We start from the raw sequence: 56555 nt of genomic DNA, 5'->3' as shown, positions 1-56555 counted from the left end.
CGGGGCCACGAACCGGGCCATCGCCGCCGAGCTCTACCTCTCGGAGCGGACCGTGGACCGGCACGTCAGCAACATCCTCAGCAAGCTCGGCGTCGCCAGCCGCTCGGCGGCGACCGCCCGGGCCGGCGAGTGGCACCTGGTCTGAGCGGCTCGGTACCCACGCCGGGGGCAGGGCGAAATGGGTGATCTCACCGACGCGGGCCACCCCCGCCGCTCCGTAGCGTCACCTTCGTCGGAACAAGACGAAGGAGCCGATCATGAACCGCACGATCGTCGTCGGGGCCGGCCAGGCAGGGCTTGCCGCCGGCTACCACCTGGGCCGCCACGGGCTGCCGTTCACAATCCTCGAGGCGGACGAGCGGGTCGGCGGATCCTGGAACCACCGCTGGGACAGCATGCGGCTGTTCACGCCGGCCACCGGCGACGGTCTGCCCGGCATGCCGTTCCCGCAGGACGAACGCTTCCCCAGCGGCGCGCGGATGGCCGCCTACCTCACCGCGTACGCGGAGCGCTTCGACATGGACGTCCGCACGGGCGTCCATGTGGACGGGCTCTTCCGCGAGGGTGATGCGTACACGGTCACCGCCGGGCCCGCGGTGTTCGAGGCTGAGTACGTCATCCTCGCCACCGGCGCCGAGCGCGTGCCGAACGTGCCGTCCTTCGCCGGCGACCTCTCCCCCACGATCGTCCAGCTGCACTCCGGCGACTACCGCAACCCGGCGCAGCTGCAGCCTGGCCCGGTCGCCGTCGTCGGCGCCGGAAACTCGGGGGCGGACATCGCTCTCGACCTCGCGCCGACCCACGCGGTCGTGCTCGCCGGCCGCCACCCCGGGCATCTGCCGATGCGCATCGAGTCGCCGGCCATGCACGTGGTCTTCCCGCTGCTGACGTTCGCGTGGACGCACGTCCTCACGCAGAACACCCCGCCCGGGCGGAGGGCGCGAGCGAAGATGCTCTCCGGGCACAGCGGCCCGCTCATCCGCGTCAAGCCGCAGGATCTCGACGCCGCCGGCGTCCGCCGCGCACCGCGGGTCACCGGAGTGGTCGGCGGGCTGCCGCAGACCGCCGACGGCGAGAGGCTGGACGTCGCCAACGTCGTGTGGGCGACCGGGTTCCGCCCCGGCCACGACTGGATCGACCTGCCCGGCCTGGACGCGGGCGGGTTCCTCGAGAACGACCGGGGCGCCGTCGTCGGGCAGCCGGGGCTGTACGTGCTGGGCCAGCTGTTCCAGTACCGCTTCGGCTCGCACAACGTGGTCGGCGTCCCGCACGACGCGGAGCTGGTGGTCGCGGACATCCTGCGCCGGCGCACCCGCACCGGTGCCGCCGCGGCGGCCGAGGCTCTCCGGGGCCGGTAGCAGAGGGGACCGCGCAAACGGAACCTGTAAGTGTTCCTGCGCAGAGTTGGTCCGCCTCGGCTGACTGATTCGCCGCTGCTCGACTTACAGAGCGACGTCCACCCGCATCCAGAGTCGGTGGCACGCGGCCGTTCGGCCTCGTCCACCGCCGGCGAGCGGGACGACGGCGGCGCCCGACCGCCGTGGTCAGCTCTCCAGCTTCCTGACGATCCGCTGGACCGTCAGCCACGTCCGGGTGGTGATGTTCTTGCCGTAGGTCTTGTCGAGCCAGCTCATGAAGTCCGGTGTCCTCCCCGGGTCGCTGTTGTCGATGACGGCGAGGAACACGCGTGCCGCCGCGTCGTACCCGACGACCCGGGTGAGCGGGTCCGGCTGCTCCGGCAGCTCCACCGCCGCCACGGCGCCGTCCTTGAGGAAGGTCGCGGTCAGGTACGTGCCGCGGCCGTGTGTCAGGCCCGGGAACGGGTCGCTGTCCAGGAGGGTGCGCAGCTCGGCGAGCTCACGCAGGATCGTCCCCCCGGGGATGCCGAGCTCGTCCGCGAGCGCCCGCTGGATCCGCACCTCGAGGGCGGGCACGTCGGACTCCGCGCTGCGGAACACGATGTTGCCGCTCGCCAGCACCGAGCCCACGCCGTCGAGGCCGAGCCCCTCGAACACCCCGCGCAGCTTGTCGTTGGTCATGTTCGGCAGGCTCGGCGCGATCCCGCGCAGCAGTGCCGCGTACCGGTACATGGGGTCCACCGTGGCACCGGGCCGACCGCTCCGACCAGGGTTAGGGTGCCGACATGTCTGCCCGCACCTGGACGCCCTGGCGGGTGGTGATCATGTTCGGCGGGGTGAGCCTCGCCGCGGACATGGTCTACGAGGGTGCCCGCTCGATGTACGGCCCGCTGCTCGCCGCCCTGGGGGCGAGCGCGCTCGTGGTCGGCCTGGTCACCGGTGCGGGCGAGGCGATGGCGCTGGTGCTGCGGTTCGTGTTCGGGCCGCTCGCTGACCGAACCGGCCGGTACTGGGCGCTGACGATCCTCGGCTACGCCATGACGGCGGTGTGCGTGCCCCTGCTCGCCGTGACGCCCTTCCTCGGCGGGGCCGGCCTCGCCGTCGGGATCGTGCTGATCCTGCTCGAGCGCTCCGGCAAGGCGGTCCGCAGCCCGTCGAAGTCGGCCCTCCTCGCGCACGTCGCCACCGGGGTGGGGCGGGGTCGCGGGTTCGGGGTGCACAAGGCGATGGACCAGGTGGGGGCGTTCGCGGGGCCGCTGGTGGTGGCCGGGGTCATCGCCGTCTCCGGCGCGCTCTGGCCCGCGTTCCTGGTCCTGGCGGTGCCGGGGGCGGCGGCGATGGTCCTGCTCGCGGTGCTGCGCGCGCGGGTGCCGGACCCGTCCGTGTACGACGGCTCGGCACGCCCCGGATCGGCCGGGGCGCCCGGCCAGGAGCCGCCGTCGTCCGCAGCCGGACCGGCCCACCCGCCGGGCTACGACGCACCGGACGGCGCGACGACGGATCCGCCGGACCCGGCACCGCGCGGGCTCCGCGCCTGGCTGGCGGAGTCGGTGGGGGCCGGGCTGCCGCCCGAGTTCTTCCGCTACGCCGCCGCGGCGAGCCTGACCACCGGCGGCCTGGTGACCTTCGGCGTCATCTCCTTCCACCTGACCACGGACGGGCTGGTCCCGGTGGCGACCGTCCCCTTGATCTACGCCGGCGCCATGGCCGTCGAGGCGCTCGCCGCGCTGGCCGTCGGCTCCGCGTACGACCGGCTCGGCTCCCGCGTGCTCTACGTCGTCCCCGTGCTGGTGGCGCTCGTGCCCGCGCTGGCCCTCTCCTCCGCGCTGGCCGCGGTGCTCGTCGGCGTGGTGGTCTGGGGCTTCGCGTTCGGGGTGCAGGACTCCACCGTCAAGGCGCTCGTCGCGGAGCTGGTGGACGCCCCGCGGCGCGCCACCGCCTACGGGGTCTTCGCGGGGATCCAGGGGGCGCTCGCCGTGGTGGGCGGCGGCGTCGTCGGCTGGCTGTACGAGGTGTCGCTGCCGGCGCTGGTGGTGGTCGTCGCGATCAGCCAGGCGGTGGCGCTGGTGCTGCTGGTGACCACGCTGCGCCGGGCTCCCGCCCCGGCGGGGGCGCGTCCGTCGCGGTGAGGCACCGCGGCTCCGGACGGCGCGGCGAGGGGGCGCGGGCGCCGTCGTAACGTGGGCTCATGGACGACGGCGCACGCGAGCGCCTCGCCGCGGCCCGGGTCGCCCGGCTCGCCACGGTGCGGCCCGACGGCAGCCCCCATCTGGTGCCGGTGACCTTCGCGCTCGTCGGGGACGTGGTGTGGACCGCCGTCGACGACAAGCCGAAGTCGACCCGGGCGCTGCAACGCCTCGCGAACATCGCCGCACACCCCGCCGTCAGCCTGCTCGTGGACCACTACGACGAGGACTGGTCAACCCTGTGGTGGGTCCGCGCGGACGGCGTCGCCGGCGTCGTGGAGGTCGACGGCTCGCCGGACGTCCGCACCGCCCTGGCCGCGCTCACGGCGAAGTACGCGCAGTACGCGACGCCGCCGGCCGGGCCGCTCGTCCGGATCGAGCTGACGCGTCTGCGGAGCTGGGCCGCGTAGGGTGCCTCTCCTGACCAGCCGTGACCAGACCGCCAGACCGGGACGATGCCCAGTGCCGAAGACTCGATGACGCCCCACGCCGTGCCCGACGTCGGCTTCCGCTCCGAGCGGGGCCCCGTCCTGATCGCCCTCATGCTGACCACGGCACTCATCGCCATCGACGCGACGATCGTCGCGACGGCGGTGCCCTCGATCGTGGCGGACATCGGCGGGTTCACGTCCTTCCCTTGGCTGTTCTCCAGCTACCTGCTCGCGCAGGCCGTCACCGTGCCCGTCTACGCCAAGGTCTCCGACATGGTCGGGCGCAAGCCGGTCGTCCTCGTCGGGATCGGGCTGTTCCTCCTCGGGTCCGTCCTGTGCGGGTTCGCGTGGAGCATGCCGGTGCTCATCGTCGCCCGCCTCGTGCAGGGCCTCGGGGCCGGGGCGGTGCAGCCGATGGCGATCACGATCGCCGGGGACATCTACACGGTGGCCGAGCGGGCGAGGGTCCAGGGCTACCTCGCGAGCGTCTGGGCGGTCTCCTCCGTCCTCGGCCCCACGCTCGGCGGGGTCTTCGCGTCGTTGGGCCTGTGGCGTGCCATCTTCTTCGTCAACGTCCCGGTGTGCCTGCTCGCGGCCTGGATGCTCGCCCGGTCCTTCCACGAGTCGGTCCACCGGCAGCGGCACAAGGTCGACGTCCTCGGCTCGTTCCTTCTCACCGTGGCGCTGAGCCTGCTCATGCTCGCGCTGCTCGAGGGCGGGCACACGTGGGCGTGGGACTCGCCGGTCGGCGTCGGCATGGTCGCTGCCGGCGCCGTGCTGCTCGTCCTCTTCGTCCTCGTCGAGCGACGGGCCGCAGAGCCGGTCCTGCCCGGATTCGTCCTCACCCGGCGCCTCCTGCTGACGACGACGCTCATCGCGTTCGGCGTCGGCGCCATCCTCCTCGGGCTCACCTCCTACGTCCCGACGTACCTGGAGAGCGTGCTGGGCGCCGAGCCGGTCGTCGCCGGCCTCGCCCTCGCCGCTCTCACCATCGGCTGGCCGATCGCCGCCTCGCAGGCCGGGCGCATCTACCTGCGGCTGGGCTTCCGGGCGACCAACCTCATCGGTGTCGCGCTCGTCGTCGCCGGCACGGTCCTCCTCGCCCTGGTCGTCACCCTGTTCCCCGCCCTGCTCGGCGTGGCGGCGGCGTGCTTCGTCGTCGGCCTCGGTCTCGGGCTGACCTCGACCCCGAGCATCGTCGCGGCGCAGTCGAGCGTGGAGTGGGCCGAGCGCGGGGTCGTGACCGGGACGAACATGTTCTCCCGCTCGGTCGGCAGCGCGTTCGGCGTCGCCGTGTTCGGCGCCCTCTCCAACGCGGTCTACACCCGGCTCGGCAACCACGGGCCGGAGGCCATCGCCGAGGCGACGGGCGTGGTGTTCATCGCCGCCGTCGTGGCCGCCGTCCTCACCGCCGCGGCCGTGCTCGCCATGCCGAGGGTGAGCGCGACCCCGGCGGCGTGACGCCCGTCGGCGAGAGTTCCGCCGTGCGACGACGACGGCGGCCGGCGGGTCGCCGTCTCACCTGCGCACGTCGGCCGGCCCCTGACTCATCGGCAGGCCGGCGGCCCGCCACGCCTCGACCCCGCCGATCATGTCGGTGGCCCGGTGCAGGCCGACCGCGCGCAGGGACGCGGCCGCCAGGCTCGAGCTGTACCCGTGCCGGCAGACCACCACCACGTGCAGGTCATAGCTGGTGGCCTCGGGGATGCGCCACGGGCACGCCGGGTCCAGGCGCCACTCGAGCACGGTCCGGTCGATCACCAGGGCACCGGGCAGCTCGCCCTGCTCGCGCCGCTGGGCCTCGGTGCGGGCGTCGACCAGCAGCGCCCCGGCCTCGACCGCCGCCACCACCTCCGCCGGCTCCAGCCGCCGGATGCCCGCTCGCGCCGCGGCGAGCACGTCCTCGATACCCACCCGCCCAGCATCCCGCCTCGCCCGGCGCAGAGCGAGACGGCGGCCCCGTTGTCCCGTCGGCCTACCGGGTGCGCAGGTGCTCCTCGCCGGTGCGCCTGAGCCGGTCGTGGACGTCGTCGTACACGGACGCGCCGTGCAGCACGGTCTTGGGCAGCTTCGCGACCATCGTGTAGTTGGTGTCCACGACGTTCCCGGCCGGCGACAGCCCCGCCTGGCTGACCAGCTGGTAGGCGTCGAGGGCGTCCATGCCGGTCAGGCTCTGCGTCCACCGCACCAGCTCGGTCTGGCTGAGGCGGAACGCGTCCTCCAGCGGCTTCACGGACCCGGTGGTCATGATGAACCGGTCGTCCTCGATGCGTGGCGTCGCGATCGGGTCGGAGCCCTTGATGACGTCGACGACGATCGTCGTCGCCATGGCCGCCTCGACCGCGGTCCCGCAGACCTCCCCCTCCCCCTGGCGTCCGTGCCCGTCGCCGAGGGAGAGGTGGGCGCCGTCGACGAAGACGGGGAAGTACACGGTCGACCCCGCACGCGTCTCGGGGGTGTCCATGTTGCCGCCGTGGAACGACGGCGTCACGGTGACGATCCGCTCGAACGCGTCGGGGGCCACGCCGATGGTGCCGTGGAAGGGGTCGAGCGGCAGGTCGACGACGTAGTCGGAGTTCCGCGCCGAGAACCGGCACGTCCCCGCCTCGACGTCGAGCTCGTACATCCACACCCGCTCCTCGAGGGCGTCGTGGAGCATCGCCGTCGTGTGCGTGGTGGTGAGCGCACCGAAGTGCGGGAACGTCGACGAGACCGCCCAGTCGCGGCGGGGCCGTACCTCGGCCAGGTGGACCGCGAGGATGTCGCCCGGCTCGGCGCCGTCGACGGCGATCGGACCGGTGACCGGGTTGAGGAACGGGAACTTGCACACGACCGAGGGCAGGTCGTCCACCGAGCGCACGGCCCCGCCGTAGCAGTCCTCGGTGCTCAGCTCGACGACGGAGCCGGGCGGGACCGTCAGCAGCGGCTCCTTGCCGCCGAAGGTGAAGGAGTACTGGTCCGGCTCGGGGTGCAGCGGGAAGACCTCGGTCACGGCTGATGCTCCATTCCCGCGAGCTCCGGCTCGCGCTTGGTCACCTTGAGGATGAGAAGGATGACGACGCCGATCGCGGCCCAGGTCAGCCCGAGGGTCTGCGCCGCGATGGAGGCGTTGATGACGACGAACAGCAGGATCGCGAACCCGATGATCGGCATCACCAGGTGGCGCAGGTAGTCCGTGGACCGGTTGCGCACGACGAAGTGGTTCACGACGGCGGCGTGGAGGACCAGGAAGGCCGTCATCGCGCCGAAGTTCACCAGCGTGGAGAGCAGCGGGATCCCGTCGGCGCGCGAGGACATGTAGAGCCCGAGTGCCAGGGACACGGCGGCGGCGACGAACGTGGCGTTGACCGGGACCCGGTGCTTGGGGTGGACCTTGGCGAGGAAGCGCGGCAGCTCGCCGTCGCGGGCCATCGCGAAGAGCAGCCGGGAGGTCGCGGCCTGGGCGGCGAGGGAGTTCGCGAAGCCCCAGGCGATCGCCGTCGCCAGCGCGGTCAGGCCGGAGAGCCACGCGCCGCCGGCGACGGCGGCGGCGTCGTAGAACGCCGTCCCGGCCGGGTCACCCTCGGCCAGGAGGGTGGCGGAGTTGGGCACGAGCATGGACGCCACCCACGTCTGGGCGATGAACAGGGCGCCGGCCAGCAGCAGCGCGGCGACCATGGCGCGGCCGATCTGGCGGGAGGACTGCTTGTTCTCCTCGGCGAGCATGGAGATCCCGTCGAAGCCGAGGAACGAGAGGACGGCGATGGAGACGGCGCCGAGGATGACGGTCCAGTGGAACGTCTCGGGGTTGTAGAACGCGGTGAAGCTGAAGCCGTTGCCCCCGCCCTGCGCGACCGCGGCCAGCCCGATGCCGATGAAGATCGCCAGCACGATCAGCTCGCCGATCAGCATGATCTTGTTGACCCGCGCGGTCATCTCGATGCCCATGTAGTTCACGACCGTGTTGAGGACGATGAACAGGACGATCCACACCCACACCGGGACGGCGGGCACGATCGAGTTCATCGCCACGGACGCGACCAGGTAGAGCAGCCCCGGGACCAGGACGTAGTCGAGCATGATGACCCAGCCGGCGAGGAAGCCGACCCACGGCCGGATGCCGCGCCCGGCGTAGGTGTACACCGAGCCGGCCATGGGGAAGGCGTGCGCCATCTGGGCGTAGGAGTTGGCGGTGAACATCATCGCCACCATGCCGATGACGTAGGTGAGCGCCACCATGCCGCCGGAGCCCTGGTAGACGCTGCCGAAGATGCCGAAGGGGGCGATCGGCACCATGAAGATGAGGCCGTAGATGAGGAGGTCGGCGAAGGTCAGGGAGCGTTGCAGCTCCTGCTTGTAGCCGAACTGCTCGAGGCTGTCGTCCCGAACGGGGCGCTGGATCTCTGCCGGTTCGCTCACGGCGCGCTCCTTCCGCTGCGTCGCAGGAAGTGCCCAACGGCGAAAAGGTAAGCACTCCGTCGGGCATCGCGCACCCTGTACGGAGCTTTGTCCGCACGCGTCCGACGGCGACGCCGCGGGGCTCGGGAACGAGCACGTCGTCGCGCCGCGTGGGGGTCCCGACGGTCGTCCCGGCGAGGGCATATCTCCTTCCGACCGGACGTCCGGGTCGGCATGATGGCCGGGTGACGTCCGATACCGACGACGACGGCGCCCGGAGCCGCGACGTCTTCCGGCTCCCCGGGTTCGCGGCGTTCTGGGCGGCGGCCTCCGTCTCGGAGCTCGGCAACCATGTCACCGTCCTGGCCCTGCAGGTGCTGGTGGTGGTCACGCTCGGCGGGACGGCGACGGACGTCGGGCTGCTCAACGCCACCCGCTGGCTGCCCTACCTCGCCCTCGGCCTGGTGGTCGGCGCGCTGCTGGACCGTCGGCGCCGCAGGCCGGTGCTGGTGGTCACCGACCTCGGCCGCGCGGTCCTGCTGGGGCTGATCCCGGCGCTGTGGCTGCTGGACGTGCTGAGCCTGCCGGTGCTGCTGGTGGTCGTCGCCGCGTTCGGCGCGCTGTCGCTGCTGCACGACGCCGCCTCCCAGTCCTTCCTCCCGCGGCTGGTGCCGCGGTCCGCGCTGCTGGCGGCCAACGCCCGGCTGGACCAGAGCGGGGCCGTGGCCCAGACGTCCGGCCCGCTGCTCGCGGGCGGCCTGGTCACCGCGCTCGGCGCGCCCGTGGCCGTGCTCGCCGACGCGCTCACGTTCCTGTTCTCGGCCGTGATGGTCGCGCGGCTGAAGGTGAGCGAGACGGTCGCCTCCGCTGCGGACGGCGCGCGGCGGCGGCTCCGCAGCGAGATCGCCGACGGGCTGCGCTGGGTCTACGGTCACCGCACCCTCGCCCCGCTGGCCCTCAGCACGCACGGGTGGTTCCTGTGCAACAGCATGCTGGCCACCGCGTTCGTCCCGTTCGCCCTGCTCGGTCTCGGGCTCGACGCCTTCGGGCTCAGCATCACGCTCGCCGCCGGGGGCGTCGGTGCGCTGGGCGGCAGCCTCTTCTCCACCCGGGCCGGTCTTCGCTGGGGCGCCGGGCGCACGGTCGTCGCGAGCCGGGCGGCGATGCCCCTCGCCTGGATCCTGATCGCGCTCACGCCCGACGGCGCGGGCGTCTGGGTTGCCGTAGCGGTGCTCGGGGCCGGCCAGCTGCTGCACGGGTTCGCGATGGGGCTGGAGAACGCGAACGAGATGGGCTACTGGCAGGCCGTCACGCCCGACGCCTTCCAGGGGCGGACGAACGCGACCAGGCGGTCCGTGAACAGGGCGATGATCGTCGTCGGCGCCCCGCTCGGCGGGGTGCTCGCGGACGCCGTCGGCTACCGCCCCGTCCTCTGGGCGGGCGCGGCGGGCTTCGCCGTCGTCGCCGCGGGCCTGGCCGCCTCCCCGTTCCGGGAGGCGCGGCACGGCGAACCACAGGGGACGCCCCGCTCGGGCGACTGAGAACGGCGCGGGCACCACCTGGGACCGATCGCTTTCTGCGCTCCACGCCGATTTCCTGCTGAGCGCTGTGAGGGCTCCACTTTCCATAGCGGGCCACAAAAACCATGCAATGGCAAGAGTTTGCTAATGTCAGCGCTTGGTCGGCGCCCGCCCGGGCGCCGCGCCCAGGGACCCGCCACGAAAGATCGTGCGCGCGAGGTCCGTTCTGGGCGGACGTGAGGCCAGGTGTTGACGCGGTGGCGCAGGGCGCCCGCGAAGGTTCGCTCCACCTGACCCGTCGCCGGACGAGTAGGCCGGGAGCGGCCGGAAGGGAAGCTGTGTCCAAGCAGCGAATTGCGATCATCGGAGCCGGCCCGAGCGGCATGGCGGCACTGCGGGCGTTCACGTCCGCGCAGCAGGCGGGGGCCCAGATCCCCGACATCGTCTGCTACGAGAAGCAGGACGACTGGGGCGGGCAGTGGAACTACAACTGGCGCAGCGGCATCGACCGGCACGGCGAGCCGGTGCACTCGTCCATGTACCGCAACCTGTGGTCGAACGCCCCGAAGGAGGCCCTGGAGTTCGCCGAGTACACCTTCGACCAGCACTTCGGCCGGCCGGTCTCCTCCTACCCGCCGCGTGCGGCGCTGTGGGACTACATCGACGGCCGCGTCCGTAGGTCCAACGTCAAGGACAAGGTCCAGTTCTCGACCGCCGTGCGCTGGGTCGAGTACAACCGCGAGGAGGACAACTTCACGGTGACCGTGGAGAACCTGAAGTCACAGACCACCTCCTCCTCCGAGTTCGACCGGGTCATCGTCGCCACCGGCCACTTCTCCTACCCGAACGTCCCGGACTTCAAGGGCATCGAGACCTTCCCGGGCACCCTGCACCACGCCCACGACTTCCGCGGTGCCGAGAAGCTGGCGGACAAGCGCGTGCTGCTGATCGGCGCCTCGTACTCCGCCGAGGACATCGGGGTGCAGGCCTTCAAGATGGGCGCCCGCGCGGTCACGATGAGCTACCGCACCGCGCCCATGGGCTACGACTGGCCCGAGGGCATGGAGGAGCTGCCGATCGTGGACCACTTCGACGGCGAGACGGTGCACTTCTCCGACGGCCAGACCCGCGAGTTCGACGCGGTCATCATGTGCACCGGCTACCTGCACAAGTACCCGTTCCTGCCGTCGGACCTCGCCCTGCACTCCCGCAACAACATCTACCCCGGTGGCCTGTACCGCGGCGTGGTGTGGCAGAAGAACCCGAAGCTGTTCTACCTGGGCGCCCAGGACCAGTGGTTCACCTTCAACATGTTCGACGCCCAGGCCTGGTACGTCCGGGACCTCATCATGGGCCGCGCCGAGCTGCCGTCCGCCGAGCAACGGGCCGCCCACATGCGGTCCTGGCGCACCCGCTTCCAGGCCCTCGACGGCGACGCGGACGAGGTGCGGTTCCAGGCCGACTACATCAGGGACCTCATCACGGCCACGGACTACCCGATGTTCGACCTCGACGAGGTGGTGCGCATCTTCCTCGAGTGGAAGGCCGACAAGAAGAACAACATCCTCACCTACCGCGACAAGCCGCACCGGTCCGTCATGACGGGCACCATGGCGGCCGAGCACCACACCACGTGGCTCAACGAGCTGGACGACTCCCTCGAGCGCTACCTCTCCACCCCGGAGGCGACCGAGGTCGAGGAGATGGTGCGCGGGCGTGCCGGCGTGCCGGGCTGAGCCGGCAGATCCGACGACGACGGCCACGCACCCGGGTGCGTGGCCGTCGCCCTCCTCGCGCTACCTCTCGCCCAGGACGCGCAGCCGCTCCTGGTACTCGGTGGTGTCGATCTCCCCGCGGGCGTAGCGCTCGTCGAGGATCGCCCGGGCCCTGCTCCGGCCCACGTCCTGCCCGCGCATGTCCTGCCCGTGAGGCCCGCCGCCGCCCGGCTGGCCGCGGACGAGGAGGACGACGAGGACCACCACGCCGACGAGAAGCAGCAGCAGGATGATCCACACCCAGCCCAGGCCCATCCACCAGCCCATGCCGTGCCAGTCGTACATCATCAGCCACCTCGCTCCGCGTGGTCAGCCGTGCTCGCGTCGTCGTCGCCGCGCCGTTCCATCTTCTCTCCGCCTGCGTACTTCCGCCCTCGGTATGGCCGCGACGTCGGGCGGCGCCGGTACTGTGCCGCCATGCGTACCCGCTGGCTCGTCGGGCTCGGCCTTCTCCTGCTCGCCGGCGGGCTGACGCTCGCGCTGGCGGTGCCCACCAGTGGGTGGTTCGCCTGGATGGGCGACGACTCACTGGCCGCAGCCGTCGTCGCGTCGGGTCGCGTCTTCGTGATGGGCGCGCCGCAGTTCGTGGGGCTCGGCGCCGCCCTTGCCGGGCTGCTCGCCCTGGCGTGCGCCGTCGGGATGCGCATCGGCCGCCGTCGGGAAGCCGTGCCGCCCACCCCAGCCTGACGGCAGCGGCGGGTAGACCGGAGAAACAGGACGGGCGGTGACGCGCTCCGGTTCCCCGGAGGCGCCACCGCCCGATCCTGTGCCGTTCTCAGGCGCGGTCTCTACCGCGTCACGGGATGCCGATCTCGTCGAGGACGAGGTTGGCGCGCTCGGCGAAGAGCTGCTGGCCGTCGGCGGTGAGGTAGCCCGCCTGGCGCAGGCCGTTGTCGAAGGCCCGCTGCTTGGCCAGGTACTGCGAGCGGTTGTTCCAGCTCGCGTAGAACTCGTCCTCAGAGATCGGGTCCGCGACGCCGTTCATGTCGCCCGGGGTGGCGTAGCCCTTGAATTCGGCGAGCCCCAGCTCCATGAGCCCGTAGCGCACGCCGCCGAGGACGTTGCCGTTCTCGTCGCGCACGAGGTTGCCCTGCGCGTCGCGCTCGAACCAGGCGCTGGCCGGCAGCGCCTTCCCCTTCTGGTGGTTGTCGATGAGGGCCTGCCCCGCGGCGATCATCGCCGGCTCCATCGGGTACGGGGTGTAGGCGGTCGGGAACACCCGGCCGGGCCGGCCCGCCTTGATCAGCTCGGCGTTGTCGGGCACCACCGGGGACATCGAGTAGGTGTGCCCCGTGCCCGGGATCTGCCACACGCGCGAGTTCTCGGCCAGGTCACGCGGCAGCAGCGCCTGGGCCGGGAACAGCGCCGCGTCGGACTCGGAGTCGACGCTGATCCAGGGCACGTCCACCTCGACGGGGGTCTCCGGGCCGTCGACGGTCACGAGACCGCTCGCGCCGCCCTCGGCGTCGTTCAGCGGGCGCTCCATCCAGTTGCCGGCGGCGCTGAGGTACCCGTCCCAGACGTTGCCGCCCTGCGCCTCCTGCACGGGGAGGTGGAAGTTGTTGACGTAGGTGTTGAGGTACATCGACGACTGCGACTGGCCGATGAGGAACAGCGAGCGCAGCGGGGTCCCGCCGAGGATCTCGGCGCCCGCCTCGGGGTCACGCAGCGCGTTGCCGGTCTGGGTGAGGATGTCCCACACCAGCCCGGTCTCGGTGCAGGGCACCTCGCCCCACGGGCCGCCGCGCGCCTCGAACTCCTCGGGCGTGCCGGTCGGCTCGTACGTCTCGCCGCACTCCTCGTCGAACCACGAGAGGTCCTCGTAGCGCTCCGCGTCGAAGTTGTACAGGGCGTCGACGTTGATCGGCTTGGAGGTCACGCCCACGTAGGTGTGCCCCTCGGCGAGGATGTTGGTGGAGAGCCGGCGCCACATGTCCTCGATGTCGTACCCGTTCGAGGCGTTGTAGATGTCGACGAACACGGCGCCGGACGCCTTGTTCGCGTGGGCCGGGTGCCGCACCAGGATCCGGTTGGTGTACGGGACAGCGGTCCTCTCGACGGCGAGGGTGCCATCGGCCTCGGTGTAGACGTTGGCGTTGCCGGAGAGGAAGTACTCCTCCTCGACGTAGCCGTGCGCGGCCAGGTCGACCGGCACCCGGGCGTGGTCGGCGGCGTTGAAGGGGTACGAGTCCTCGGTGCGGGGCACGTGCGTGACCTCGGGGACGGCGGAGATCTGCTCGGTCGTCACGTCCTCCTGCGCCGACGCAGGGCCGGCGACGAGGACGGTCGAGAGCACTGCCGCGCCGGACGCGGCGGCGAGCGAACGGCGGAATCTTGGTCGCAACATTGCGTGGGCAACTCCTTGTCGTGAAGCAGGACATCCGAACCATGTCCGGCCGTTACCCGGGTCACAAATAGTTGCCGCCGGTTGCCCGCAGTCGTCCCGCCCGCATCTCCGCGGCGCCTATCTGGCAGGGATGCACGAGCGCGAACAGTCCGGCCCATATCCCGTCCCGTTTGACGTAGCACCCATCTCGCGCAGGTCGCGGGTAGGGTCGCCAGAGTGGCGTCGATCAGCCCGGGAGGCGATCCGCACGTCGCCCCCCGATGGGGTAATCGACGCCTTGCGCAACGAGGTGGGCCGACCGGCCGTCAAGGAGGACGAGCAGCGAACGGAGAGCACGGATGGCTGTGGTTGCCGCCGCGGAGCTGGTGCTCGACGTGGCACGCGGCACGCTCTACGTCGACGCCGGCGCTCCGACAGCCGCCCTCCCGACCCCGCCCCGGATGGCAGCCCACGACGACCAGTCGATCGTGCTGGCCTGCGCGGGTGACGTCATGTACGCGACGGTCGGCATCGAGAGCCACGACCAAGCACCGGCACCGCTGGCCGATCCGTGGATCACCGCGCTGGAGAAGGTGGTGATGAACCTTCCCAGCGGCGACCTCCTGCTGGAGAACCTGGACGGCGGCGAGGTGCGGTACCCGGACCTCGGCATCACCGCCGGGAGATGGAACGTGGACGTCCATGTCGCGGGCCGCGAGAAGGCCCTGGCCCTCCAGGACCAGATGGACGCCGAGTTCGAACGGGGCAACCTCGACCTCCTGCCCGGCCTGGGCCCGGAGCGCTGGCTCGTCCGGTTCTGGCGTTAGGGCGTCGTGCCCACCCGTTTCGCGAAGCGGCGAAAAGACGTCCACGGACGACAACGTGGCGCCGTCTGCGCGCTACCGCCGGGCATCATCCCCCCAAAACCGGTGCCGGGAGTGGCGCCACCTCCTACGCCTCGCGCCTGTCCCGGAGGCGGCGCTGTACTGCCACCGCCAACTGAAATCTTGGACCAGCGACGACTCCGGCTGATCAATACCGGCAGCAAGTCCGTAACGCGCCGACCGCCCCCCTTGTCACCGGCAGCTCACTCCTGCAGCGGCGCCGCGGTGACCAGCAGCATGGTGGCGTCGTCCCCGGACTCCAGCCCGGTCATCCGGTGCTCGAGCACCTCGAGGTCGAGGGTGACCGCGGCGGTGGTCCGCAGCTCCTCCAGGCGGCGCATGATGACCGCCCGCCGTTGCTCGACCAGACCGTCGCTGAACACCAGGAGCGACTCCCCCGGTCTCAGGGTGAGCGTGCCGACGTCGGGACGCCCGCGCAGGAAGCCGAGCGGCGGGTTGCGCACGGCCTTGTCGAACCGGGCCTCGCCGTCGCGGACCAGCAGCGGCGCGAGGTGGCCGGCGCTGACGTAGTCAACGGTTCCGGTGGCAGGATCGAGCACCCCGACCCACAGGGTCGCCATCTCGCCGGGCAGCAGCTGCTTGGCCAGCCGGTCCAGCGCCTCGAGCGCCGGGCCGGCTGCGCCGTCGTGCGCGACGAGGAGGGAGCGCAGGCCGTTGCGCAGCTGGTTCATGGACGACGCCGCGGCGAGCCCGTGTCCGGCGACGTCACCGACCACCAGGGCCACGCGGCCCGAGGCGAGCTCGAAGCTGTCGTACCAGTCCCCGCCGACCTTGCCGCCGTCGGCGGGGCGGTACCGCGCGGTGACCTGCCAGCCGTCGGGCTGCGGCAGCCGCTGGGGCAGGGAGGAGCGCTGCAGCGCGAGGGCCGCGCCGAGGTCGGGCCGGGTGCGGCGGTAGAGCATCTCGACGACGAGGCGGCGCACCGCGGCGGCCGCCTCGACGTCCTCGGCGGACCAGGGACGCGAGGTGCCGCGCACGACCTGCTGCCACGTGGAGAAGGAGCGGCGCGGGCCGAGGTGGCCGACGCCGTCGTCGTCGATGGTGAGGGGCTTCTCTTCCGGGTTGCCGCCCCAGGCGACCTCGCGCGTGACCTCGCGACGGAACAGGGCGAGGGAGTCGCCGTCGGGCAGCGGCACGACGAGCGCGCCGGCCACCTCGCCGAGGTCGCCGTGGTCGGGCAGGGCGGCGGCGAGGGCGTCGCACGCGCGCAGGCCGGAGGTGTCGGCGACGGCGGAGCCGTCCTCCTGCTCGCGCAGCGCCCGGACGACGGCGGCCGGGTCGGGCGGGACGACGCCGACGGCGGCGGAGGTGCCGCCGACGCGCACCATCAGCCCGTCCGTGTCGAGGAGCTCGAGCAGGCGGCGCTGCGCGACGGCCTGGGCGAGCGGCACGTCGTCGGTCAGGCCGGTCAGGCGCCGCAGCTCGTCGGCGACGGTCTGGGCGTGGCGGGCGCGGTCGGCAGCGGCGCGGACAACGGCCTGCAGGGACAGGCCGGCGGCGAGCGTCTCGGTCCCGGCGCGGACCTCGAGCGAGGGGGTGTGCGGGCCCGAGACGTGGTGGCAGGCGACCATGCCCCACAGGCGGCCGTCGTCGAGGAGGGAGATGGACATCGACGAGCTGACGCCCATGTTGCGCAGGTACTGCACGTGCACCGGCGAGACGGCGCGCAAGGTGGAGTAGGTGAGGTCGGTCGGCGCGCCGGTGCGCGGGTGCAGCGGCGGGACGAGGCGGGCGGTGGGCGTCTCGGTGTCGGAGATGAGCCTGATGAGGTTCTTCTCGTACAGCGCCCGGGCCTGGGCGGGGATGTCCGACGCCGGGTAGTGCAGGCCGAGGTACGGCTCGAGGTCGTCGCGGCGGTCCTCGGCGACCACCTGGCCGTTGTAGTCGCGGTCGAAGCGGTACATCATCACGCGGTCGAAGCCGGTGAGCCGGCGCACGCCGCGGGCGGCGAGCTCGTAGATCTCCTCGACGGTCGATGCCCCGGCCGCCTCCCGCAGCACCGCGTGGGCCTGCTGGAAGACGGTGGCGACCGGGGTGCCGTCGTCCTCCGCGCGGGGCAGCGGCTCGGCCTCGACGAGCACCGACCCGTCCGTGCCGAGGTGCGTGGCGACAAGCCAGTCGCGCCCGCGCATCGTCAGCTGCTGGAGGGCGTCGCCGAGCGGGCCGCCGGGCTGGGTCTGCGGAAGGCGAAGGTTCGACGCCGCGTCCTCCCCCAGCACGGCGGCGAGCGGATGGCCGACAGCCTCCTCGACCGGGACACCGAGGAGGTTGCGAAGGTTGTCGGAGACCTGGACGACGACGCCGTCGTCCACCACCAGCAGCACGCCGCGGCGCTGGACGGCGCCGGGCACGTGGATGGGCTCGTCCTCGCAGGCCTGCAGGTCGATCTCGCCCGTGGTGGTCTGGCTGTCGATCGTCATGCCACTGCTTCCTTCGCCGCGCGGACGCGATTGATGTGGATCGCGCCGAGCTCGGCGAAGAGTGCGCGGTTGAGGCGGAAGGCCTCCTGAGCCTCGGCGACGGCGCGGGCGGTCTCCACGGCGTCGAGGCCAAGGCCGTCGAGACGTTCGCGGTAGAGGTCCTTGAACGGCTTGGCCTTCGGGATCTCGGGGAAGTCGTAGAAGGAAAGGCCGTCGGTGCCCATGCCGTAGTGGCGCCGCATCATGCGTTTGATGATCTGGCCGCCGGAGAGGTCGCCGAGGTAGCGGGTGTAGGCGTGGGCGGCGTACTCGGGCAGGCGATCGACGACGTCGCGGAGCCGGGCAGCGTAGGTGCGGGTGGCGGGGAGGATGCGGATCTCGTCGCGCCAGGCGTGCCCATAGAGATGTGCGAGGTCGCGCTCGATGGAGGGGACGCGTTGGAGCTCAGTGAAGAGAAGGTTGGCACCCCGCGGGTCTTCCTGCAGTTGCACACCTGCGCCCTCAAGAGCGCGGTAGATCTCGAGCTGCTGGGCGGCAAGGCCTGCATAGGCGTCGACGTCGAGCGCGCCCGCGAGCAACTCGTCCACGAAGGGCTGAGACTCCACGGCGCGGTGCTCGACCTGCGTTCCCTCGCGAAGTTGCTCCGACAGGGTGGCGTCGAGACGGGGACTCACTGGAGGGAACTCCCCACGATGGACGGCGCGATCTGAAAACGACGGTATCAGCACCGTCTGGCTCCTCCCGGCCGAGCTTGCGGACGTGCACGTCGCGATCGTCATCGTCGCAATGTCGGTGCTGGCGGCGGTGACTCGGTGTGGCGAAAACAGGTCGCGCGATTCGCACCCACCCCGTGACAGATCGATTACCAGAATCTCGCAGGCGCACCGGTTGGGGGTTTCCCACTGGTGCGACGACTGTGGATTTCCTCCACCCGCGCAAGAACCCGTGGGCTCGGGAACAAACGGCCCTGCCCGAACACCAACGATGGACACATCGCTCCCGTCCACGTCACCAGGTTTCAAATATGCTGCACTCCATGTCTGCGCTACCGCACTTAAGCCGCATCGCCTCTGTGCCCGTCCGTGACGTTTGGGCACACGAGGCTCATCACTTCACGCAATGGCTCCTCGTGAACGCGGACGTGCTGTCCGATGTGCTTGGTATGGACCTCGAACTTAGCGAGGCCGAACGGCGCGTCGGTGGCTTCGCTCTCGATCTAATTGGCACTGATCTCCAAACAGGAGCAACGGTCATTGTCGAGAACCAATTGGAGGGGACCGACCACAGCCACCTGGGACAGCTCCTCACCTATGCGGGCGGCACGGACCCCGCGACCATCGTGTGGTGTGCCGCCGCATTTCGCGACGAGCATCGGGCGGCGTTGGACTGGCTCAACGAGCACACCGAGGAGGGAGTCCGCTTCTTCGGCGTGGAGATCGCGGCGGTCAGGATCGGGGACTCACCGCCGGCGCCGTTGTTCCGCCTGGTCGCCCAGCCGAATGATTGGACGAAGCGTGTGCACACCGAGAACGCGGCGGCGGCCGGCACACGTACACCGAGACAATCCGCATATGAAGCGTTGTGGCAACTCGTCTTAGATCAGGTTCACGCAAAATACCCCTCGTGGACGAGCGCACGCGCAGCCTCCCGCGACAGTTGGATAACCATGCCGTTCGGTACATCCGGCGCCTGGTACGCGTTCGTGTGCTCTGGTCCCAGGCCACGTGTGGAGCTGTACTTCGGGTCGAGCGATGCAGACGAGAACCAAGCGATGTTCGACCGGTTCCTTGCGCGCCGCGAATATTTGGAGACCGGGTACGGGGAGAGTCTCGATTTCCAACCTCTGCCAGGGCGAAAGGCATGCCGGATCGCAGCATGGGGTCCCGAGGGGTACGACGTGCTGGACCTAAGTCAGCATGGGGCGATGGCACAGTGGTTCTTGGCCGCAATGGATCGGTTCCGAACCGTCACCCAGGAGGTCCGCCGCGCAATCGGTGAGGAATGAACCGCGGAAAAGCTTCCGTACCTGGACATCTGGTGGGTTAGACGTCGTCGCGAGGGTCAGCGCTTAGGGGCCAGGTCGTCACACATTTCCGAATAAGTCACGACCGGTACTCGACTACAAACGGCCCTTCTCGACTCTTCCGTCGCGTGCTACCGCGGGGAAACCTATGGATTCACGAGTCCTCTGAGCATCGAGAGTGTTTCGTCGTCGGTTGAGTAGAGCAACGTCCCGCGTAGCCCCCGGGTGAGCAGCACCTTGTACACATGACGTACCAAACGGTCGAACGTTACGTCGTCAACAGTTTTCGTCGACTTGAAATCGGGATCCCTGTTGTACTCACGGCGTGACACCCATCGGTCATCCCGCCAGACGAGGTCGGGTCCCAGGATGACGCCGTTCCACGAGTACTCGAAGCCCTGGGCGGTATAGACGCATCCCACCTGCTCGAAACCCGCGGGATCGTAAGCCCACAGCCACGATGGCGGCGCACCACCAATTGCTCGATCGCTCTTCAAGTTCCAAGGCTTGGCCCACTCGCCGATCTTCACATCACGAACGAGCGAGCCGTCTGTGTTCGGGTTGCTCCATGGCCAGCAATAGCCCGCAGTGATTCTCGCGTTCTCCCCAGCTTCGAACCTGGCGCGAAGGCGTCCTTCCATTTCCTCTACCGAGTCAACGACATCAACGCTGAACGTTGGTTCGTCACGCCAGACTGGTGTTTCGGCTTCCGGATCGTTCCCGAGTCCGAGCAATGCGTGCACCCAGTTGAGGTACACATCGCTGCCGCCTGACCGGAACTGCCCATTGAGATCGACCTGCTGCACCGGAAGGCCACGCGCCGCTGCGTGAGCTTTGATGTCCGCAACGGTCCCCATCTCACCAGGCCGCACGACCTGGTGCTCGTCCAGAAGGAATACAGGAACCCTGGCGACGTCCATCAACTCGTCCACCTGTAGGCGTGCGTGCTCCCGCAGCTGTTTAGGCGTGTACCTGTTGACCGACTTCTCCCGGATACGGTGCGCCTCATCCAGAACGATGACGTCCAGATCGTTCGGCTCCGCGCTCATGAAGGAGTTGAAGTACTTGAAAAGGTTCTTCGAACGTGTCGATCCCTTGCCGGCGACCTGACGCATTGTCTGTGTGAAGGACTTTGATCCCGTTGCGTGCAGCACGGTCCGGCCCCGCCGGGCGAGTTCACCCAACAATGACAGCGCGATGACACTTTTTCCGCTGCCCGGAGAGCCGGTGACGACGACGACAGTCTTACTATCAGCGCGCCGCGCCTTCTCCACGGCGCGGAGCACCAACTCATAGGCGACGCGCTGCTCGTCGAGTAACACAAACTGCTCGCGCTCCTGTATCTCCTTCGCGGCGACGCTCAGGAGCTGCTTGGACGGAGCGATCGACGAGGAGATAAAAGCGTCGGCGGCGTCCCGGCCGGGCTCGGGAGCAAGGCGCGTCTTCAAGAAGTCGATGAATTCGCCGCGCCGCTGACCGGTGAACATTCGGCTGAGATTCGTCTGCTGCCGGTCCCACAAGTCAGCAACCGTGCCGTCCGTCGCATTATGGAGATAGGCGACACCGGCAAGCGGGTCAGGCTCCTCGTCCAGAGCCCTCACGAAGTCGCGCAGGTACTCGCCATACCCGGCCACCTGGAGCCCCGGATGTAGGGACGGCCGATACGGGGCGGCCGCAACATCGACGAGGGTGTCGCTGTCCTCCCATCGTGTCGCGCCGCTCCACTGCTTAAGTTCGACCACTACGTAACTCGGGCGTCCGGTCTTCGGGTGCACACCGGCGAGGATGGCGTCAGCACGCTTGCTGGAGAGCGGCAGTCGGTACTCGAGTATGACTTCCACTTCAGAGAGGCCCGCGTCCTCAAGGTCGCGGGCGAGCACCGGAAGGCTGCCGCGCCACGATCGGCGCTCCCCAGGTCCCGGCCTACCCGCTCCCTCGAACACGAGATAGTTCTCCAACGCCTCTTCGAGGACCGAGAAGTTGCCTCGAATTCCCTCTCCAAGCGCTCGAGCTCCGAGCCGAACATTGCCCAAGTTTGTCCCCAGTGCAGCACGAATGAACGTGCGGAGGGGACATATCTGCTTGGCAGAAGTCCGTCGGACCGCTTCTCGTAGTGAGATTACCGCGGTTTGGCCGACCGCAATCCAACGACATGCTTACACCGACCAGACACACAGGCGTCCAGCGGGACGCAGTGCTCAGTCAGCCCCGGCGCGCATGAACCCCGACTCGTAGGCGCGAACGACTGCCTGGGTGCGGTCCCGCACCCCCAGCTTGGCCAGGATCGAACTGACGTGCGTCTTGACGGTCTCCCTCCCGAGGAAGAGATCGGCGCCGATCTCCGCATTCGACTTCCCGGATGCGAGGAGCCGGAGTACCTCCTGCTCTCGCTCGGACAGCCGATCGCGTGCCAGCCGGTCGCCGCGCTCCCCCGTGCCGGACGCGGCGACGAGCCGGCGCAGCGCCGTTGGGAACAGCAGCGCCTCCCCGCGCGCGACCACCCGGATGCCCTCGAGCACCTGCTCCGGGTGCGCGCGCTTGAGGAGGAACCCACTCGCACCGGCGCGCAGTGCGTCGAGGACATAGTCGTCGTTCTCGAAGGTCGTCAGGACGAGCACCCGTGAAGCCTCAGCACCCACACGGTCGGCCTGCGTGAGCAGCGCCCGCGTGGCCGAGATGCCGTCGAGGCCTGGCATCCGCACGTCCATGAGCACGACGTCGGGGCGCGTCCGGGCGACGGCGTCGGGCACGTCAGCGCCGTCGGCGACCTCCCCGACCACTTCGAGGTCGTGCTCGGCGTCGATGATGTACCGCAGACCGCCGCGCACGAGCGCCTCGTCGTCGACGAGCAGGACCTTCACCGTCACGATGCCTCCCACGGCAACCGGGCACGGAGCACCCACCGGCGCTCCTGGACGCCCCAGGTCATCTCACCACCGAGGGCAAGGGCCCTCTCCCGCATCCCGGCCAGGCCGCGCCCGGTCCCGGGGCTACCCCCTCCCCCGCCAGCCAGGCCGTTGACCACCTCGATCTCTACGGCGGAGCCTGCGAGTTCGATTGCGATGCCGATGTTGCCGTCGCCGTGGCGCAGTGCGTTCGTCGCCGCCTCACGCACGACGGCGTAGCCGGCGCGGGAGACGGGGTGCGGCACCCGGTCGGTCGCGGGCAGGGTGACCGCGACGTCGGCGCCGGCAGTGCGCAACTCGTGGGCGAGCGCCGGCAGGTCGGCGAGGGTCCGGTCCCCCGCCGCAGCGTCCGCGGCCGTCGGCGCCTCGCCCTCCCGGAGCAGCCCGAGCGCACGGTCAAGGTCCGCCGCGGCATCCCGACCGGTGGCGGCGATAGCGGCGAGCGCGCAGCGGACGAATTCCGGGTCGCGTTCGAGAGCCCGCTCGGCAGCGGCGGCCTGGAGCGACGTGACGGTCAGGGCGTGGCCGACGCTGTCGTGCAAGTCGCGGGCAAGAGCGTTGCGCGCGGCAAGCTGACGCGTCTCCTCCTCGAGCCGGGCGATGCGCTCCTGCGCGGACGGCCCAAGCAGCAGAGGTGCGAGGAAGCGGAGAAGCTCGCCGAGCCACCAGAAGACGTACGCGGGCACCACCAGGAGGACGACCGCGAGAACGACGGCGGGCACCACCGGCAGTCCGCCGAGCGCGCCGAGCGTCCGGTCCAGGACGGTGACTCCAGACTGCCGGGCCACGAGCGTGACGGCGACGGGCACGCAGACGAGGAGGGAGAGAGCCGCGACCGCTCCTGTACCGAGCAGTGCGAGGTACCACGCCGCTCCGCGCAGGCTCGCGCTGGTGCCGCGTCCGGGCAGGACGGGCAGGTCGGCGTCGAGGAAGGTTCGGGCCGCGAGAGCGTCGAGGACGCGGACCGAGTGCAGGAACGGCGGGGTCAGGACAATGGCCGCTGTGACGACGACGAGCGCGGTGATCACCGCGCGCGGGACGTCCGGCTGTCCATACATCTGGCCGAACCCAGCGGCCAGCAGCCCGTAGGCCGCCGCGACCACGCCCCCGATGACGAGGAGTACCCCGCGGCGCGGCGTCTCCGCGCTGGTCAACGGCAGCAGCACCTTCGGGACGGCCATGGCCGCAAGTCTGCCGGAACTTGCGCTGGCGCCGCTTCCGTCCCCGAGCGCCCCTCCTCCAGCCGCACAGGGCTGGGGCGAATCGGGGCAAAATTCCGGCCGCCCCAACACGGATTTGCTCCATCGCCCCGGGCGTGCCTACTGTGTCGACACTCACGTATGTGAGCGCTCACATCGCTTCGGCTGTGTGAGAGGCCAGCAAAGGAGCGGTGATCCATGGTGACGTTTCTGGGCATCGACGTCGGGACGTCGAGCACGAAGGGCGTACTCGTCGACGAGAGCGGCACCGTCCTCGCGCAGGCGGTCCGCGAGCATTCGGTGAGCCGTCCCGACGCCGGACGCGTCGAGATCGACGGACGCCTTTGGTGGGATGAGTTCGTCTCGATCGCCGCCGAGCTGACGGACCGCGCTTCCGAGCCGCCCAGCGCGATCGGAATCTCCGGGATGGGCCCGTGCGTGTTGCTGACGGACGCGGACGACCAGCCGGTGGCCCCCGCCGCCCTCTACGGGGTGGACACCCGGGCGACCGCGGAGATCGAACAGCTCAACGACGAGCTGGGCGCGGACGCCATCTTCGAAACCTGCGACTCCTACCTCTCGACGCAGTCGGCGGGCCCGAAGCTCCGGTGGTTCGCCAACCACATGCCGGAGGCATACGCGGCGGCTCGCCGCTTCCACATGCCGGCGTCCTACATCGTCGCCCGGTTGACGGGCGAGTACGTCCTCGACCGCCAGTCCGCCTCCCAGTCGACGCCGCTGTACGACGCCACCACGCAGGAGTGGCACACCGCGTGGACCGACGTCGTCGCCCCCGGCATCACCCTGCCCCGCCTAGCCTGGGCGGGCGACGTGGCCGGGTCGGTGACCCGGGCCGCCGCCGAGGCTGTGCCCGGCCTGCACCCCGACACCCCCGTGGTGGTGGGGACCATCGACGCATGGGCGGAAGGGCTTTCCGTCTCGGCGGTCTCAGCGGGCGACCTCATGCTCATGTACGGCACGACGCTCTTCCTCATCGGGACCACGGAGCACCGCGTGCGCCACCCCTCGATGTGGGGCACCACCGGGCTGTCCGCGGGCGAGTGGAACCTGGCCGGCGGCATGGCCACCTCGGGCGCCATCACCGGCTGGCTTCGGGACCTCTTCGGCTCGCCGTCCTACACCGACCTCGTCGCCGAGGCCGGGGAGTCCGGTCCGGGCTCGCGCGGGCTGGTGATGCTCCCGTACTTCGAGGGCGAGCGGACCCCGATCCAGGACCCGCACGCCCGGGGCACCGTCACGGGACTGACGATCTCTCACACTCGCGGCGATCTTTACCGCGCCGCCCTGGAGGCCACCGCGTTCGGCGTGCGCCACAACATCGAGACCTTCCGAGAGGCGGGGGTGGACGTCTCCCGAGTCGTAGCGGTCGGTGGCGGGACCCAGAGCAGCCTGTGGCCGCAGATTGTCTCTGACGTCATCGGGCTGCCCCAGGAGATCCGCCAGGTGACGGTGGGCGCCAGTTACGGGGACGCCTTCCTCGCCGCCCGGGCCGCCGGCCTCGACGTCGACATCGCGACCTGGAACCCGGTCACCGCGACCGTGGAGCCGAACACCCATCAGGTGTACGAGGACCATTACGGCCACTACCGCGACCTCTACGCGCAAACTCACCACATTCAGCACGCTCTGGCCCGGGAATCCTCCGGGGATCGCGCCTGAGTAACTTCTGGCCACAGATCGTTGTTAGCACTTGGACCCTGGAGAACATTTCGCATGAAACACCCTGAAGAACGCCAGCAGCTCGCCGACGTCGCACGTCGTTTTGCTGCTGAGAAACTAGCCACCGGGACCGGCGGGAACTTCTCCGTCGCCGTGGGCGACGAACTGGTCATCACCCCCAGCGCGGTGCCGTATGCCGACCTGACCCCGGAGTTGATGTGCGTCATCTCCAGGGCCGACGGCGCGACGATCGAGGGCAGGTTCCGACCCTCCTCGGAGTGGGAGCTCCATCTCAGAGCGCTGGAGGCGACAGGCGCCTCCGCGGTGGTGCACACCCACTCCGTGGCGGCCACCGCCGTCGCCTCCATGGCCGGCGTGACGGAGGTGCCGCCCTTCCATTACTACATGCAGATTCTCGGCGGGCCCGTGCGGGTCACCGAGTACGCACGCTACGGCAGTCCCCTTCTCGCGGAGCGAGCCGGCGCCGCCCTCGCGGGTCGTACCGCGTGCCTCCTCGGCAACCACGGCGCGGTGCTATGCGACGCCACCCTGGACGGCGCGTTCGAGAAGGCCCTCGAGCTGGAGTGGCTCTGCGACATGTACCTGCGCATCCGTGCGGCCGGCGAGCCCCGCGTGCTGAGCACGGCCGACCTTCAGGAGGTCCAGGAGGGGCTCGCAACGTACGTGAACCCGGTGCCGCATTCCTGATTTGAGCGTCCCGCTTACGGGTGCTAACGTCGCACACACATCGATGTGAGCGCTCACAACGGAGATTCAGCGCCCAGGTAGAAAGTGCCCTCAGAATCGATACGCACCGGCAAGGCAGCGGGTGCAGGAACCAAGAGATTGGCTGACATCGTGCCAGGAGACAACACCCCCCTCCTTGAAGTCCGCGACATTTCCAAGACATTTCCGGGCGTCAAGGCGCTCGACGGTGTCTCCCTCACCCTGAACCGGGGCGAGATCCTGGGCCTGTGCGGGGAGAACGGTGCAGGGAAGTCCACGCTCATGAAGATCCTCACGGGGATCTACGAACCCGACGAGGGCGGCGAGGTGGTCTTCGACGGCAGGCCGTCGAAGCCCCGCAACCCCCGCGAGGCCTACGAGCAGGGGCTGGTCATCGTTCACCAGGAACTCCAGCTCGTCCCCGACCTCACGGTCGCGCAGAACATCTTCATCGGCCGCGAGCGGAAGGTCTGGGGCGGGATCGGCATCGATGACCGCGGCCAGGTGGCGGCGGCCCGCCGGCTGCTCGACCGCCTCGGCATCCGGATCGACCCGACCGCAGTCGTCGGCCAGCTCTCCGTGGCGGACCGGCAGATGGTCGAGATCGCCCGCGCCCTCTCCTTCGACGCGCGCGTCATCATCCTCGACGAGCCGACGGCGCCGCTGAGCATCGACGAGTCCGAGGCGCTGTTCCGGGTGATTCGTGAGTTCCGCAACGAGAACACCGCGGTCATCTACATCTCGCACCGCCTCGAGGAGGTCCTTGAGCTGTGCGACCGCGTCACGGTCCTGCGCGACGGCCAGAGCGTCGGGTCCAAGGACGCCGCCGACCTCACCCAGCAGGAGCTCATCGAGAAGATGGTCGGCCGCGAGGTCAGCGGCGAGCTTCGTCCGCCCGACCGCACGCCGGGCGAGGTGGTGCTCGAGGTGAGGAACCTGAACACCCCGGGCCTTCTGAAGGACGTCAACCTCGAGCTGCGGCGCGGGGAGATCCTTGGCCTGGCCGGGCTCGTCGGTGCCGGGCGAACCGAGGTGGCCCGGGCGATCGTCGGCGCCGACCCGCGCTCCGACGGCGAGATCCTGGTGCGCGGCCGCAAGGTCGACATCGCCAACCCCGCCCAGGCGGTCGCCGCGGGCATCGGCTACCTCTCCGAGGACCGGAAGGGCACCGGCCTGCTGCTGACCAAGAGCGTGAAGGACAACGTCGCGCTCTCCTCGCTGGGCCGGCACTCGAAGGCCTCGGTGATCGACGACCGAGCCCTCGCTGGCATCGCGAAGAAGCAGGTCAGGGCGCTCGCCATCAAGACGCCCTCGGTGGACCAGCAGACCCAGTTCCTCTCCGGCGGCAACCAGCAGAAGGTCATCATCGGCCGCTGGCTGGTGCGGGACTGCGAGGTCCTCATCTTCGACGAACCGACGCGCGGCATCGACGTTGGGGCCAAGGAGGAGATCTACGCGATCCTCAACGAGCTCGTCGCCTCGGGGAAGTCCCTGATCGTCATCTCCTCCGAGCTGCCCGAGGTCCTGCGCCTCGCGGACCGCGTCGCGGTGATGTCCGAGGGACGCCTCGCCGGAGTGCTCGACAACGCCGATGCCACCCCCGAGCGAGTGATGCAGCTCGCCACCAGCAGCCACAAGAGCGTCATGGAGGACGTGCAATGACTACCGCACCCACAGAGCAGCAGACCGCAGAGGTCGTGACCGAGGACGCGCCCGGGCGGCAGATGCGCTGGCAGCAGTTCATGATCGTCGGCGCACTCGTCGTCCTGTTCGTCATCTTCACGATCGCGAGCCCGAACTTCCTCACCGTCTCCAACGTCGGCGGCATCTTGCTGGCCGCGTCGGTGACCGGCATCCTCGCGCTGGGCACCTCGTTCGTCATCGCCACCGGCGGCATCGACCTCTCTGTCGGCACCACGATGACGCTGGTCTCAGTGATGCTCGCGGTGTTCGGCACTTCGAACTACCTCGGCCTGCCGTTCCCCGTCGCGATCGTCCTCGCGCTCGCCTTCGGGGCCCTGCTCGGCCTGCTGGTCGGTTTCCTCGTCTCCCACCTCGGCATCCCGCCGTTCATCGCCACCCTGGCGATGATGATGGCCACCCAGGGCGCCTCCCTGATCATTACCGGCTCCACCCCGCAGTACTTCACCGAGGTCGACGGGTTCCGCAACCTCGCGACCGGTCAGCTCATCCCCAAGCTGCCGAACGCCGTGCTCATCTTCCTCGTGCTTGCCGTCGTCGCGTGGTTCCTCATGAACAAGACGCTCATCGGGCGCTACGCGGTCTCCATCGGCTCCAACGAGGAGGCCACCAAGGTCTCCGGCGTCGACACCCGGCGGTGGAAGCTCTACATCTACCTGACGGCGTTCGTGTTCACCGCGATCGCGGGCATCGTGATGGCGTCCCGCCTCAACTCGGCGCAGCCGGCCCTCGGTGTGGGCTACGAGCTCGAGGCGATCGCTGCGGTCGTCATCGGCGGCACCTCGCTCGCCGGTGGCCGCGCCTCCATCATCGGCACCGTCGTCGGCGCCACCCTCATGGCCACCCTCAACAACGGTCTTCAGATCCTCGGCATCGCCCAGGAGTGGCAGCGCATCGCCGTCGCCGTCGTCATCATCATCGCCGTCTGGGCCGACACGGTGCGCCGACGCCGCTCCGGCGAGGCCTGAGCGTCAGACCCACGCAGCACCTGCACCATCCCGCAGATCCCCCCAAAAAAATGACACAGGAGTCAGCATGAAAACCATCAAGAAGCGCGTCCTCGGGGCCGTGAGCATCCTCGCCGTCTCGGCGCTCACGCTCACCGCGTGCGGCCGCGGCGACGCGTCCACCGACGCGGCCGACGGAGCCTCGCCCGAGGGCGGTTCCGGGCCGTACGTCGCGATCGTGTCCAAGGGCTTCTCCCAGCAGTTCTGGGTCAGCGTCCGCGAGGGCGCGGAGGCCGCCGCGGACGAGCTCGGCGCCCGGATCACTTTCGACGGCCCGGACACCGAGTCCGACGTCGAGCAGCAGATCCAGCAGCTCCAGACCGCCATGAACGGCAACCCGGACGCCATCGGCTTCGCCGCCCTCGACTCCGAGGCTTCGATCCCGCTCATCGAGCAGGCGGACGCCGACGGTATCCCGATCGTTGCGTTCGACTCCGGCGTCGAGTCCGAGATCCCGGTGACGACGGTGGCCACCGACAACTACGCCGCCGCCGCCGAGGCCGCGAAGCACATGGTCGAGCTGGCTGGCGGCACGGGCAAGGTCGCCGTCGTCGCCCACGACCAGACGTCCCTCACCGGCACCCAGCGCCGCGACGGCTTCGTGGACTACATCGAGCAGAACTCCGACATGGAGATCGTGGACATCCAGTACACGAACTCCGACGTCCTCAAGGCCACCAACGTCACCAACGCCTTCCTCCAGGCCAACCCCGACCTCAAGGGCATCTTCGCCACCAACGAGGCCTCGGCGATCGGCATGATCACCGCGATCGACGAGCTCGGGCGCAAGGACGGCCTGACGGCCATCGGCTTCGACTCCGGCAAGGGACAGATCGACGCCATCAAGGACGGCCGCCTGGACGGCGCCATCACGCAGGACCCGTACAACATCGGCTACCGCACCGTGGAGGCCGCTCTCGCCGCGATCGACGGCGAAGAGGTCGAGGAGCTCGTCGACACCGGCTTCTACTTCTACGACGCCACCAACCTGGAGGACGAGGAGATCGCCCGCTCGCTCTACGAGTGACGCAGGGTCTCCAGCTCTAGCAACGCCAGGTCGACAGGCCGGCGACGGTGCCAACAACTAACCGGAAGGGAGGTCGTCTCGGATGAACAGCTCAGCAACGCCTGTGGCCGTGGACATGGGGTCCAGCTCGGTGCGGGTCACTGCCGGCAGCTTCGACGGCGCACGCCTGACGCTGTCCGAGGTGGCACGCTTCCCCAACGAGGCGCGCACCGTCGCCGGCCGGCTCGTGTGGCCGCTGCACGAGCTGGTCGAGCGCACGCGCGCTGTGCTGTCCGCCGTGGCGGACGAGGGCATGAGTAGCGTCGCGGTCGACTCGTGGGGCGTCGACCACGTGCTCGTCGACGCGTCGGGCCACGCCGTTGCCCATCCCGCCAGCTACCGGGACGCCCGCACCCGGGGCATCCCGGACGAGCTGGCACGCCGGGGACTCACAGCGCAGGGTCTGTGGTCCCGCACCGGCATCCAGCCAGATCCCATCAACACCTCGCACCAGCTCGTGGCCACCCTGCGCCAGCTCGCTCCCGCCGAACGTGACGACGTCGCCCGAGTCCTCATGGTTCCGGACTACGTCGCACACCGGCTCGGCGCCGAGCCGGGCTGGAGCCGGGCGATCTGCTCCACCAGCGGCCTCGCCGAGCCCGGCGGAGGCCGCTGGGCGGACGACCTGCTCCGCGAGCTCGCCATCCCCACCGAGTGGTTCGGCGACATCGCCCCCGAGCGGCAGGTCGCCGGCCACTTCGCCGGATCCTCCGACGTGCCGGTTATCCGGGCCGGCAGCCACGACACCGCCTGCGCCGTGCACGCGCTGCCCAGCGCGCCCGGGCCGCGGGTGTTCCTCTCCTCCGGGAGCTGGTCACTGCTCGGCGTCGAGACCGACCGGCCGCTCCTTGACGACGCCGTCCGCGCAGCCGGGTTCTCCAACGAGGTCCGCACCGAAGGCGGTATCCGGCTGCTGCGGAACCTCACGGGACTGTGGATCCTCCAGGAGTGCGTCCGCCAGTGGACCCGTGAGGGCGTCCCTACGACATGGGCCGGACTCACTCGCGACGCCGTGAACGCTCCCGGCGCCACCGCCCTCCTCGACCCCGACGACCCTGTGTTCCAGACCCCCGGCGACATGCCCGCCCGCGTCCGCGACGCCGTCCGACGGAACGGGGGACGCGTGCCGGAGAGTCCGGGCGAAGTTGCCCGCGTGGTCCTCGATTCCCTCGCCGTCAGCTACGCCGGGACGGTCCGGCAGCTTGCGAACCTTACCGGGGCCAACCCCTCGTGCGTCGTCGCGGTCGGCGGCGGCACGCGCAACGACCTGCTCAACCAGCTCACCGCGGACGCGTGCGGTCTCCCGGTCGCCGCGGGAGCCGCGGAGGCGACCAGTGTGGGCTCGCTTCTCGCGCAGCTCGAGACCCTCGGCGAGATCGGACCGAACGACCGCAGCGCCATCGTCGACGCCTCGTTCGACGTGCGGCTCTACGAGCCGCGCGCGAGCGCACTCGCCGGGCTCGCTCCTCCCAACCTTGAAAGGTTGTCATGACCACCGCCAGGACCTCCGCCAGCCTCGGTGGTCACAACCCGCCGAGCGTGCGGATGAAGGACGTCGCGGCACGCGCCGGCGTCTCCCTGCAGACGGTGAGCCGGGTGGTCAACGCTACCGGCACCGTCACCGAGGAGACCGCCGCCCGCGTCCTTGCCGCGGTGCAGGAGCTCGGCTACCGGCCGAACGTGCTCGCGCGATCGCTGGCGACCAAGATCAATCGCACGGTCGGCGTTGTCGTCGTGGGCGAGATGCGCCACGGCCTGGGTAGCTCGGTGCTGGCGGTCGAGGACGCCGCCCGCGAGCGCGGGGTGCTCACCGTCTCGACCCACGTGTCGACCGGTGACGCCACCAGCATGCGCGACGCGGTCGACCGGATCCTGGGCAGCAGCGTGGGCGGGATGGTCGTGCTGGGGCCCACCCACGACGTGCTCGACCAGGTCGGCGACGTCTGGGGCCGGATGCCTACCGTCATCCTCACCACGGCTCGGTCCACCGAGAGACACATCACCACGGTGGCGATCGACCACGATCACGCCATGAATCAGATCGTCGACCATCTCGCCGACCTCGGCTGCCGCCGGATCGCTCACCTCTCGGGTGACCCGCGCTGGTCCGACGCCCGTCTGCGTGCCGCCGCTTTCACGCAACGCGTTCGACTGCGCGGGCTCGAAGGCACAATCCTTCCCGGCGAGTCCTGGGAGGCGTCCACGGGATACCAGGTGGCCGCCGGACTGAACCGCGGCGACCTTCCCGACGCCATCGTGGCGTCAAACGATGCCGTGGCGCTCGGCGTGATGAGCGCGCTCCACGAGCACGACGTGCGCGTCCCCGAGGACGTGAAGGTCGTCGGGTTCGACGACCTGCCGGAATCGGCCTACTTCCGCCCGACCCTCACCACTGTCCGCCAGGACTTCCAGCTGCTGGGCCTGACGGCCATCGCGCAACTGGACGAGATGATGCGCGGCGGGGACGGGCAGAACATCCGCGTTCCTGCACCGTTGATCGTGCGGGGCAGCACCGAGAGTGGGTGGACCCGATGAGGATCGTCGCGCACGATCTCGGCACAAGCGGCGACAAGGCGTCTCTCCACGACGAGACGGGGCGCATTCTCGACTCCGTCACCGTCCCCTACGCCACGCGCCACGGCGACGGTGGGGTGTCCGAGCAGGATCCCGCAGCGTGGGTCGACGCCGTCGGCCGCGCCTCGCGCGGACTGCTGGCGAAGACCGGCACGGCACCGTCGGCGGTGGCGGGGGTCGTGCTCTCGGGGCACATGCAGGGGCTGGTCCTCGTCGGCCCCGACCTCCAGCCGCTTGGGCCGGCGATGCTCTGGTCCGACCAGCGCGCGGACCGCGAGGTGGGCGAGATCGCCGCCCGTGTCTCCCCGGAAGAGGTATACCGGACCACCGGGCACCCGCTCACGAGTTCCTACACGCTCCCCAAGCTCCTGTGGGTCGCCCGCCACGAGCCCGAACGCCTCGACCGCGCCACGTCGGTCGTGCAGGCGAAGGACTTCGTCGCCGCCACCCTCACCGGGGCAGTCGCGACCGACCCGTCGGACGCCTCTGGGACGCTCATGATGGTCCTCACCGAGGACCGGTGGTGGACCGAGCTGCTCGATGAGCTCGGGCTGCCCCGGCGCCTCATGCCGGAGATCCGCCCTTCCACGTCGACCGTGGGCCGTCTCACTGCCGACGCGGCAACGCTGGTAGGCCTGCCGGCCGGCACGCCGGTGGTCCTCGGCGGCGGCGACGGCCCGATTGCCTCGGTGGGGGCCGCCTCGCTGGACGAGTCGGACAGCCCCTATATGTGCCTGGGCACCTCGGCGTGGGCCGCCACAGCCTCCGACGCCCCGCTGCTCGACCCGCAACGGCGCAGCGTGACATTCCGCCACGTCACCGGGCCCGGCTACGCCCCCACGGCCACCATGCAGGCCGCCGGCGCCAGCCTCGCCTGGTACGCCCGCGACGTCGCCGGCACCACCGTGGAGGACGCGCTCGCCTCCGTCTCCCCCGGCTCGGCTGCGGACCTGGGGCTGTACTACCTGCCGTACCTCATGGGCGAACGCGCCCCGCTCTGGGACCGAGATGTACGGGGAGCCTTTGTCGGTCTCGCCGCGCACCACGGCCCCGGGGACCTCGCCCGCGCCGTCCTCGAGGGCGTCGCGTTCAACCTCGCCGCCTGCTACGACGCGGTGAGCGCGGCCTCGCCCCACGGCCGGGTACGGGCGATCGGCGGCGGCGCCCGCTCCCACCCATGGCTCGCCACCATCGCCGACGTGCTCGGGGCGCCGGTCACCCGCGTGTCAGTGACCTCGGAGGCGAACAGCCTCGGTGCCGCGGTGACCGGCCTCGTGGGCCTGGGCGTCCTACCCGACTTCACCGCCGCCCGGGGACTCGTGGCCGAGTCGGACACCGTCGAGCCCCGCCGTCCGCCGTCGTGGGCGGCCGAGCGGCGCGCGGAGTTCGACCGCCTGCAGGCCGTCCTGCTGCCCTTCTTCCGCGACGTCGCCCGGCGGCGTCACTCCGAGACGATCTGAGGGACCTATGCTCGACATCTTCATCGACAGCGCCGTGCAGGAGGACGTCCTCCCGCTCCTGGAGACCGGACTGTTCTCCGGCGTCACCACCAACCCCACCCTGCTGCGTCAGGCCGGGGTCACGCTCGACACCCTGCCGGACCTCGTCGAGACGCTCCGCAGCGCCGGGGCACGCACGGTCTTCGCCCAGACCTGGGGGTCTACCCCGGACGAGCTCGCCGAGCACGCCGCACTGCTGCGCGAGCGGTGCGGCGAGGTCGGGATCAAGGTACCGGTCGGCGTCGCCGGCCTGGCCCTGGTCCGCCGGCTCAAGGCTGAGCAGGTCCCCACCCTGCTCACCGGCGTGTACAAGCGTGAGCAGATCCTCCCGGCGATCCAGTCCGGCGCCGACTGGGTGGCCCCGTACGTAGGCCGCATGAGCGACAACGGCCGCGACGGCGTCACCCAGACGATCGGCATGCAGCGCGTGCTCGACGCCGCCGGCAGCTCCACCCGGCTGCTCGTCGCCTCCATCCGGTCCGCCGCGGACGTGGCCGACATGGCCGAGGCCGGCGTCGACGGTTTCACCATCAGCCCGGCGCGGTGGCGCGAACTCGTCGCGGACGAGCTCACCGACGCCGCCATGGACGTCTTCGAGGCCCACATGCGCGACGTCGTCGCGCAGCACATCTGAGAGGCAAGGCAATGCTGTACGGACAGCTCACCCACCCCCAGCTCATCGGCGCCCTTGCGGCGGCAGGTCACGGGTCGACCGTCCTCATCGCGGACGGCAACTACCCGGTTGCCACCGGTGCCCGCCCGGAGGCCGAGCGGGTCTACCTCAACCTCGCGCCGGGAACGCTCACGGTCACCCAGGTGCTCGAGCGCCTGCGCACCACCGTCCCCATCGAGCTCGCCACGGTCATGGTTCCCGACGGCGGCGAGCCGGTCGAGGCGCACCAGGACTACCGCACCACCCTCGGCGACGAGACACCGTGGCGCCAGATCGGCCGGTTCGAGTTCTACGACCTGTGCCGGGAGCGAGACCTCGCCGTCGTCGTCGCCACGGGCGACCAGCGGCTCTACGCCAACATCCTCCTCACCGTCGGGGTGCGCGGCCCGAACGACTGACACCCCACCCCATCGACCACCAGCAGAACCACAGGAGATCACCCATGACAACGACGTACACCTTCCCCACGCTCGCCCCGCGGCCGGCGCTGGAGGCGAACACCGTCTACCTCACCACCGGCGGTGATCTGCGCGAGCCCGCCAACATCGCCGGCTGGCCCACGCAGAAGGCCTTCGAGCAGGTCATCACCGATGTCCTTGCGGAGGAGGGCTGGAGCGTCACCCGCGCGTTCGACGTCGACCCCGAGAAGGGGCACGGTTTCGTGACGACGCAGGCCGAGGGCATGGAGGTGTTCCGACACATCCCCAAGGAGGCGCCGCTCGTCGTCGTCATCTGCACCTGGCAGTACTCCCACCACGTCCTGCCCGGACTGCGCGACCACGAGGGGCCTGTGCTCACCGTCGCGAACTTCGCTCCCGACTGGCCGGGCCTGGTCGGCCTGGCCAACCTCAACGCCTCTCTGACGAAGGCGGACATCCCCTACTCGACCATCTGGTCTGTCGACGGCACCGACGAGTGGTTCCGCGACGGCATCCGCAGCTGGCTGCGAACTGGCAAGGTGGAGCACGACGCCTCGCACGTGCGAGCACTGCCGCAGCTCCCCGAGTCGGAGGAGAAGCGCCTCGGTGTTGCGCTGGCCAAGCAGCTGAAGAACGACAAGGCGATCCTCGGCGTCTTCGACGAGGGCTGCATGGGCATGTACAACGCCATCATCGACGACGAGCTCCTCAACCCGATGGGCATGTACAAGGAGCGCCTCTCCCAGTCCGAGCTCTGGGCCCAGATGCTGACGGTCCCGGACGAGGAGGCCGCGGCCGTCGGGCAGTGGCTCCGCGACCGCGGGATGACCTTCAAGCTGGGCACCGACGACGCCACCGAGCTCACCGAGGAGCAGCTCACCTGGCAGTACAAGATGTACATCGCGGCTCTGCGGCTCGCCGACGACTTCGGGCTGGACGCCATCGGTATCCAGTACCAGCAGGGCCTGAAGAACCTGTCCCCCGCATCCGACCTCGTCGAGGGCCTGCTCAACAACGTGGAGCGGCCCGAGGTGACGAGCCGGGACGGCTCCCGCGTCCTCTACGAGGGCCAGGCGCTGCCGTGCTTCAACGAGGTGGACGAGGGCGTCGGGGTGGACTCGCTGGTGACGAACCGCGTCTTCAACGCGATGGGGCTCGACCCGGCAAACACGTTGCACGACATCCGCTGGGGTGACGAGTACGAGGGCGAGTTCGTCTGGGTCTACGAGATCTCCGGCTCCGTGCCGGCATCGCACCTGCCGAACGGGTACGCCTCCGCGGAGGCGTGGCGTCAGGACCCGGTGTTCTTCCCCAAGGGCGGCGCAACCCTCAAGGGCGTTGCGAAGCCGGGCATCAACGTGTGGTCCCGCGTCTTCATCGAGGACGGCGAGCTGCACGTCGACATGGGAATCGCCGACGTCGTCGCGCTGCCGGAGGAGGAGACCGAGCGGCGGTCCAACCTCACCAACCCGGAGTGGCCCATCTCCCACGTGGTGCTGCGAGGCATCACTCGTGACCAGTTCATGGCACGCCACAAGTCGAACCACAACCTCGTTGTCTACGTGCCCGACGAGGAGACCGCCCTGAAGGCACTCACCGCCAAGGCAGCGATGTTCGAGGCCCTCGGCGTGAAGGTGCACCTCTGCGGCGAGGTGGACCTCTGATGGCCGGTGATCGTGCGGACGCCATGACAACTCCTGAAGGAGAGACGATGAACATGAGTACGGAGACGAGCCTCGAAGGTCGGGTCGCCGTCGTGACCGGGGCGAGCAAGGGGATCGGGCTGTCGCTGTCCCGCCGCCTTTCCGACGCAGGTGCGAAGGTCGCGATGCTCTCGCGCTCGGGCAGCACCGAGGGCGTGCCGGGGGCCTTGGGCATCTCCTGCGACGTTGCGAACCACCACGACGTGGTCGCGGCGGTCGACCGGTGCCGCGACGAGCTTGGGGTGCCGTCGATTGCGGTGGCCAACGCGGGCGTGGGCCACTACGCCGACTTCGTGGACACGCCCATCGAGCGAAGCCAGGAGATGATCGCCACGAACCTCCTCGGCACCATCTACCTGTACGACGCGGTCCTGCCGATGATGATCGCCTCGGGCAAGCCAGGTGACCTCGTCAGCCTCGCGAGCGAGGCGGGCCGCCGCGGCTTCCCCGGGGAGGCGGTGTACTGCGCCTCGAAGTTCGGCCAGGTGGGCCTGTCCCGGGCCCTCGACGGCGAGCTGCGGGACAAGGGCATCCGGGTGAGCATCCTCTGCCCCGGCGGGGTGCACACAGAGTTCGCTGTGGGCGACGACCGGGGACGTTCGCACGACGACCCCACCGTGCAGGCCATGATGTCCGCCGACGACGTCGCCGATCTCGCCGTCTACACCGTCACGCGGCCGAGGAACATGCGTGTCTACGAGGTGGCGTTGCGCCCCATGAGTGAGGCGATCTGGGGCTGAGCCCCAGGGCTTACAACGGATGCCGGCGGCCTACCCTTTCCGGTCCGACCGCCGGCATCGTCGCCTTCAGAGTCCAGCATCTGGGCTCGCGGCGTCACCGCTACCGCGGCGCCTGGACGGGCCGGATCCAGGCTCGCCACGGCGCCGCAGTGCGTACGCCAGCGTGGCGGCACCGAGAGCCAGCCCCCACACGGGCCACAAGAACGTCGGTCCGGCAGCCGCCCAGTTCTCGATGATCTCGGTGGCCATGTCACCGTCCATCGCCTGGCGGAACATGGAGATGCCCGCGGGGGTGACGACGATGGAGACGAACGTGGCGGGGACAACGGCGGCCGCGGGCGGCACCCGGCGACCACTGATGACCGGCACCCAGGCGGGCACGATCTCGCCCCAGCGCTGGACGAGCCCGATCGTGAGGATGGCCCCCAGGACGGCGAACGCGCCGAGCCAGACGCCCGCCAGAAGACCGCCTTCAACCCGCGACGTCTCCCAGAACTCCCGGTCGAACCCCAGCGGGTAGAACATCCAGACGAACCGGGTGAGCGCGTACGCCAGCGGCGGCACGACGGCGACCGCCACGGCCCACCTCCCCCACCGAGCCGCGGCGTCGGGCCGCGCCCACGCCGGCACAGGTACGGGGTGGCGCCGCAGGTGCTCGCGAGCGGCCGCGCCCCACAGCAGCACGCCGACGACCACGATGAGCTGGACGACCAGACTGGCGTCGACCGTGCGCACGAGCGAGTCGCGCATGCCTTCGTGGAAGGGCGCCATGACCACGGCGAGGGGCAGGTACCCGACGAGCGCCAGGAGACCGGCGGTCAGCGTGAGCAGGACGAGGACCCCGCTTGCGACGGCTCCAGCGACCACCAGGCCAACGCCCGATCGCGACCGGCCGGTTCCGCCGCCGCCGGTGCGACGGTCCGTGGCGAACCGCCCGGCCGTCCCGGCGAGCACGGCGGCCAGCGCCGCGGCCAGGACGAGGAAGACGGGCAGCGGCAGGAGCCCGGCGAGCGCCGCCGTCGGGGTGGGCAGACGCTCGGCGAGCGCGAGGTCGGTGCCGGTCGCGGCGAGCAGCAGCCCGGCGCCGGCGGCGAGGGTCCAGTACGCGGTGGCAAAGGTTGCGTGTCTCATACCTCCACAGTTGTCGGCCGCGGGCGCGAGCGGATCACCCGTCACGGTGGTCCGCCCACGTTCCGCTCCCCCGCCCGAGGGAGTCAGCGACGAGGGGATCGAAACCCGGAGCCCGGGGACCGAAGTTGCATTCCGTTTTCACCCACACGGACGGTGACGGTGCGATATCAAGGGTGTAGTGGACGAAGTCGTCCGTGAATCGAAACCTTCAGCACCACGGCCACACCCGAGAGGCACCGCGGCTCCGGATGCAGCCTCGACGTCGGCCAGCCGACGACACCCCGCGCATCGCGACAAAGGAGCATGTCATGACGCAGTACCCGCCTCCGCCCGGCCAGCCGTGGGGCCCGAACACCGGTGAGCAGCCGCCCGCCGGGCAGCCGTGGGGCCCGAACACCGGTCAGCAGCCGCCTGCCGGGCAGCCGTGGGGCCCGAACACCGGTCAGCAGCCGCCCGCCGGGCAGCCGTGGGGCCAGCCCCCGTCGGTGCCGCCGCCCGGGCAGCCCGGCAGACCACCCCGGCCCTGGTTCAAGAAGAAGCGCTTCCTCCTACCGGGCGGGGTCGTCGGCCTGCTGTTCTTCTTCGGCATCATCGGCGCCGTCGCCGGCGGTGACGAGGGCGAGCCGATCGCGGCCCCTACCAACGTCGAGGCGACCGCAGCATCCACCAAGGACGCGGCCGCCGAGGAGGCGTCCAAGGCCGAGGCCGAACGGGTCGCTGCCGAGGAGGCCTCGAAGCAAGCCGCCGAGGAAGAAGCGGCGAAGAAGGCGGCAGAAGAGGAAGCCGCCAAGAAGGCCGCCGAGGAGGAGGCCGCACGGAAGGCTGCGGAGGAGGAAGCCGCCAAGAAGGCCGCGGAAGAGGCGGCTGCGGCAGGGACGGTCGCGCAGCAGAACGCCAAGCGTTCCGCCGAGGACTACCTCGCCTTCACCGCCTTCTCACGCTCCGGCCTGATCGGTCAGCTCGAGTTCGAGGGTTTCTCGACCGAGGACGCCACCTGGGGTGTTGACCACCTGACGGTCGACTGGAACGAGCAGGCGGCCAAGTCGGCCGCGCAGTACCTCGACTTCACCTCGTTCTCGCGCAGCGGCTTGATCGAACAGCTCATCTTCGAGGGCTTCACACCCGAGCAGGCCACCTACGGGGTGGACCAGACGGGTCTGTAGCCCGTTGGCGACTCGTAAGACGGTCAGCGGGTCCGGGCGGTCCGCGGGCCGCAGGCCGGACGAGCTGCACAAGGTCGCCTGGTTCTACGGCGTCTCGGTCGGCTATCCCTCCCGTGGACATGTGAGTGCTCCGCCGGCGCAGATTCGGTCGACGAGCTGGCGGCGAACTAGATAGGTGGCCCAGCTCGGTGTCCCGTTCGAGGTGCACGAGCCGCCGGAGCTGATTACGCACGTGCCCGCGTTCGGCCCGCCTCCTACGTGCGGCCGGCGGTCCGGTGTGTGTCACGTCGGGCTGACGCGGAACCGTCGCGCCTGTCCCCGACAGCGCGTTTCCCTCCGGGCAGGGGCAGCACTCTGCCCCGCCAGCCGGTGCACCGCACCGCGGGCCCCGCCAGGCTTGTGGAGCACGCCTACCCGGCGGCGCTTTTCTGTCGACTCCGACGCCGACGGTGGTCGTCCTGATGTCACAACCTGGTCGTCTGTCTCGTCCTAGAGATGCCGAACCATGACGGATCCATCTCGGAGGACCACACCATGACCACCTCGACCGTTCACGCCCGTACCTCACCGCAGGCCGACCACCGTCCCGGGCGGTACGCCTGGCTGACCGCGATCAGCATCGCGGCGGCCACCGCGGCGAACCTCGGGCTCTACGCCGTCGGCCGGTGGACGGACGCCACGCTCCTGGTGGACCCGGGCGCCGGGGCACCCAATCACCTGGTCATCCCGGGCGACGTCGCGTGGAAGACGGCGGTACCCCTCGCGGTCGGCGCTCTCGTGCTGGCGCTCGTCGCCCGTCGCTCCCGCCGGTGGGTGACCGTCCTGACCGTCGCGGGCGTCACCCTCGCCGCCGTCAGCATGCCGTTCGTGTTCATGAACGCCCATGACGCCGTCACTGGCGCGCTGCTCACGAGCATGCACGCGCTCACGGCGCTGGCGTATGTCGTGATCGGGACGCGGGCCCGGGAGGCAGCCGCCGCCTGAAGAGCGCCAACCTGCTCGCATCGAACCGTTGACCGTTACGGACCGTCGGCATCATGATTCGCCGGTGGGATACACCATGTGCTTCTGGAGCGCCTCGACGGCGGACGCCGACGACACTCACGCTCGCCTTCTGGACGACGACGTCTCGACCGTCACGCCCGACCCGGCGGTCGCCGAGTTCAGACGCGAGGTCCTCACGCGCTGGCCAGCGCTCGGCGAGATGGCCGAGCCCTGGAGCCCTGAGCTGGGCGAGCCGGTCACCGGGCCGGAGGGGCGCGAGTCGCACTATCTCCTGCTCAACCTCTCCTGGGACTTCGACGTCGACGTCGTCGAGCAGGTCTGCGCACGGGCCACCGAGCTCGGACTCGTCGTCCACGACCCGGAGAACGAGGAAGAGGAAGAACCGCCGGAGCCCGGCTTCCTCGGGCGGCTGCTGGGGAGATCCCGGAAGTAGGTCGCTTTTCGGCGGAGGCCGCTTGGGCGCTGTGGTGATCACCGCCGACGGACGGCGGTGAACCTTTGAGCTTCTCCTCGCCGCGGCATGGGCCGTTGGACCCTCTGTCTGGACGACCGGTGCTGCGACGATGGGAAAGTCTCGGATCGGGAGGCTGTGATGGCGCAGCGTCGTCGTTGGCAAGCGCTGACGACCGGGCACAAGGCGGTGCTCGTCGCGCTTGCGTCGATCCGGACATCTCTGGCCGTCCCGGCGTGGGCAGACCTGCGGCACGTTCGGCCGTGCAGGGCGGACGCAGCTGTCCGTGAAGGAGGTTGACGTCGTGGGTGCGTCGGCGGTCACGTGCCGGGGGCTGACGAAACGCTTTGGGTCGGTCGTCGCGCTGGACGGGCTGGATCTCGAGGTGCCTCAGGGATCACTTTTCGGGTTGCTGGGGCCGAACGGTGCGGGCAAGACGACGCTGATGCGCCTAGGACGGAGCTCTGACCACCCCCGAGAGCGGGTACGGCCAAGGGTGCCTCGCTCTCCTTCCTCGACATCCAGGGACGGAGCTGCCAGATGAGAACCGCGCAGGAGAAGGCCCTCAACGCGGTCCAACGGCCGACTGCTTACCGGGAGGTGCTGATCGAGTCGTCCGGGGCCCCCGTGGCCCTGTCCGTGTGGGACGGACCGGCGACCGGCCCGGCAGTTCTCTTCCTGCCGGGCACCATGACGCACCCGCTGTTCTACGAGGACTTCCTGGACGCCCTGAACCGGGGCGGCCTCACCGTCGTCGGCCTGCATCCGGTCGGGCACGGGAAGAGTCCCAGCGTCAGGGCCCGTCCGACGGTTGAGCTCCTGCTGCGCAACGCGCTCGACGCCCTGGGCTGGATGCGCACGGCCTTCCCCGACGCCCCGGTGGTGGTGCTCGGGTCGAGCCAGGGCGGGGTTCTCGCGCTGATGGTGGCGGCCCGCTCGGACAGGGTTCACCGCGTCGTCGCCCACAACATCCTCGACCCGTCCCTCTCGGCCACGGTTGGACTGACACGCCTGCCGTCCCGGTTCGCTCCCGCCTACCGTGGCCTGCGAGCCGGCGTTCGCGGGCTCGCCCGGATGGTCCCCGGTCTGCCCGTGCCGATCGGCCTGTACCTCGACACCCGCCGCGTCACCGCGAACCGGCAGACCCTGAGCCGGTTCTACACCGACCCGCTCGGACGGCGCACCTACCCGCTGGCCCTCGTGGCCGGACTGCTGGACGTGGACGCCACCACTCCCCTCGGGTGCCCCGTGGTGGTCGTCGCCGCCTCCGGGGACCCGCTTTTCCCGCTGCCCTACACACGTGAGGTGTTCGACAAGATCGACGCCCCGGCCAAGGAACTCCTCGTGATCGACGCCGCGGAGCACCTGATCTTCACCGAGGAGCTCGATCTGGTGCTCCCCGTCATCCTGGCCAAGCTGACGGAGTAGGCCGGGACACCGCATCAGGGCTGCAGGAGGCCGAGCCGCTCGAGAGCCCGGCTTCCACGGCGGACGCCCGCCCGGAACAGACCGGCTGCGCGGCTGGTCGGCCGCCGCCTCGACGGGTGCGCCCCGACTGTGTGCTCAGGTGCGCGGGCTCCAGCGGAAGAGCCTTGCGGCGAGGAGACCGGTGACCACCAGCCACGCGGTCATCACCGCGACGGCCACCCAGCTGATCGTCGGTCCGGCTGGGTCGAGGGCGTAGGACAACGAGTTCGCGAGGTGCTTGAGCGGGAAGAACGAGCCGACCGTGCTCATCCAGGGCGGGAGAACCCCGATGGCGAACACGTCGGAGAAGAACGCCAGGGGGATCGCCAGCCCGAGCCCGACGGCGGTGACCGCCTTGCTGCTGGGCAGCACGGAGGCGAGCAGCAGGCCGCAGGCGGCCAGGGTCGCCACGCCCAGGACGAGCACCGCGACGGCCAGCGGGGTCCCGCCCCAGGCGATCTCCAGGCCGAACCACAGCATCCCGGCGAGGAGGATCAGCACCGCGGTGGCCAGCACGAGCAGCAGCGCGGAGACGAACCGGCCCGCGAAGTAGGTGCCGGTCTGCAGCGGGGTGCCGGCCAGGCGCTTGAGGATCCCCTGGTCCCGAGCCCGGGCGACGGCATCGGGCACGAACACCATGGCGGTGACGATCGCGCCCCAGGCGATCATCCCGGTGGCCGCCTGCAGCCCGAACGGGGGCGTGACATCGGTGCCCGCGGCGGCGTCGCCCATGACCGCGGCGGTGAACAGGTACTGGGCCAGGGGGAACGCGATGGCGAAGAACACCCAGCCGGTGTCGTGCAGAGCGGACCGGGTCCCCCACCGGGCCTGGTCGCCCAGCAGCGCCAGCCTGGTGGGCCGGCCCGTCGCCGCCGCCTGCACCGCGACCCGGGTGGCGGCCGCACGGCCCTGCGCCACCTGTGTCGCGGCCTGGGCCGGGCCGGCGTGCGCGCGGTGCGCGCGGGCGGGGACCGGCTCCCACCGGAAGGTCGCCTCAGCCACCGCGACGGCACCGACGGTCCACGCGCCGATCACCGCGAGCGCGCCGAGGTCCCAGCCGCTGCTCGTGGCGAACGGGTCGAACTGCTCACCGAGGGCGTCGTTGAACGGCTTGAGGGGGAAGACCTGCGCGATCCGGTCCGCCCAGGCCGGCATGTCGCCGTATCCCATCACCCCGGAGATCCAGGACAGCAGCACCGCCGTCGCGATCGAGGCCGCCTCCGCGACCGAGCCCGACCGCGCCAGGCCGGCGACCGCCACACCGGCGGCGGCGAAGGAGGCCACCGCGGCCAGCACGGTCACCACGGTGGCCGGCATCGTCTGCCACTGGATCTGCACGTCGTAGGCGACGACACCGACGACCAGCATCAACGTCAGCGAGCCGAGCGCGAGCAGCACCGCGGCGCCGATGCGCCCCGCGAGGTAGACCCAGCCGGGCACCGGGGTCCCGTGCACCCGCTTGAGGACGCCGCGCTCACGGGCGTCCGCCAACGAGGAAGCCACCGTCGGGTATGAGCCGTACAGGGCCCCCATCACCGCCGCCGACGGGGTCACGAACTGCATCACCGACACCGTGGAGTCGGCGCTGATCGTGCCGTTGCCGACCAGTGCACCGATCACGACGAGGAAGACGAGGGGGAACAGGAACGTGAAGATGAACGCGATCCGGGTGCGCCACAGGTCCCGCACGGCGTAGCCGAGCTGGTCCACGAGCAACCCGACCACGGTAGGGCGGGCGGCGGACACCGTCCCGCGCGGGACGGACCGGGGAGGCCGGGTGGTCAGCGCAGACATCACGACACCCCCACGTGCTCGGGCTCGACAGCCGCGGTGCCGGCCTGCTCGATCAGCTCGAGGTAGACGTCCTCCAGCGAGGGACGCTCCACGCTGAGCCCGGACAGGACGACGGCGCGGGAGCGCGCCCCACCCGATCAGGCGCTCGAGCGCCACCGTGGGCTCGGCGGTCCGCAGCTGCCAGTCCCCACCCTGCGGCCGCAACGACGCACCCAGGTCGGGCACCTCCGCGACCGCAATCCCGGGGGGCAGCCGGAACGCGATCGTCGACGACGTCCGCGACTCGCCGCCGATCTCCGCCGGGGTGCCCAGGGCCACCAGGCGGCCGGCGACCACCACCGCCACCCGGTCGGCGAGGTGCTCGGCCTCGTCCATGTAGTGGGTGGTCAGCAGCACCGTCTTGCCCAGCCCGCGCAGGTTCTCCACCAGCTCCCAGGCACGGCGTCGAGCGGAGGGGTCGAACCCCGTGGTCGGCTCGTCGAGGAACAGCAGCTCCGGGTCCCCGACCAGGCCCAGCGCCAGATCGAGCCGACGCCTCTGCCCGCCCGAGAGGGTCTTGACCTTCGCGTCGGCCTTGTCGGCCAGCCCGACCAGGTCGATTACGCCCTCGACCGGCAACCGGCGCGGATACATGCCGCGATAGAGCCCGACCAGCTCCCGGGGCGTGAAGTCCTCGTCGACCCCCGCCTCCTGCAGCACGATCCCGATCCGCTCCCGGTAGTCCCGCCCGCCGGTCTCGGGATCGAACCCCAGCACCTGGACGTGGCCGGCGGTGCGCCGCCGGTGCCCCTCGAGGATCTCCACCGTCGTGGTCTTCCCCGCCCCGTTCGGGCCCAGGACGGCGAAGACCTCACCCTGGGCGATGGTGAAGGACAGATCGTCGACGGCGACGACCTCACCGTAGGTCTTGCGCAGGCCCTCGACGCTCACGGCATCCACCAGGCCCACCTCCACGTGAACCTCTGCGGCGGGACGGGCCCGCCGGACCCGCAACCACGGCGTGCGCCGCAACCAGGACCCGGCCCACACCGACACCGACGCCGGGCACCCGAGATCGCACCTCTACCATCACGCCGGGCTGCCCGCCGGCGCCAGGACCTTTGGTCCCGAACCCCGGCCTCGACCTCGACCGGCCCCCTGCCCGCACCTGTGCCCGCCCGGGGAACGCGTCCCGGCGCCGGCTCCTCCGGGAACCGAGTACGAAGCGCCACGGACTACCCAGCGGCCGCCTCCACGCGTTCGCGCAGGTTCAGCAGCATCCGCCTCATCATCCAGATGTCTGCGAACTCCAGCAGCATCGAGAAGGCGATCGACGGCGAGAGCCAGCGGTACCGGGAACGAACCCTTGTGACGACCCGCGTGGTGCCGTCAGGCAGCGGATGCAGGACCCATGCCCACGACGTGTCACCGCGTGTGCCCCAGATCATGGAGGAGGGCGGGTCGAGGGCGTGGACCCGGATCCCGTGCTTACCGTCCGGGCTCATGGGCATGACGTCGCCGACCTTGACGTTCTGCAGCGCGGGGATGATCTCGCGGGCGCTGGGACGGCCGAGGTTGTCGAGCAGGTCGTAGGAGTACCAGCCCGCGCGGTTCACCCCGACCTGGGCGAGCCACGGCCAGATCTCGCTCGGCCGCGCGCGGATCGTGATCGCCCGTGTCGCGTCGAGGGTAGGGCTCTCGACCAGGTCGTCGCCGGGCAGCGGCCGCGCTCGCTCTTGGTCGGTGGCTCCCCAACCAAGCTGCCACGGTCGGACCAGCCTGATGTACGCCACAGCGATGGCACCACCGATCGCCGCAGGTCCCACAGCAGCCCGGACGGTCCGCATGCAGACCGTTCTTGCACATCCGCTGTCCCTCATAACGGGACGAAGGTCCCGCCCGTGCGAGTTCGGAACTCGCGGAACTCGCCGATGGAAGAGACGGCGCCGTGGCAGCGCCTGCGCCGGCTCCCTTCGGTCAGGCGGACGCCTCCGGCTCGACGAGCACCAACGGGATCTCGCGGGTGGTGCGGGACTGGTAGCGGGCGTAGCCGCGGTACGCCGACGTCACCCGGGGCCACAGCTCTCCGCGCTGGTCCGCCGTCGCGACACGGGCGCGGGCCGGGCGAGGCGGGCCATCACCCAGACGGATCTGGACCCGCGGGTCGGCCTGGAGGTTGAGCAGCCAGGCCGGCGGGCGGTCGTCCCCGCCGCGGGAGGCGACGACGACGAACGTGCCGCCCAGCTGCACGGGCGAGGTGAGGAGCACCCGGTGCAGGTTGCCGCTGCGCCGGCCCTTGGTGGTGAGCTCCAGCACCGGCATCGTTCCCACGTGCCAGCCGCCGCGCCCAGGCGCCAGCGCCATCCACACGCGGTGGGCGGCGTTCATCGCCTTGAGCGTCAGATCGTGCGGCATGGGCTGCTCCTGTCCGGTCCCGAACGCGCAGACAGGTTCGCATGCACGAGGTCCCGCCGCGCGTCGCGGGCACCGGGCTCTCTGCGGGCCGGCGCCTGCGACCGGGGTCTGGCCGCCTCGGCGGCGCTCGTTCTCACCGGCACCCCGCTGTGCCCCACCCCTGTTCTGGGGATCGATCGGCACTTGATGGCCCCTCTCAGCACGGGCGACACTCGAAGGACCCGACAGACGGAGCGTGGTCGACGTGGTCCAGGTTCTCCCTCCACTGGTGTCGTCCGAGCTGGCGAACATCCCGGCAGCCCCGGAGTCGACGCTTCCTCCGACGGCGTCCCTCCCCGAGGACGTCCCACCGGCGCCCTGGCGGTGCACCTTCCACGGCGTCATGTGGTTCCAGCGAGCCGGCGTCCGCGCCGCCGCCCTGCTGCCGGCTCCCCTGCGGCCGGCGACGCCGCGTCTGCTCATCGGCGCCCACCTGCGTTACACCGACACACCGGTGGGCTCCTACTCCGAGGTGTTCGCCGCGGTGGTCGTGCGCGTCGGCGCCCGCCCCGGCGCACACCTGCCCTTCATGGCTGTCGACAGCGTGGGCAGCGTGCGCGGCGGCCGGGCGAACTGGGCCATCCCCAAGACGACGGCCCGCTTCAGCGGTGACCCGGTGGGCGGGCAGGCGCTCGAGGCGTCAGGAGCCGGTTGGAGCATCCGCACGCGAGCCCGGGCGCTCGGACCGGCCTTTCCGCTGACGCTCCACCTCCGGCAGGCACAGGTGTGGCCGGACGGGACCGTGGCACGCTCCTCGGTGACCATCTCGGGACGGGCGAGAGCGGCCCTCGCGGACGTCTCCACGTACTCCGAGCACCAGCTGGCCAGCTGGATGCCGCCGGGGCGGCACGTCGGGCTGCTCTGGCAGGAAGCCACCCTCGCGCTCACCCCTGCCACCGGCCGCCCCGGCTGAGCAGAAGGCCATGGGCATCGTCGACCAGGCCATCGCCGAGGTCTCCTCGCCCTCACGCGAGGCCCTCCAGCACGTGATCGACGTCGCCCGGCGGCTCGCGCCGGACGCCGAGGACGGCACGAGCTACGGGATGCCGGCCCTACGGGTCGCGGGCAGGCCGTACGTCAGCGTCGTCGCGGCGGCGAAGCACCTCTCGCTCTTCCCCTTCTCCCCCGCCGCGATCGACGCCGTGCGCGCGGACCTCGAGGGCTACTCGTTGTCGAAGGGCACCGTGCGCTTCGCCGCCGAGCAGCCGATTCCCGACGACGTCCTCGAGCACCTCCTTCGAGCGCGGCTGTCCGAGATCGCCGGTCCTGAGGAGGACGTGCTGGCCGGTCACCCCACCTGATCCGCCCGCCGACGCTCCTCCCGCTGCCGGATCAGCTCCTCGACGGCGCTCGGCAGCGTCGTCTCGAAGTCGATCAGCTTCGCCCACGTGGGCGTCACGACGATCCGCACCATGCCGTCGTACAGCGACCGGACCTCGGCCTCCCACTCGACCCGCTGCTCCGCCGTCATCTGGTAGGTGCCGTTCGCCTGGAGGTACTCGTCCGGGATGCCGTCGACGACGTCGAGGTCGGCCCGGCCGCGGATCAGCAGGATCTTCGGCGGGTGGATCTCGGTGTCGATCGTCAGGGCGACCGCGGGGTTGCGGCGCAGGGCCGGGAGCTTCGGGGCGTTCTTCGTCGTGCACATGACGATCTCCGCGCCGTTCCACACGAACGCGATCGGGACGACGCGCGGGGTGCCGTCCTTGGCGACGTAGCCGAGCCGGGTCAGGTCGCGGGCCAGCAGCTCCTGGCTGGTCGGGTGGTTGAGGATCTCGGCGATCTCGTGCGGTTCCACAGTCGTTCTCCTTGTCCACGGTGCCGGTCGTGGTCGCCCGGCGGTCCGTCCCTGGGACGCAGCCGACGCCTGAGGTTCGACATCAGCAGTGTGCCCGTCTCGGGCAGTGGCGGCTGGGACGATGGCCGCGTGCGCACGATCACGAACGTCGAGCGGCGCGCCCGGCTGGCCCGCCGGCACCGGCTCGCGCCCGGTCACAGGGCGGCCGACGTCGTCGCGGCGGCCGAGTCGATGGTCGGCCTCCACGCCACTCTCCACGCGACCGTGCACCTGGCGGCGTGGGCACGGGTGGACGCCCTGACGCACGCGGACGTCGACGGCGCCCTCTACACCGACCGCACGCTCGTCAAACAGATGGCGATGCGCAGCACGCTGTTCGTGCTCACCCGCCAGACGCTGCCGGCAGCCGTGCGCGGCCCGGGCGCCCGGGTGGCCGCGGCCGAGGAGCGCCTGCTCGTCCGCGACGTCGAGCGAGCCGGCCTGACGACGGACGGCGCTCGCTGGGTCGAGGAGGTCGGGACCGCCGTCGTCGCTCACCTCTCCGGCGGCGCCAAGGCCTCCTGGCACGAGCTGCGTGACGCCGTCCCCGCGCTGGCCGCGTCCGTCCCGGTGGGCCGCGGCGGGAGCGAGACCACGGTGGGCTCACGGCTGCTGACCGCGCTCTTCGCCCGCGGGGTCATCGTGCGGTGCGGGAACGACGGCAGCTGGCTCACGGATCGTCCCCGCTGGACGACGACCGTGTCGTGGCTCGGCGGGCCGCTGCCGGAGATGACGCCCGACGCCGCCCCCGAGGAGCTCGTGCGCCGATGGCTGCGCGCCTTCGGCCCGGGCACCGACCACGACCTCGCCTGGTGGCCGGGCGAGCCCGTGACCCGGGTGCGGGCCACACTCAGAGCCATAGAGGCCGAGGAGGTCGCCCTCGATGGTGGCGCTGGGTACGTGCTGCCGGACGACCTCGAGCCGGAGGAGCCGGCCGAGCCCTGGGCGGCCCTGCTGCCCGTCCTTGACCCGACCACGATGGGGTGGCACGAACGGGACTGGTACCTCGGCCGGCACCGCACGCAGATCTTCGACCCCGGCGGCAACGGCGGCGCGACGGCCTGGTGGGACGGCCGCGTCGTCGGGACGTGGCACCAGCTGGACGACGAGCACGTCCGGGTCCACCTCCTCGAGGACGTCGGCCCGGACGGGGTCCGCGCGCTGGAACGCGAGGCGCAGCGACTCACGGACTGGCTGGACGGTGCGCGCCCCGGTGCGCGGTGGCCGTCGCCGGCACTCCTGGCGCTGCGGGCCGGGCGGGGCGCGTAGCTGACGAGCCCAGCGCGGCCGGCTCTCAGGGCGTGAAGGGCGCGGACGACGGCATGTTCGTCGCGATGGAGACCACGTCCGTGGCGATCCCGTACAGACCCCACACGACCATGAGGACGAACAGCACCCGCCCCGCCACCGTCACGGCGTGGCCGCGCCAGAACCGCAGCGCCGCCTCGGAACGGCTGAGGGAGAACGCCACGAGGACCGGCACGGCGACCACAACAAGGGCGATGTTGAGCGCCGCCGCGGCCACGACGATCATCAGCCACGCCGGGACGCGACCGGCCCAGCCGTCCGGCGACTCCAGCCGGTCGACGACGCCCGGGGCGAGGAGGCCGAAGAGCGTGGGAATGGCGACGAAGGAGAGGACGGCGAGCCACTCCGGCTGCAGCACCGAGTAGTCGAACGACGGGTGGTCGTGCACGAGGAACGCCCCGCCGATGCTGCCCACGAACAGCGCGAACAGCCCTGCCCTCCCCCGCCGGGACGGCGGCAGCACCCGCCGGACCCACAGGTAGACCAGCCCGGCGATGGCCCCGAGCGCGATGGTCGTGATGAAGAGGTTGACCGTCCCGCCGAGGGAGATCTGGCCGACCGGCTGGATGTCGTCCGTCAGCCGACCGGCCACGTGCTTCGGGGAGGTCACCGCGAGGAGCCGCATGACGAGCCGGCCCAGCACGCCGCCGGTGAGCAGACCCACGAACCCGCCACCGATCACCCCGGCGGCCAGCGTGCGCCAGAACTCCAGCACGCGCGGGCGGGTGTCGAGCCGGCCGCCGTCGGCCGCCTCCTCCTCGAGCAACGCCATGCGGACCTCCGCGTCCGAGCCGACTCCTGGGCGCCAAGCATGCCGGTGACGGACTGCCGTGTCCGAGAGATGGTCGCCGAGCCCCGAAAGGGCCGTCGACCGGCCCCCGACGGTCACCGTTCGAGGCGGGCCCGACCGTTGTCAGCGGCCCCGGATCGGCATAGCGTGATGCCCCCGCTCGTACCCCTTCGGGAGGTCACGATGACCGTGACGGATCTGCCCCCGGTGACGACCTGCTCGGTCACCGGCTGCTCCTACAACGACGAGCACGAACACTGCCACGCCGCCGCCATCACGATCAGCGGCGCGGGTGCCGACGCGCAGTGCGCGACCTTCATCCCGCTCTCCCGGCACGGCGGGCTGGAGAAGGTCGTCGCGCACGTGGGCGCCTGCTCGCGGCAGGACTGCGTGCACAACGACTCGCTCGAGTGCGCGGCCCAGGCCGTCCGGGTGGGCCCGGGGCGTGACTCGGCGGACTGCCTGACCTACTCCCCGCGCTGACCTCCGGCTGCCTGCTGCCTGATCCAGTCGGTGACCGAGCGCGGCGTGATCCCGCGTGCCACCAGCGGGGCGTCGTCCCAGGTGGAGCCGGCCCGGTCCTGCAGGACGCCTGCACCGAACACGCTCGCCAGGGCGTCGTTGAAGGGACGCAGGAGTGCCATGCCCACGCGGGCGAGCGAGACGGGCATGTGCCGCACGGTGAACCGCCTGCCGGTGACCCGCTCCGCGACGGCGACCGCCTCGTTGCGGCTGAGCAGCTCCGGGCCGCCGAACTCGATGAGCTCGGGCGGGTCGGGCTCGGAGACGACGGCGGCCACGAGCGCCGCCACATCGTCCGTGGCGACCCACCGGCGTCTCGTGTCCCCCTTGCCGACGACGGCGACCCTGCCGGCCGCGACGTCGAACCGACCCGGCGGGCCGAGGTGGATCTCCTGGAAGGCGTCGGGCCGCACCACCACCCGGCGCATCGGCGACGCCGCGAGCCTGCGCTCCGTTGCCATCTTCGCCCGTTCGAGCGGTGTGCCGAGCATCTGGTCGGCGCCCGCGAACGAGACGTAGACGAACCGCCGCACCCCAGCTGCCTCCGCGGCCCCGACCAGCGACGCCATCCCGGCCTCGTCGGCCTCGCGGATGGTGGGCCGTCTGGCCCCGGCGAGGCGCCGCGTCAGCACGGTCGCGCTGGCCACCACGACGTCCACGCCCTCGCACGCACGGCGGAGCGACCAGGGATCCGTGAGGTCCCCGACGACGGTCTCGACGCCGAGGGTGCGGAGCGGCGCCGGGTCCGCCGTCGTCCGCACGAGGCACCGCACCGGCTCGCCGGCCGTGACCAGGCGGCGCACGATCCGCCCGCCCAGGTCTCCGGTGCCACCCACGACGAGGATCATCGACGTCTTCTCTCCGGGCGCTGTGCGCGCCGCCCGCCGGTCCAGCATCATCCCGGCCGTAGGACGGGTCAAGGGTGGCCATCTAGGGTTGCGGTCATGCCGAACCCCACTGCCGCCATGCTCGTCATCGGTGACGAGATCCTCTCCGGTCGCACCCGCGAGGCGAACGCCTACCACCTCGCCGGGGAGCTGACCCGGGTGGGGATCGACCTCAAGGAGATCCGCGTCGTGCCCGACGAGCACGAGGTCATCGTCGACTCGCTCAACGCGCTGCGTGCCGGGTTCACGCACGTCTTCACCTCGGGCGGGATCGGCCCGACCCACGACGACATCACCGCCGACGCCGTCGCCGCGGCCTTCGGCGTCGGCATCGACGTGCGCGACGACGCCCGCGAGCTTCTCGAGGCGGCGCTCGCCGGCCGGGGACTCACCCCGACCGCGGACCAGCTGCGGATGGCCCGCATCCCCGACGGCGCCACCCTCATCGTCAACGGCGTCTCGGGCGCGCCCGGGTTCAGCATCGGCAACGTCCACGTGATGGCCGGGGTGCCGAGCATCTTCGTGGCCATGGTTGAGACCGTCCTGCCCACGCTCGAGGCGGGCGCGCCGCGGTTGTCCCGGGAGGTGCGCTTCGAGGTCGGCGAGGGCCTGATCGCCGCGCCCCTGCGGGAGCTGGCCGACGCCATGCCGGAGCTCAGTTTCGGCTCCTACCCGTTCCGCGAGGGCGAGATCCGCGGCACGAACATCGTCGTGCGCGGCACCGAGCCCGCGCTCCTGGACGACGCCGTCGCTCGCCTGGAGACGATCCGGAACGGCACCCCGCCTTCGGCGTAGCACGCGAGGAACGGCGGGCGTCGTCAGGACGCCCGCCGTCCTGCACCGGTCAGGGAACGTCCTGGCCGGCGGCAGCGCGTCGGAGCTGCTGAGCGTCGTAGGACGTGAGGAAGCGGTCCCGCTCGAGGCTGCGGACACTCTCGCCCACGGCGCGGACATACTGGCCGTGGTTCCTGTAGAGCCGGTCGAGCTCTGCCTGGTCGAACGGTTCCTCCCACCCGGCGATGAAGCAGAACGAGGCGCCGGTCGCCGTTCCGTGCCAGGTGCTGGTGGGGACGTCGAGGAACGGCGACCGCAGACCACCCTGCACGTTGCCGAACTCGTCCAGGACGGGCTGGCCGCCTGCGACGAGGATGGGGTCGGCATGCGGGGGCGCGATGCCTTCCCGGACCCACAGGTCGAGGTTCTGGAGCGCGGCGTTGAAGAAGATGTCGCTCGGGAACCGACTCCTCGGCCCCTGGTCGCACTGCTGCGGCGGGACGTCCCGACCAGCCCGGAGGATGTCCTCCGGCGCTGCGGAGTAGTACAGCTCGTCCGGGGTCGCGTGGCCGGCGCCCGCCATCTCGTAGTGCCGGTACTGGTCACCGACCTCGTCGCTGTCGGCGCGGCGTGCGCCGATGCCTCGCAGGTAGTCCGACTGGGACATGATGCGCATGACGGGCACGCCGACGTCGTGGAAGGCGCGGCGCGGGTCGCCGACCGGCGGTGCGCTCTCGCACTGGTTCATCGGGTAGGCGCCCGCGAACGCACCGCCGGCCACAGCGACCGTGTACGCGTCGTAGACCGGCTTCCCGAACTCCTCGACGACGCGCGGGTGGATGCCGTTGATGTAGTTGACGAGGTATCCGCCTGTCTGGGAGTACCCCCAGCCGTAGGCGTGCTCCACGTGTGAGGCCTCGTCACCGTACGTCAGCGGGTTGCTCGCGTCGTCGCCCCGGAGCCATTGCCCCACCTGGGTGTAGATGTCCCAGACGAGCCCGTTCTCGGTGGTCCGGGAACTGTCGGCCGCGACGGTCCGGCAGTTCGCAGGGTCGTCCGTGGGCAACGGGTTGTCCCAGGCGAGCGACGCGTACCGTTCCGGGTCGAAGTTCTTGAGCGCGTCGACGGCGATCGGCTTCGCGGTGATACCGACCCAGGCATCGCCGTTGGCGGTCATCTGCTCGTGAGCCATGGCCCAGCCGATGTTGAGGTCGAAGAGGTTGGACGGGTTGAGCATCTCGACGACGACGTTGCCGCTGAAGTGCTGGTCCTTCGCGGGCCGTCGCACGAGCACCCGGGTGGTGTACGGCGCATCGGGTGTCCGCACCACGGCCGGTCCCGGCGCCGGCCAGGTGTAGACGTTGGCGTCACCGCTGACCAGGAACTCCTCCTCCACGTAGCCGACCTTGCTGAGGTCCTCCGGCACCGCCTGATGGTTCGCGGCCCCGAACGGGTAGGAGGTCGCTGACGCAGCGAGTGGCCCGACGACCTCGTTCGGCCCAGCACCTTCGATCGTCGCGACAGCGGGTTCCGCATCACCCGTGCTGGGCGTGAAGTCCGCCAGTGCTGGGGTGGTCGTCACCGCCAGAGCAGCCGCGACCGCGGCCGCCGCCGTGCACCTCGACAGGCGCCGCCCCCGTTTGCGTGGTTCCACAGTGTTCCCTCCGGATCGTCACCATTGACATCGGCCGGCCCCCGTCGACCGGCGACCGTGAGCCTGGACCGCAGAGCCGCGGCGCAGCGCCGAGACAGAGCGATGTCCGGCCGGGGAGGGAACCGCCGGGCATGTGGTCCAGGGCCGGGAAAACTACCACGGGGGCCGGACGGCCACCAGCAGAACCCCGCAGACCTGGCTGGCATGCTGTACGGGTGGCAGAGACCTCCGCGTTGTCGGGCCTGAGCTGGCCCGTCCGCACCGAACGCCTCCTGATCCGCCAGGCGACGCCGGCCGACGCCGAGACCACCTGGCGGTACCGCAGGCTCGAGCCCGTCAACCGCTGGCTCACGCGCGCACCCGACACCCTCGAGGCGTACCGGGCACAGTTCCAGGAACCGGAGGCGTTGGCGAAAACGCTCGTGCTTGAGCACGACAGCGAGGTGATCGGCGACCTCATGGTCGCCGTCGAGGACGCCTGGGCGCAGGTCGAGGTGGCCGACCGGGCGAGGGGCGTGCAGGCCGAGCTCGGATGGTCGCTCGACCCGGCCCACGCCGGCCGCGGGCTCGCCACCGAGGCCGTCCGCGAGCTGATCCGGCTCTGCTTCGAGGAGCTGAGGCTCCGCCGCGTGACGGCGAACTGCTTCGCGGAGAACGAGGCGTCGTGGCGGCTCATGGAGCGTGTCGGGATGCGGCGGGAGCTCTACACGGTGCGGGAGTCGCTGCACCGGTCGAAGGGGTGGCTCGACGGCATCGGCTACGCGCTCCTGGCCGACGAGTGGGCCGCAGGGCGCTGACTCAGGCTGCGCTGTCGACGCTCAGGAGGCAAAGAGTCGGGCGTCGGACCGGGCGTGCTGCTCAGCACCGACATCGAGCAGCGGGGCACCGGCTGCCGGCATGTCGCGCGGCGCCGTGTCGGCATGGTCGGCGGCCGTGGCAGCGAGGCGATCCAGTGAGGGCATCAGCCGGGCCAGCGCAGCGTGGACGTCGAACGGGCTCAAGGGCATGAGCTTCGCCGCGGCGCCGGCCGGCCCGCTCACCGCGTCGTAGAGCGCGGCCAGGGCAGCGTCACCCGGGCCGAGGTCGAGGGCGGCGGAGGCCGCGCCGAGCGCGATGGGCTGGTGCGGCGCCGCAGGCAGGCACGACGGCATCGGGCGGGGTGCGACGGCGCGGACGGCGCGCAGCAGCTGACGGCCGAGCGCCCGGGAGGCCTGACGGAGTGCCGGCGAGGGGGTGCGGGCGTCCAGCTCTTCCTCCAGCAGCAGGATCCGCGGCTCGTCGCCTCGTGCGGTGGCGGCGCAGGCCGCCGCAGCGAAGGAGGCGGCGACGAGACCGGTCGTCCGGACTCGCCCACGCAGGAAGGACTCCAGTCCGGCCAGGTCTCGGACCCGCCCTGACCGGACGCTCGCCTCCAGCCCGGCGGAGTGCGCGTACGCGCCGGTCGGGAAGCGGCCGTCGGTGAGGAGCAGCAGCGCCGCGGGGACTGCGGTCAATCGAGGGCCTCGTCCCCTGGGCCGGGTGGCTGGTCGGCGTACGTCGGCGACATCGTCTCCTCACCCGCGATCTCTGTGGCTGGGTCCGTGCTGGCACGGTAGCCCTCATCCGGCCGGCCCGCCGTCGGCCGACCGTCGCAGACCCGTCGGGTCATTGACGCGGTCACCTCTCGGGCCAAGACTGACACCCTCGCCAGCCGCGCCTGGAAAGGGACTCTCATGACTGCAGATGTGCCCCAACCATCGGGACCACCCGCGCATGCCGGTACCCGTGCCCTGCGCCTGGGGGTCGCGGGCCCTGTCGGGACCGGCAAGAGCTCGGTCATCGCCACCCTGTGCCGTGAGCTGGCGGACAAGCTCCGTATCGGGGTGATCACCAACGACATCTACACCGACGAGGACGCCCGCTTCCTGCGCTCGGCGGGCGTTCTGCCCGCCGAACGGATCCGGGCGGTGGAGACGGGCGCCTGCCCGCACACCGCGATCCGTGACGACGTGACCATGAACCTCATCGCCGTGGAGGACCTGGAGGCGGACTTCGCCCCGCTCGATCTGGTTCTGGTCGAGAGCGGCGGCGACAACCTCACCGCCACCTTCTCTCCCGCCCTCGTCGACGCCCAGATCTTCGTGCT

The 56555-nt window shown here is 70.8% G+C and carries 53 protein-coding genes and 1 pseudogene (2 of these 54 running past the window's edge); 34 read left to right on the top strand and 20 right to left on the bottom strand.

Translation table 11 applies throughout. The features are described 5' to 3' along the window. Positions 1–145, top strand: partial view of a LuxR family transcriptional regulator gene (locus ATJ97_RS17815; RefSeq protein WP_098484891.1) — the 3' end only. 1460 nt of this gene lie to the left of the window's left edge; 145 of the gene's 1605 nt are visible here — the last part of the coding sequence; its start codon lies beyond the left edge, outside the window; its stop codon occupies positions 143–145. A gap of 112 nt (positions 146–257) precedes the next feature. Then, the gene (locus ATJ97_RS17810) at positions 258–1358 is read left to right on the top strand and encodes a flavin-containing monooxygenase (protein ID WP_098484890.1); all 1101 of its coding nucleotides are present in this window, start codon (positions 258–260) and stop codon (positions 1356–1358) included. 186 nt (positions 1359–1544) lie between these two features. On the opposite strand, the gene ATJ97_RS17805 is transcribed toward ATJ97_RS17810, so the two are convergent. Beyond that, positions 1545–2090 (bottom strand): DUF1697 domain-containing protein, encoded by a 546-nt coding sequence (locus ATJ97_RS17805; RefSeq protein WP_098484889.1) that lies wholly within the window; start codon positions 2088–2090, stop codon positions 1545–1547. 53 nt (positions 2091–2143) lie between these two features. Between ATJ97_RS17805 and ATJ97_RS17800 the strand changes: the two genes are divergently transcribed. From ATJ97_RS17800 to ATJ97_RS17790, 3 genes are read left to right on the top strand one after another with little or no spacing between them, the layout of a single operon-like run. Beyond that, the gene (locus ATJ97_RS17800) at positions 2144–3487 is read left to right on the top strand and encodes an MFS transporter (RefSeq protein ID WP_098484888.1); all 1344 of its coding nucleotides are present in this window, start codon (positions 2144–2146) and stop codon (positions 3485–3487) included. 59 nt (positions 3488–3546) lie between these two features. Continuing rightward, positions 3547–3954 (top strand): TIGR03668 family PPOX class F420-dependent oxidoreductase, encoded by a 408-nt coding sequence (locus tag ATJ97_RS17795; RefSeq protein ID WP_098484887.1) that lies wholly within the window; start codon positions 3547–3549, stop codon positions 3952–3954. A 45-nt stretch (positions 3955–3999) separates the two neighbouring features. Beyond that, complete coding sequence (locus ATJ97_RS17790) at positions 4000–5436, top strand: MFS transporter (protein WP_245862705.1); 1437 nt, start codon at positions 4000–4002, stop codon at positions 5434–5436. Positions 5437–5493: 57 nt separating this feature from the next. On the opposite strand, the gene ATJ97_RS17785 is transcribed toward ATJ97_RS17790, so the two are convergent. The 3 genes from ATJ97_RS17785 to ATJ97_RS17775 all read right to left on the bottom strand — a co-directional run bounded on the left by ATJ97_RS17785 (position 5494) and on the right by ATJ97_RS17775 (position 8373). Further along, positions 5494–5889: a rhodanese-like domain-containing protein gene (locus ATJ97_RS17785; RefSeq protein ID WP_098484885.1), complete on the bottom strand. Its 396-nt coding sequence runs from the start codon at positions 5887–5889 to the stop codon at positions 5494–5496. A gap of 61 nt (positions 5890–5950) precedes the next feature. Next, positions 5951–6967, bottom strand: a complete 1017-nt coding sequence (locus ATJ97_RS17780; protein WP_098484884.1) for an acetamidase/formamidase family protein — start codon at positions 6965–6967, stop codon at positions 5951–5953. Next, positions 6964–8373, bottom strand: coding sequence for an APC family permease (locus ATJ97_RS17775; RefSeq protein WP_245862703.1), 1410 nt, complete (start codon positions 8371–8373; stop codon positions 6964–6966). Before ATJ97_RS17775 ends, ATJ97_RS17780 begins: the two co-directional genes overlap by 4 nt. Before the next feature lie 224 nt (positions 8374–8597). Here ATJ97_RS17775 and ATJ97_RS17770 point away from each other — a divergent pair, with 224 nt between their 5' ends. Then, positions 8598–9893, top strand: coding sequence for an MFS transporter (locus ATJ97_RS17770; RefSeq protein ID WP_098484883.1), 1296 nt, complete (start codon positions 8598–8600; stop codon positions 9891–9893). A 317-nt stretch (positions 9894–10210) separates the two neighbouring features. Then, positions 10211–11608, top strand: a complete 1398-nt coding sequence (locus tag ATJ97_RS17765; RefSeq protein ID WP_098484882.1) for a flavin-containing monooxygenase — start codon at positions 10211–10213, stop codon at positions 11606–11608. 60 nt (positions 11609–11668) lie between these two features. Here ATJ97_RS17765 and ATJ97_RS17760 read toward each other — a convergent pair whose 3' ends face one another. Continuing rightward, positions 11669–11935 carry an SHOCT domain-containing protein gene (locus ATJ97_RS17760; RefSeq protein ID WP_098484881.1) on the bottom strand — a complete coding sequence of 89 codons (267 nt, stop codon included), beginning with the start codon at positions 11933–11935 and terminating at the stop codon, positions 11669–11671. Between the two features lie 129 nt (positions 11936–12064). Here ATJ97_RS17760 and ATJ97_RS17755 point away from each other — a divergent pair, with 129 nt between their 5' ends. Then, positions 12065–12334: a hypothetical protein gene (locus ATJ97_RS17755; RefSeq protein WP_098484880.1), complete on the top strand. Its 270-nt coding sequence runs from the start codon at positions 12065–12067 to the stop codon at positions 12332–12334. 109 nt (positions 12335–12443) lie between these two features. On the opposite strand, the gene ATJ97_RS17750 is transcribed toward ATJ97_RS17755, so the two are convergent. Further along, positions 12444–13994, bottom strand: a complete 1551-nt coding sequence (locus tag ATJ97_RS17750) for an alpha/beta hydrolase domain-containing protein (RefSeq protein WP_143427070.1) — start codon at positions 13992–13994, stop codon at positions 12444–12446. A 338-nt stretch (positions 13995–14332) separates the two neighbouring features. On the opposite strand from ATJ97_RS17750, the gene ATJ97_RS17745 reads away from it, so the two are divergent. Beyond that, the gene (locus tag ATJ97_RS17745; protein ID WP_143427069.1) at positions 14333–14800 is read left to right on the top strand and encodes a hypothetical protein; all 468 of its coding nucleotides are present in this window, start codon (positions 14333–14335) and stop codon (positions 14798–14800) included. A 260-nt stretch (positions 14801–15060) separates the two neighbouring features. Here ATJ97_RS17745 and ATJ97_RS17740 read toward each other — a convergent pair whose 3' ends face one another. Together ATJ97_RS17740 and ATJ97_RS17735 are read right to left on the bottom strand one after the other, a co-directional pair. Continuing rightward, positions 15061–17298: a SpoIIE family protein phosphatase gene (locus ATJ97_RS17740; RefSeq protein WP_098484877.1), complete on the bottom strand. Its 2238-nt coding sequence runs from the start codon at positions 17296–17298 to the stop codon at positions 15061–15063. Further along, positions 17295–18077: a biliverdin-producing heme oxygenase gene (locus ATJ97_RS17735; RefSeq protein WP_098484876.1), complete on the bottom strand. Its 783-nt coding sequence runs from the start codon at positions 18075–18077 to the stop codon at positions 17295–17297. Before ATJ97_RS17735 ends, ATJ97_RS17740 begins: the two co-directional genes overlap by 4 nt. 257 nt (positions 18078–18334) lie before the next feature. On the opposite strand from ATJ97_RS17735, the gene ATJ97_RS17730 reads away from it, so the two are divergent. Continuing rightward, entirely contained in the window at positions 18335–19303 is a 969-nt protein-coding gene (locus ATJ97_RS17730; RefSeq protein WP_170037561.1) for a DUF4268 domain-containing protein, read from the top strand. A 164-nt stretch (positions 19304–19467) separates the two neighbouring features. Here the strand turns inward: ATJ97_RS17730 and ATJ97_RS17725 are convergent, their stop codons facing one another. The 3 genes from ATJ97_RS17725 to ATJ97_RS17715 all read right to left on the bottom strand — a co-directional run bounded on the left by ATJ97_RS17725 (position 19468) and on the right by ATJ97_RS17715 (position 23408). Continuing rightward, positions 19468–21201, bottom strand: coding sequence for a DUF2075 domain-containing protein (locus ATJ97_RS17725; protein WP_245862701.1), 1734 nt, complete (start codon positions 21199–21201; stop codon positions 19468–19470). Positions 21202–21519: 318 nt separating this feature from the next. Beyond that, on the bottom strand, positions 21520–22188 hold the full coding sequence (locus tag ATJ97_RS17720) for a response regulator (protein ID WP_098485583.1): 669 nt from the start codon (positions 22186–22188) through the stop codon (positions 21520–21522). Then, entirely contained in the window at positions 22185–23408 is a 1224-nt protein-coding gene (locus ATJ97_RS17715) for a sensor histidine kinase (RefSeq protein WP_098484873.1), read from the bottom strand. Before ATJ97_RS17715 ends, ATJ97_RS17720 begins: the two co-directional genes overlap by 4 nt. Before the next feature lie 216 nt (positions 23409–23624). Here ATJ97_RS17715 and ATJ97_RS17710 point away from each other — a divergent pair, with 216 nt between their 5' ends. The 12 genes from ATJ97_RS17710 (at position 23625) to ATJ97_RS17655 (ending at position 37214) form a co-directional block, all read left to right on the top strand. Then, entirely contained in the window at positions 23625–25106 is a 1482-nt protein-coding gene (locus ATJ97_RS17710) for an FGGY-family carbohydrate kinase (protein ID WP_098484872.1), read from the top strand. Positions 25107–25160: 54 nt separating this feature from the next. Next, entirely contained in the window at positions 25161–25814 is a 654-nt protein-coding gene (locus ATJ97_RS17705; protein ID WP_098484871.1) for a class II aldolase/adducin family protein, read from the top strand. Between the two features lie 138 nt (positions 25815–25952). Next, entirely contained in the window at positions 25953–27494 is a 1542-nt protein-coding gene (locus ATJ97_RS17700; protein WP_245862699.1) for a sugar ABC transporter ATP-binding protein, read from the top strand. Further along, positions 27491–28501, top strand: a complete 1011-nt coding sequence (locus tag ATJ97_RS17695) for an ABC transporter permease (RefSeq protein WP_098484870.1) — start codon at positions 27491–27493, stop codon at positions 28499–28501. Before ATJ97_RS17700 ends, ATJ97_RS17695 begins: the two co-directional genes overlap by 4 nt. Positions 28502–28568: 67 nt before the next feature. Continuing rightward, complete coding sequence (locus tag ATJ97_RS17690; RefSeq protein WP_098484869.1) at positions 28569–29567, top strand: ABC transporter substrate-binding protein; 999 nt, start codon at positions 28569–28571, stop codon at positions 29565–29567. An 82-nt stretch (positions 29568–29649) separates the two neighbouring features. After that, a complete protein-coding gene (locus tag ATJ97_RS17685; RefSeq protein ID WP_098484868.1) occupies positions 29650–31098 on the top strand; it encodes a rhamnulokinase in 1449 nt (482 codons plus the stop codon). Continuing rightward, positions 31095–32141, top strand: a complete 1047-nt coding sequence (locus tag ATJ97_RS17680; RefSeq protein WP_098484867.1) for a LacI family DNA-binding transcriptional regulator — start codon at positions 31095–31097, stop codon at positions 32139–32141. Before ATJ97_RS17685 ends, ATJ97_RS17680 begins: the two co-directional genes overlap by 4 nt. Beyond that, complete coding sequence (locus ATJ97_RS17675) at positions 32138–33640, top strand: xylulokinase (protein ID WP_143427068.1); 1503 nt, start codon at positions 32138–32140, stop codon at positions 33638–33640. The genes ATJ97_RS17680 and ATJ97_RS17675 overlap by 4 nt, the downstream gene beginning before the upstream one ends. Before the next feature lie 7 nt (positions 33641–33647). Continuing rightward, positions 33648–34313: a transaldolase family protein gene (locus ATJ97_RS17670; protein WP_098484865.1), complete on the top strand. Its 666-nt coding sequence runs from the start codon at positions 33648–33650 to the stop codon at positions 34311–34313. Positions 34314–34324: 11 nt separating this feature from the next. Next, entirely contained in the window at positions 34325–34750 is a 426-nt protein-coding gene (locus ATJ97_RS17665; protein WP_098484864.1) for an RbsD/FucU family protein, read from the top strand. A gap of 44 nt (positions 34751–34794) precedes the next feature. Continuing rightward, the gene (locus ATJ97_RS17660) at positions 34795–36435 is read left to right on the top strand and encodes a fucose isomerase (protein WP_098484863.1); all 1641 of its coding nucleotides are present in this window, start codon (positions 34795–34797) and stop codon (positions 36433–36435) included. Positions 36436–36482: 47 nt separating this feature from the next. Next, positions 36483–37214: an SDR family oxidoreductase gene (locus ATJ97_RS17655; protein WP_170037559.1), complete on the top strand. Its 732-nt coding sequence runs from the start codon at positions 36483–36485 to the stop codon at positions 37212–37214. A gap of 66 nt (positions 37215–37280) precedes the next feature. Here ATJ97_RS17655 and ATJ97_RS17650 read toward each other — a convergent pair whose 3' ends face one another. After that, positions 37281–38345 carry a hypothetical protein gene (locus ATJ97_RS17650; RefSeq protein ID WP_098484861.1) on the bottom strand — a complete coding sequence of 355 codons (1065 nt, stop codon included), beginning with the start codon at positions 38343–38345 and terminating at the stop codon, positions 37281–37283. A 308-nt stretch (positions 38346–38653) separates the two neighbouring features. On the opposite strand from ATJ97_RS17650, the gene ATJ97_RS20510 reads away from it, so the two are divergent. From ATJ97_RS20510 to ATJ97_RS17625, 5 genes and pseudogenes are all read left to right on the top strand, one after another. Further along, positions 38654–39508, top strand: coding sequence for an Ltp family lipoprotein (locus tag ATJ97_RS20510; RefSeq protein WP_098484860.1), 855 nt, complete (start codon positions 38654–38656; stop codon positions 39506–39508). A gap of 534 nt (positions 39509–40042) precedes the next feature. After that, positions 40043–40492 (top strand): DUF6069 family protein, encoded by a 450-nt coding sequence (locus ATJ97_RS17640; RefSeq protein WP_098484859.1) that lies wholly within the window; start codon positions 40043–40045, stop codon positions 40490–40492. 64 nt (positions 40493–40556) lie between these two features. Further along, complete coding sequence (locus ATJ97_RS17635) at positions 40557–40946, top strand: hypothetical protein (RefSeq protein WP_143427067.1); 390 nt, start codon at positions 40557–40559, stop codon at positions 40944–40946. Positions 40947–41250: 304 nt separating this feature from the next. Continuing rightward, a pseudogene (locus ATJ97_RS20505) lies at positions 41251–41418 on the top strand (ATP-binding cassette domain-containing protein); the annotation flags it as partial. 86 nt (positions 41419–41504) lie between these two features. Next, a complete protein-coding gene (locus ATJ97_RS17625) occupies positions 41505–42392 on the top strand; it encodes an alpha/beta fold hydrolase (protein ID WP_098484856.1) in 888 nt (295 codons plus the stop codon). 135 nt (positions 42393–42527) lie between these two features. On the opposite strand, the gene ATJ97_RS20125 is transcribed toward ATJ97_RS17625, so the two are convergent. The 3 genes from ATJ97_RS20125 to ATJ97_RS17605 all read right to left on the bottom strand — a co-directional run bounded on the left by ATJ97_RS20125 (position 42528) and on the right by ATJ97_RS17605 (position 46619). Beyond that, entirely contained in the window at positions 42528–45164 is a 2637-nt protein-coding gene (locus ATJ97_RS20125) for an ABC transporter ATP-binding protein/permease (protein ID WP_245862696.1), read from the bottom strand. A 275-nt stretch (positions 45165–45439) separates the two neighbouring features. Continuing rightward, positions 45440–46051: a hypothetical protein gene (locus tag ATJ97_RS17610; RefSeq protein ID WP_098484854.1), complete on the bottom strand. Its 612-nt coding sequence runs from the start codon at positions 46049–46051 to the stop codon at positions 45440–45442. A 130-nt stretch (positions 46052–46181) separates the two neighbouring features. Continuing rightward, complete coding sequence (locus ATJ97_RS17605) at positions 46182–46619, bottom strand: nitroreductase/quinone reductase family protein (RefSeq protein ID WP_098484853.1); 438 nt, start codon at positions 46617–46619, stop codon at positions 46182–46184. 235 nt (positions 46620–46854) lie between these two features. Here ATJ97_RS17605 and ATJ97_RS17600 point away from each other — a divergent pair, with 235 nt between their 5' ends. After that, positions 46855–47571, top strand: coding sequence for an acetoacetate decarboxylase family protein (locus tag ATJ97_RS17600; RefSeq protein ID WP_098484852.1), 717 nt, complete (start codon positions 46855–46857; stop codon positions 47569–47571). 10 nt (positions 47572–47581) lie between these two features. Then, positions 47582–47959: an iron chaperone gene (locus ATJ97_RS17595; protein ID WP_098484851.1), complete on the top strand. Its 378-nt coding sequence runs from the start codon at positions 47582–47584 to the stop codon at positions 47957–47959. Here the strand turns inward: ATJ97_RS17595 and ATJ97_RS17590 are convergent. Beyond that, a complete protein-coding gene (locus tag ATJ97_RS17590) occupies positions 47947–48456 on the bottom strand; it encodes a pyridoxamine 5'-phosphate oxidase family protein (protein WP_098484850.1) in 510 nt (169 codons plus the stop codon). The two genes, ATJ97_RS17595 and ATJ97_RS17590, sit on opposite strands and share 13 nt — an antisense overlap. A 129-nt stretch (positions 48457–48585) precedes the next feature. Between ATJ97_RS17590 and ATJ97_RS17585 the strand changes: the two genes are divergently transcribed. Beyond that, positions 48586–49764: a winged helix DNA-binding domain-containing protein gene (locus ATJ97_RS17585; protein WP_098484849.1), complete on the top strand. Its 1179-nt coding sequence runs from the start codon at positions 48586–48588 to the stop codon at positions 49762–49764. A 25-nt stretch (positions 49765–49789) separates the two neighbouring features. Here the strand turns inward: ATJ97_RS17585 and ATJ97_RS17580 are convergent, their stop codons facing one another. Next, a complete protein-coding gene (locus ATJ97_RS17580; protein ID WP_098484848.1) occupies positions 49790–50575 on the bottom strand; it encodes a hypothetical protein in 786 nt (261 codons plus the stop codon). A 201-nt stretch (positions 50576–50776) separates the two neighbouring features. On the opposite strand from ATJ97_RS17580, the gene ATJ97_RS17575 reads away from it, so the two are divergent. Beyond that, positions 50777–51076 (top strand): DUF1540 domain-containing protein, encoded by a 300-nt coding sequence (locus ATJ97_RS17575; protein WP_098484847.1) that lies wholly within the window; start codon positions 50777–50779, stop codon positions 51074–51076. Here the strand turns inward: ATJ97_RS17575 and ATJ97_RS17570 are convergent. Continuing rightward, positions 51061–52035 (bottom strand): SDR family oxidoreductase, encoded by a 975-nt coding sequence (locus ATJ97_RS17570; RefSeq protein ID WP_143427065.1) that lies wholly within the window; start codon positions 52033–52035, stop codon positions 51061–51063. The genes ATJ97_RS17575 and ATJ97_RS17570 overlap by 16 nt on opposite strands. Positions 52036–52059: 24 nt before the next feature. Between ATJ97_RS17570 and ATJ97_RS17565 the strand changes: the two genes are divergently transcribed. Next, positions 52060–52797 (top strand): competence/damage-inducible protein A, encoded by a 738-nt coding sequence (locus tag ATJ97_RS17565; protein WP_098484845.1) that lies wholly within the window; start codon positions 52060–52062, stop codon positions 52795–52797. Positions 52798–52846: 49 nt separating this feature from the next. Here the strand turns inward: ATJ97_RS17565 and ATJ97_RS17560 are convergent, their stop codons facing one another. Next, positions 52847–54358, bottom strand: coding sequence for an alpha/beta hydrolase domain-containing protein (locus ATJ97_RS17560; protein WP_098484844.1), 1512 nt, complete (start codon positions 54356–54358; stop codon positions 52847–52849). 287 nt (positions 54359–54645) lie between these two features. On the opposite strand from ATJ97_RS17560, the gene ATJ97_RS17555 reads away from it, so the two are divergent. Next, a complete protein-coding gene (locus ATJ97_RS17555; RefSeq protein WP_245862694.1) occupies positions 54646–55227 on the top strand; it encodes a GNAT family N-acetyltransferase in 582 nt (193 codons plus the stop codon). A gap of 21 nt (positions 55228–55248) precedes the next feature. On the opposite strand, the gene ATJ97_RS17550 is transcribed toward ATJ97_RS17555, so the two are convergent. Further along, a complete protein-coding gene (locus tag ATJ97_RS17550) occupies positions 55249–55923 on the bottom strand; it encodes an urease accessory protein UreF (RefSeq protein WP_098484842.1) in 675 nt (224 codons plus the stop codon). Positions 55924–56142: 219 nt separating this feature from the next. On the opposite strand from ATJ97_RS17550, the gene ureG reads away from it, so the two are divergent. Continuing rightward, positions 56143–56555, top strand: partial view of an urease accessory protein UreG gene (gene ureG, locus ATJ97_RS17545; protein ID WP_098484841.1) — the 5' portion only. It continues 391 nt past the right edge of the window; the window shows 413 of its 804 coding nt (coding positions 1–413); its start codon is at positions 56143–56145; its stop codon lies off the right edge, out of view.

It is taken from the genome of Georgenia soli (assembly GCF_002563695.1).
GTDB lineage: Bacteria > Actinomycetota > Actinomycetes > Actinomycetales > Actinomycetaceae > Georgenia > Georgenia soli.
Note: the sequence above shows the minus strand (reverse complement) of the source record. Positions and strands in the feature narration are given on the sequence as shown.

Coding starts and splice junctions, on each gene's coding strand:
- ATJ97_RS17660 (WP_098484863.1), top strand. CDS start 34,795: ATGACAACGACGTACACCTTCCCCACGCTCGCCCCGCGGCCGGCGCTG.
- ATJ97_RS17605 (WP_098484853.1), bottom strand. CDS start 46,619: ATGCCGCACGATCTGACGCTCAAGGCGATGAACGCCGCCCACCGCGTG.
- ATJ97_RS17685 (WP_098484868.1), top strand. CDS start 29,650: ATGAACAGCTCAGCAACGCCTGTGGCCGTGGACATGGGGTCCAGCTCG.
- ATJ97_RS17760 (WP_098484881.1), bottom strand. CDS start 11,935: ATGATGTACGACTGGCACGGCATGGGCTGGTGGATGGGCCTGGGCTGG.
- ATJ97_RS17705 (WP_098484871.1), top strand. CDS start 25,161: ATGAAACACCCTGAAGAACGCCAGCAGCTCGCCGACGTCGCACGTCGT.
- ATJ97_RS17695 (WP_098484870.1), top strand. CDS start 27,491: ATGACTACCGCACCCACAGAGCAGCAGACCGCAGAGGTCGTGACCGAG.
- ATJ97_RS17805 (WP_098484889.1), bottom strand. CDS start 2,090: ATGTACCGGTACGCGGCACTGCTGCGCGGGATCGCGCCGAGCCTGCCG.
- ATJ97_RS17730 (WP_170037561.1), top strand. CDS start 18,335: ATGTCTGCGCTACCGCACTTAAGCCGCATCGCCTCTGTGCCCGTCCGT.
- ATJ97_RS17575 (WP_098484847.1), top strand. CDS start 50,777: ATGACCGTGACGGATCTGCCCCCGGTGACGACCTGCTCGGTCACCGGC.
- ATJ97_RS17740 (WP_098484877.1), bottom strand. CDS start 17,298: ATGACGATCGACAGCCAGACCACCACGGGCGAGATCGACCTGCAGGCC.
- ATJ97_RS17800 (WP_098484888.1), top strand. CDS start 2,144: ATGTCTGCCCGCACCTGGACGCCCTGGCGGGTGGTGATCATGTTCGGC.
- ATJ97_RS17595 (WP_098484851.1), top strand. CDS start 47,582: ATGGGCATCGTCGACCAGGCCATCGCCGAGGTCTCCTCGCCCTCACGC.
- ATJ97_RS17810 (WP_098484890.1), top strand. CDS start 258: ATGAACCGCACGATCGTCGTCGGGGCCGGCCAGGCAGGGCTTGCCGCC.
- ATJ97_RS17715 (WP_098484873.1), bottom strand. CDS start 23,408: ATGGCCGTCCCGAAGGTGCTGCTGCCGTTGACCAGCGCGGAGACGCCG.
- ATJ97_RS17580 (WP_098484848.1), bottom strand. CDS start 50,575: ATGGCGTTGCTCGAGGAGGAGGCGGCCGACGGCGGCCGGCTCGACACC.
- ATJ97_RS17690 (WP_098484869.1), top strand. CDS start 28,569: ATGAAAACCATCAAGAAGCGCGTCCTCGGGGCCGTGAGCATCCTCGCC.
- ATJ97_RS17665 (WP_098484864.1), top strand. CDS start 34,325: ATGCTGTACGGACAGCTCACCCACCCCCAGCTCATCGGCGCCCTTGCG.
- ATJ97_RS17790 (WP_245862705.1), top strand. CDS start 4,000: ATGCCCAGTGCCGAAGACTCGATGACGCCCCACGCCGTGCCCGACGTC.
- ATJ97_RS17680 (WP_098484867.1), top strand. CDS start 31,095: ATGACCACCGCCAGGACCTCCGCCAGCCTCGGTGGTCACAACCCGCCG.
- ATJ97_RS20510 (WP_098484860.1), top strand. CDS start 38,654: ATGACGCAGTACCCGCCTCCGCCCGGCCAGCCGTGGGGCCCGAACACC.
- ATJ97_RS17710 (WP_098484872.1), top strand. CDS start 23,625: ATGGTGACGTTTCTGGGCATCGACGTCGGGACGTCGAGCACGAAGGGC.
- ATJ97_RS17610 (WP_098484854.1), bottom strand. CDS start 46,051: ATGCGGACCGTCCGGGCTGCTGTGGGACCTGCGGCGATCGGTGGTGCC.
- ATJ97_RS17745 (WP_143427069.1), top strand. CDS start 14,333: ATGGCTGTGGTTGCCGCCGCGGAGCTGGTGCTCGACGTGGCACGCGGC.
- ATJ97_RS17640 (WP_098484859.1), top strand. CDS start 40,043: ATGACCACCTCGACCGTTCACGCCCGTACCTCACCGCAGGCCGACCAC.
- ATJ97_RS17670 (WP_098484865.1), top strand. CDS start 33,648: ATGCTCGACATCTTCATCGACAGCGCCGTGCAGGAGGACGTCCTCCCG.
- ATJ97_RS17795 (WP_098484887.1), top strand. CDS start 3,547: ATGGACGACGGCGCACGCGAGCGCCTCGCCGCGGCCCGGGTCGCCCGG.
- ATJ97_RS17655 (WP_170037559.1), top strand. CDS start 36,483: ATGAACATGAGTACGGAGACGAGCCTCGAAGGTCGGGTCGCCGTCGTG.
- ATJ97_RS17735 (WP_098484876.1), bottom strand. CDS start 18,077: ATGACGATCGCGACGTGCACGTCCGCAAGCTCGGCCGGGAGGAGCCAG.
- ATJ97_RS17625 (WP_098484856.1), top strand. CDS start 41,505: ATGAGAACCGCGCAGGAGAAGGCCCTCAACGCGGTCCAACGGCCGACT.
- ATJ97_RS17750 (WP_143427070.1), bottom strand. CDS start 13,994: ATGTTGCGACCAAGATTCCGCCGTTCGCTCGCCGCCGCGTCCGGCGCG.
- ATJ97_RS17650 (WP_098484861.1), bottom strand. CDS start 38,345: ATGAGACACGCAACCTTTGCCACCGCGTACTGGACCCTCGCCGCCGGC.
- ATJ97_RS17675 (WP_143427068.1), top strand. CDS start 32,138: ATGAGGATCGTCGCGCACGATCTCGGCACAAGCGGCGACAAGGCGTCT.
- ATJ97_RS17565 (WP_098484845.1), top strand. CDS start 52,060: ATGCCGAACCCCACTGCCGCCATGCTCGTCATCGGTGACGAGATCCTC.
- ATJ97_RS17755 (WP_098484880.1), top strand. CDS start 12,065: ATGCGTACCCGCTGGCTCGTCGGGCTCGGCCTTCTCCTGCTCGCCGGC.